This window comes from Cupriavidus sp. LA-1 (assembly GCF_055385985.1).
Genome location: NZ_AP031387.1, coordinates 1 through 55,748, shown reverse-complemented (window position 1 = coordinate 55,748; position 55,748 = coordinate 1). Strand labels below are relative to the sequence as shown.

The following is a 55,748-nucleotide window of genomic DNA, read 5'->3' as shown; positions in this document are numbered from 1 at the left end:
TTGTACTCGCGCGCCTGGCCGGTGCGGTCGCGCAGCTTGTACTGCACCGACGGACCGACATTGCGCAGCGTCTTGGCGCGGTCGGTGCTGGCCGCGGCGCCCAGGTGCTTTTCCAGCGTCTCGTTGAAGGACTTGCGTGCCACGCCGCGCGCGTCGGGCTTGCCCGAGGCATCGGTGACGCTCTCGATATTCATCAGCCGGAAATCGCTGAACTCGACCGTCAGCTGTTCGCTGTCCGCGCCGGTGCCGGTGCCCGCCAGCGGCTTGTTCCCGCCCACCGCGCCGTCAATGGTGAAGGTGGCGTGGCCGCTGCCCTGCATCGGATAGCCGACGAACTTCAGGCGCGAGCCGCCATCCTCGAAGCTGGACTGGTAGATGGCGATGCCGTCGACGATCAGCGGCTCGTTCACCTTGATGGTGGCCTCGGTCTGCTTGCCGGTGGCGCGATCGGTCACGATCACATCCGAGGCAAACAGCTTGGGCATGCCGGTCTCGTAGAAATCGACCTTGAACTTCTTGAGCGTGAGCGCGAACGGCAGGTCCTGCACCAGCGCGCCGTCGGAGATATTCAGGATGGCCGTGGAAACGGTGGAGCCCTCGGGCACGTAGGCGTTGCCGCGGAAGCCCGGGTTGCTCGTCGACAGCCGGTGCTCGGGCGGGATTTCGCTGATGACCGCGTTGCCGCTGAGCGGGGTCTTGCCGCCCAGCCACATCTGCGCGCGGATCAGCATGTCGCCGTCGAGCAGGCCGCCGATGCAGATCACCACGATGGCGGTGTGCGCCAGGATATAGCCGGCCTTGTTGGCGGCGCCGGCCTTGGCGGCCAGTAGCGTGGCGCCGTCATGCTCGACTGCCTTGAGCCGGTAGCCGCGGTTGCGCAGCAGCGCCGACAGGCGGCTCACCGCCTCGGTGCGCGGGCGCGCGCCGTCGAACTCCCCGCGATGATGGAAGGCGCGCAGGCTGCGCTCGCGCACATGGTCCTTCCACGAGCGCATGTCCGCCACCATCTTCGGCGCGTTGCGCACCAGGCACAGGCTGGTCGACACCACCAGGAAGGCCAGGATCAGCAGGAACCACCAGGAACCATAGACCTTCTGCAGCGACAGCGTGTGGAACACGTCGGCCCAGAACGGCCCGAACTGGTTGACGTAGTTGGGATACGGCTCGTTCTGCTTGAGCACGGTGCCGATCACGCTGGCGATGGCGATCACCGTCAGCAGCGTGATCGCGAAGCGCATCGAGGACAACAATTCGACCGCGTCGCGCAGCATGCGGTGAGAGGTCTTCAGGTGCAGCCCCGAAGTGGAAGCGGTCGACATGTGCAGTGAAACCTAAAACAACGTGCAGCTTAGAAATGAATAAAGGGTGGACATGCTTTGGCAAGCAGGCCACCCTTTTCGATTGTGACAAGCGCGTTCGGTTGCATGCCGCGGCACGTCCGCCGGGGCGGAGGCCACCTAACCGATGCGCCGGCGCCTGACGGCGCCAGCGGTGTCGCGGAATCCCGGATCGTCAGCGAACCCCGGCGACGTAATCCGCCACCGCCTTGATCTCGGCATCCGACATCTTGGCGGCGATGGTCGTCATGACCGGGTTGTTCTTGCGGGTGCCCTGGCGGAATGCCACCAGTTGTGCCTCGGTATAGTCCGCCCATTGTCCGCCAATACGCGGGTACTGGGCCGGAATGCCGGCGCCGGTGGGACCGTGGCAGGCGGCACAGGCCGGTACGCCCTTGGCCGCAATGCCGCCGCGGTAGATCTTCTGGCCGGCTTCGATGGTGTCCTTGTTCTTGGCGGTGGCCGGCTTGAGCGACTGCTTGGCCAGGTAGGCGCCGACGTTGCGCATTTCCTCGTCGGTCAGCACCGAGGCCATCGGCATCATGATGGCGTTGTTGCGTGCCTTGGACTTGAAGTCGGCCAGCTGCTTGTGGATGTATTCAGGATGCTGTGCGGCCAGCTTCGGGTTGGCGGCGGCGGCACTGTTGCCGGCGGCGCCATGGCAGCTCAGGCAGGCGGGCACATTGCGATCGGGGGCACCTTGCGTGAACAGCGTTTCACCCTTGGCCGGATCAGCCTTTGCGGCGGCCTGCTCTGCGGCAGATGCCAGTCCGGAAAGGGCGGCGGCAGGAACAGCCAGAGCCAGGACACCCAGAATCTTCGCAATGCGGTTCATTCGCACACCTTCTCTGAATTGTTTTGGATACCGTGATGCGTGCCGGCCCGGCGCTTTGCCGGCGGTGAGGACGCGCCGGTGCAAAAGGCTGGTATCGTGGCGACCCGCGTGCGGCTGACCGATCCGCATAATGCTGGCCGTGGCGGCAGACCCCGCCAGCCCGCTCCCGCCGCCGCAGCACCCTCAGGTGCAACGCGCAATGCGGGGCAAGGCCTTGCCCACGATGGAACGACACACTAGGCTTCCCGCCCGGACGACGGCAGCCGGGGCACGCGGCCGTGGATGCCACGCGTCACCCGTTCAGGAGACCGTAAACCGTCGTATTGTACAATAAGTTATGTGCCGGATTGATGCCTTGCGCCTTGTCATGCCCCCACCGGGCTGCGCCAGATCAACCCCGGCGGGCGGCCCAGGCCGCCAGCCATCCCACCCTGGCGAGACCCCGGCCCCGGCACGCGCACTGCGCGCTGCCTCCGCGGCCCGCCCCACCGCTCTTGCGCATGTCCCTTCTTCACCAGGCCCGCTTCTTCATCACCGTGAACCACCTGCGCGACCTGCCCGCCACGGCCGTGCCTGAGGTGGCGTTCGCCGGGCGCTCCAACGCCGGCAAGTCCACGGCCATCAACATCCTGTGCAACCAGAAGCGGCTGGCGTTCTCGTCGCGCACTCCCGGGCGCACACAGCACATCAACTATTTCTCGGTGGCGCCGGTCAAGGCACCCGACCCGCTCGCCTTCCTGGTCGACCTGCCCGGCTACGGCTATGCCGAGGTCTCGGGCTCGGCCAAGTACCACTGGCAGGGCCTGCTGAGCGACTATGTGCAGACGCGCCAGCAGCTGTCGGGCCTGATCCTGATGATGGATGCGCGCCGGCCGTTCACGGATCTCGATTGCCAGATGGTGGAGTGGTTCCTGCCGACGGGCCGGCCCATCCACGTGCTGCTGACCAAGGCCGACAAGCTGACCAACAGCGACAACGCCAAGGCGCTGCGCGAGACGCGCAAGATGTTGCAGGGCTACGCCGAGCAGATGGAAACGCCGGTACCGATGACGGCACAGCTGTTCTCCAGCCTGAAGCGCCGCGGCATCGAAGAGGCGCAGGGCGTGATCGCCGGCTGGCTGAACCTGCCGGAAGCGCAGAAGGCCGAACAGAAGGCCGCCCCTGAGAAAGCGGAGCCGCCCGCTGCCGATCCGGCTGAGTAGGCCCCGGCCCAGCGCACAAAAAAAAGCCCCGCTGCAAGCAACGGGGACAAACTTTCCCGCCGCTGGGGCGGGTACCCGCTCAGGGAGGAGTAGCGGGGGACACCGCGCCACGCAGGGCGCAACGCAAAGTGTCCGCGAGTATGATAGCGGGCACGCTCAAAAGTTTAGTTTTTCTTCGGCCAGACGCACGACGCTGCGCGCGCCGTGCTTGCCGGTCTGCTTTCTGCCCAGTTCTTCAGTCAAAAAGCCCGCCATGTCCACCTTCCCCGAATACCGCCCGCGCCGCATGCGCCGCGATGATTTCTCCCGCCGCATGATGCGCGAGCATCGCCTGTCCCCGGACAACCTGATCTATCCCGTCTTCATCCTCGACGGCCAGAACCAGCGCCAGGCGGTGGCGTCGATGCCGGGCGTCGAGCGCGTGTCGGTCGACCTGCTGATGCCGGTGGCCGAAGATTGCGTCAAGCTGGGCATCCCCGTGCTCGCGCTGTTCCCGGTGATCGACCCGTCGCTGAAGACCCCGGACGGCATCGAGGCCACCAATCCCGAAGGCCTGGTGCCGCGCGCCGTGCGCGCGCTCAAGGACCGCTTCCCAGAGCTTGGCGTGCTGTGCGACGTGGCGCTCGATCCGTACACCAGCCACGGCCAGGACGGCGTGCTCGACGACAATGGCTACGTCATCAACGATGTGACGGTGGAAATCCTGGTGCGCCAGGCGCTGGCACAGGCCGAAGCCGGTGTCGACATCGTCGCCCCGTCCGACATGATGGATGGCCGCATCGGCGCGGTGCGCACCGCGCTGGAAGACAACGGCCATATCCATACCCGCATCATGGCGTACTCGGCCAAGTATGCGTCGGCGTTCTACGGCCCCTTCCGCGACGCGGTGGGCTCGGCCGCGAACCTGGGCAAGGGCAACAAGATGACCTACCAGATGGACCCGGCCAATACCGACGAGGCCCTGCGCGAAGTGGCGCAGGACATCCTGGAGGGTGCCGACATGGTGATGGTCAAGCCCGGCATGCCGTACCTGGACATCCTGCGCCGCGTCAAGGACGAGTTCCGCTTCCCGACCTACGTCTACCAGGTCAGCGGCGAGTACGCGATGCTAAAGGCCGCCGCGCAGAACGGCTGGCTGGACCACGACAAGGTGATGATGGAATCGCTGCTGGCATTCCGCCGCGCCGGCGCCGACGGCATCCTGACGTATTTCGCACGCGACGCCGCGCGGCTGCTGAAGGCCTGAGCGGCTAACGGACAAGGGCCTATGGAACTGCTCGGCTTCTCGGCCAGCCAGGTGCACCCGCTTGCCTCGCTCACCGAGGCGGGCAGCTTCCTCAGCGGCAATGCCGCATCGCTGTTCGTCTGGGCGGACTTCTCCACAGAGGAAGTCACCGCCGCGCCGGATGCCTGGCGCGAGAGCGTGCGCCAGCTTGCCGGCGCGCCGGTCCTGGACCTGCACCTGACCGACGCCACCAACGCCGCGCATCCGTCGTATTTCGATACGACCAATGCGTACGACATGGTGATTTTCCGCAAGCTGACCTTCGAGACCAGCCGCGCCATCGCCGAGGCCGAGCCGCAGGAGGCCACGGCAGGCACGGTGAAAGCGCCTGCTGCCGACACCGCCGCCCGCCCCAGGCGCCATCCGCCCGGCTTCCTGCCCGCGCTGGCAAAGATCGACACGCAGCCGGTCACGTTCTTCGTCTTCGATACCGTGCTGGTCACGGTGCGCTCCGGGCCGTCGCGCACGGTCGACCAGGTACGCCAGCGCCTGCTGGAGCTGTGCCAGGGGCCACGCCCGCAGGCCGCCCCCGCGCGCGGCAACGGCCAGGCGCTGCTGCACGGCGTGCGCCCGCCAAGCCGGCCCGAGGACCTGATGCTGCGCCTGCTCAATGCGATGGTCGACCGCTACCTGGAACTGCGCGCGCCGTTGACGCGCCAGCTCGACCGCTGGCAGCGCGCGCTGCTCAATTCGCGCCGCAGCTTCTCAAGCTGGGAAGGCCTGCTCGATGCGCGCATCCAGCTGCGCAAGCTGGAACACCTGAGCGAGGAACAACGCGACGCCCTGCAGGAATTCCGCGACAGCCTGCTCGACAACCGCTACAGCAGCGACCAGCCCGGCGACGCGGCCGATGCACCGGGGCGCGACGAGCTGCTGCTGGTGCGCATCAACGACGTGATGGAGCATATCCAGCGCGTGCTCGCGCATGCGCGCCGGCTGGAGGATTCGATCGAATCCGCAGTGCAGATCCACTTCTCGGCGGTGGCGCACCGGACCAACCGCACCATGCGCGCGCTGACGCTGATCACGGCGCTGTTCATGCCGCTGACGCTGATCACCGGGGTGTTCGGCATGAACTTCGACCGCATGCCCTGGCTGCGCGAGCCACAGGGGTTCTGGTGGTCGATCGGCCTGATGGGGGCCGTGGTGGTGGTATTGGCCGCGCTATGGGGGCTGGCGCGGCAGCTGGAGCGCTAGCGCAGGGCTGGGTACGCCTCAGGTACGCGTGCGCGCGCCGAAGGCGCGCTCCAGGCTTTCCAGGAAGCGGTTGGCCGACTGGTAGCCGATCACCCGCACCGGGCGCTCGCGCCCGTCGGCACCGAACAGGATGATGCCGGGCGGCCCGAACAGGCCGAAGCGCTTGAGCAGCGCCTTGTCGTCGGCATTGTTGGCGGTCACGTCCGCCTGCAGCAGCACGATGTCCGACAGCCGCGCGCGCACGCGCGGATCAACGAAGGTCATGTGCTCCATTTCCTTGCAACTGACGCACCAGTCGGCATAGAAATCCAGCAGTACGGGCTTGCCCGCGGCCGCGGCCTGCGCCACGCGGGCGTCGAGCTCGGCCACGCTGCGCACGCGCTCGAAGCGCACCGCCTGCGCGCCGGCCGCGGCTTGCGCGCCACCGCGCGCCACGCTCAGGTGCGACAGCGGCTGCAGCGGATCGCGCCCGCCCGAGGCCACGCCGATCAGCACGATCGCCGCGGCAATCGCAAACAGCACGCCCACGCCCTTGCCGACACGCGCCAGGTTGCGCGGATCCGGGCCCAGCCCGTCGAAGGCGCCCAGGAACACCGCCGCCACCAGCAGCAGCGCCGCAAGCGCCAGCATCGTGGCCCAGGCCGGCAGCACCGGCGCCAGCATCCACAGCGCCACGCCCAGCAGCAGGAAGCCGAAGAAGCGCTTGGTGACCTCCATCCAGCGCCCCGCGCGCGGCAGCAGGTTGCCCGCGCCCACGCCCACCAGCACCAGCGGCACGCCCATGCCGAGCGCCATCGCGAACAGCGCCGCGCCGCCGATCACGGCATCGCGGGACTGCGCGATATAGGCCAGCGCGCCGGCCAGCGGCGCGGTGACGCACGGTCCGACGATCAGCGCCGAGATCGCGCCCATCGCCGCCGCGCCTGCCACCTGGCCGCCCTGGCGGCGGTTGGACGATTCGGTCAGGCGGGTCTGCCAGCGCTGCGGCAGCTGCAGCTCGTACAGCCCGAACATCGACAGCGACAGCGCCACCATCAGCGCTGCAAACGCGCCCAGCACCCACGGCGTCTGCAGCGCGGCCGACAGGCCCTCACCCAGCAGCCCCGCGGCCACGCCGACCCCGGTGTACACCACCGCCATGCCCAGCACATAGGCCAGCGACACCACCAGCGCGCGGCCGCGGGTGACGTGCTCGCCCACCACGATCGACGACAGGATCGGCACCATCGGCAGCACGCAGGGGGTAAAGGTCAGCAGCAGGCCCAGGCCGAAGAACAGCGCGGCAATCAGCCCCAGGTTGCGGCTGGCCAGCGCGCCGGCGATGCGGTCGCTGTCGTCGGCGCGCAGTACCGCCGCAGCGCCGGGGGAGGCGGGCTCCGGAGCCGGCGACGCCGCGGGCGCATCCGGGTGAGCGCGCTTGCCGAACAGGTCGGCCAGGCCGCTGCCGCCGACCTTGTACACGCTCTCCATCGGCGGATAGCACAGGCCCTTGTCGGCGCAGCCCTGCGAAGTGACCGTCAGCGACCACTTGCCGTCGGCCGGCGCCGCCTCCACCGGCACGCGGATGACCACGCTGTCGCGGTAGGTCTCCATCTCCTTGCTGAAGGTCTCGTCGAACTTGACCTTGCCGTGCGGGTACACCGGTGTGCCCAGCTTCACGTCGGCGGGCTGTGCGGAAAAGTGGAAGCGCTCGCGGTACATGTAGTAACCGGGGGCAACCTCGAAGCGCACCTCGATGGTCTTGTCGTCGAGCTGGCTGGCGGCAAAGCGGTAGGCCTGCTCCGGCGGCAGGAAGTCGTCCTCGGTGGCGGCGCGCGCGCCGCCCGCCAGGCACAGCCAGGCCAGCGCCGCCAGCAGCACTGCGGCAATATGCCGCGCCCAAACCTGCCCGCGCGCGCGCTCCGGAAGTGCCAAACCGATGTTCATGAAACTGGTTCCTGTCTGTCTTGAATTGTGGGGGCCGCCGTACCTGCTGCTGCGCCGGGGACGCCGCAGCCCTATTCTGCCGGCCCTGCGGGGCTCGCGGTCTCGCTGCGGACCCACGCCAGGTAAGGCGGGTAACCCGCCGTCACGGGCCAGGCAATGAGCTCCGGTACGTCGTAGGGGTGATGTTGCCGGATCACGGCCTCCAGCGCAGCGTAGCGTGCGCGTGTGGTCTTGATCAGCAGCGGCCACTCCTGTGCCTGCTCGAGATTGCCCTGCCACCAGTATTCGGATTCGACCGGCGCCAAACGGTTCACGCAGGCGGCGGCACGCGCCTGCAGCACGGCCTGGGACAGGCGCGCCGCGGTCTGCGCATCGGGCGTATTGGTGATGACGACGATCACCTCGTCCGGGTCTGTATGGCGTTGCATCGACACTCTCCTTGCGCCAGGCAGCGGCCGTGGCCGCAAAAACAAAAGAGCCAGGCAAATGCCTGGCTCGATTGTAAGCGGTGTGCCCGGACCCGTCGCCGCGGCGGCGGGCGGGAAACTACCTTATTCCGCGGCTTCTTCGGCCGGGGCTTCGGTGATTTCCGGACGATCCACCAGTTCGACCAGCGCCATCGGCGCATTGTCGCCCTGACGGAAACCGAACTTCAGGATGCGGGTGTAGCCGCCCGGACGGGTGGCGTAGCGCGGGCCCAGTTCGGTGAACAGCTTGGTGACCATGTCGCGGTCGCGCAGGCGGGCGAAAGCCAGGCGGCGGTTGGCAACGGTGTCCTTCTTGGCCAGCGTGATCAGCGGCTCGACAACCTTGCGCAGTTCCTTGGCCTTGGGCACGGTGGTCTTGATCAGTTCGTGCTGGAACAGCGAGTTGGACATGTTGCGCAGCATCGCGAGACGGTGCGACGAGGTGCGGTTCAGTTTCCGCAGACCATGACGGTGACGCATGATGATTCCTTTCAGTTAAGTGTTTGACCAGCTCTTCTATCGTCCGATGCGGCTGGACGCGGGCCGGTAGTCATACATGCCCCGGCCGGGGCCGGGGCGGTTACCGCGGCGCGGGACGGATGTCCCGCGCCACCATTACTTCTCCAGACCTGCGGGCGGCCAGTTCTCGAGCTTCATGCCGAGGGTCAGGCCACGCGAGGCGAGGACTTCCTTGATCTCGTTGAGCGACTTGCGACCCAGGTTCGGGGTCTTGAGCAGTTCGTTCTCGGTACGCTGGATCAGGTCGCCGATGTAGTAGATGTTTTCGGCCTTCAGGCAGTTGGCCGAACGCACCGTCAGCTCCAGGTCGTCGACCGGGCGCAGCAGGATCGGATCGATCTGCGGCGTGCGGCTCGATGCCGCTTCCGCTGCCGACTCGGTGCCTTCCAGGGCGGCGAACACGGACAGCTGGTCGACCAGGATGCGGGCCGACTGGCGGATCGCTTCCTCGGGCGAGATCACGCCGTCGGTTTCGATGTTCATCACCAGCTTGTCCAGGTCGGTACGCTGTTCCACGCGAGCGGACTCAACCGCGTACGACACGCGGCGCACCGGCGAGAACGAAGCGTCCAGCACGATGCGGCCGATGACCTTGCCCGACTCGTCGCCGAACTTGCGCACGTTGCCCGGCACGTAGCCGCGGCCTTGCTCGACCTTGATCTGCATGTCCAGCTTGCCGCCGGCAGACAGGTGGGCGATGACGTGGTTCGGGTTGATGATCTCGACGTCGTGCGGCAGCTCGATATCGGCAGCCGTGACCACGCCTTCGCCATCCTTGCGCAGCGACACCGTGACTTCGTCGCGGTTGTGCAGCTTGAACACGACGCCCTTCAGGTTGAGCAGCAGGTTGACGACGTCTTCCTGCACGCCGTCGATGGTGGAATACTCGTGGACCACCCCAGCGATCGTGACTTCGGTCGGCGCATAACCGACCATCGACGACAGCAGCACGCGACGCAGGGCGTTACCGAGCGTATGGCCGTAGCCGCGCTCGAACGGCTCCATCACGACTTTGGCGTGATGGTCGCCCAGAGGCTCGACGGCGATGATTTTTGGCTTGAGGAGTGCTGTTTGCATTAGGTTGTCCTTTTCAATACCCTCGGCTCGTTACACCGATAAGGCTGACGTTTGGAACCTGAAAATCCCATCGCGAGATGGGCGAAGCCCGACCGCGCGTACAGCGCGTCGGGCTGAAAGAGAAGCTTTGCGGCGAACGCAAGCTCTGGCCGTTCCGTTCGCGTGATTAACGCGAGTACAGTTCGACGATCAGGCTTTCGTTGATGTCACCCGAGATATCGGCGCGATCCGGCACTTGCTTGAAGGTGCCTTCGAATTTCTTCGAATCCACGGCCACCCAGGTCGGGAAGCCCGACTGCTCGGCCAGCGACAGCGCTTCGGCGATACGGACTTGCTTCTTCGACTGCTCGCGGATGGTGACGACGTCGCCAGACTTGATCTGGGCCGACGGCACGTTCAGGGTCTGGCCGTTCACCAGGATCGCCTTGTGCGACACCAGCTGGCGCGCTTCAGCGCGGGTCGAGCCAAAGCCCATGCGGTACACGACGTTGTCCAGGCGCGATTCCAGCAGTTGCAGCAGGTTTTCGCCGGTGTTGCCCTTGCGGCGGTCGGCTTCGGCGAAGTAGCGGCGGAACTGGCGCTCGAGCACGCCGTAGATGCGCTTGACCTTCTGCTTTTCACGCAGCTGGTTGCCGTAGTCGGAGGTGCGGGCACCCGAGGTACGGCCGTGCTGGCCGGGCTTGCTGTCCAGCTTGCACTTGTCGGCCAGCGAGCGGCGTGCGCTCTTCAGGAACAGGTCGGTGCCTTCACGGCGGGAAAGTTTGGCCTTCGGGCCGGTATAACGTGCCACGTTGTCTTCCTTTGATCGATCGCGGCGCCTTCAGGACGCGCCGCGAGTCCGTCAACGCAGTACTTCCGCGGTGCGATGTCGCACCCGGGAGACCGTGACGGACGGTGGGCTTATTAAGCGTGCCCCCTTGCCACGTATGGCCGGGTACGACGCTGCAAGCATTTACCAGTGCGCCGGCATGGGAATATGCCTTAAGAGACATTCCCTCGACGCAAAACGAAAACCTGCCGCATTAAAATGCAGCAGGTCAACGCGCGATACTACCATATCCGAAACCGGCAGGTAAACCTACCGGGTCCGGACACACCAACGCTCAGATGCGGCGGCGCTTCGGCGGACGGCAGCCGTTGTGCGGAATCGGCGTGACGTCTTCGATGATCGCGATCTTGATGCCCAGCGCGTTCAGTGCGCGGACAGCCGATTCACGACCCGGGCCGGGGCCCTTGATGCGCACTTCCAGGTTCTTGATACCCTGGTCTTGCGCCACGCGGCCGGCGTTCTCGGCAGCAACCTGGGCAGCGAACGGGGTCGACTTGCGCGAACCCTTGAAGCCCTGGCCACCGGCGGTCGCCCACGACAGGGCGTTGCCCTGACGGTCGGTGATCGTGATGATGGTGTTGTTGAACGAGGCGTGGACGTGCGCAATGCCGTCGGCAACGTTCTTCTTGACCTTTTTACGCGCGCGAGCGGCGTTATTCGGACCTTTTGCCATTAGTTTCTTCCTCTGCCTTCGGCTTTACTTCTTCAGAGCCACGCCGGCCTTGCGCGGACCCTTGCGGGTACGGGCATTGGTGCGCGTACGCTGGCCGCGCATCGGCAGGCCCTTGCGGTGACGCATGCCACGATAGCAACCAAGGTCCATCAGACGCTTGATGTTCATCGTGGTTTCACGACGCAGGTCACCCTCGACCGTGACCTTGCCCACTTCGTCACGAAGCTTTTCCAGGTCGGCGTCGGTCAGATCCTTGACCTTCTTGTCAAACGGTACACCGGTGGCCTCGCAAATCTTGCGAGCGCGCGAGCGGCCAACACCGTAAATGGCGGTCAGGCCGATTTCGGTGTGCTTGTGGTTCGGGATGTTAACCCCTGCGATACGTGCCATTCGTCAATCCTCTTTCCGATTAGCCTTGGCGTTGCTTGTGGCGGGGATCCGACGAGCAGATCACGCGCACGACACCGTTGCGCTTGATGATTTTGCAGTTGCGGCAAATGCGCTTAACAGAAGCCAGCACTTTCATAATTTTCCTCTTCCTTCAATTCCTGTTCGCTCACTTCGTCCGGAAGACGATTCGTGCGCGCGACAGATCATATGGGGTCAGCTCGACCGTCACCTTGTCACCCGGAAGAATCCGGATGTAGTTCATTCGCATCTTGCCGGAGATATGGCCCAGTACTACATGGCCATTTTCCAGCTTGACCCGGAACGTCGCATTGGGCAGGTTTTCCAGGACCTCCCCCTGCATCTGGATGACGTCGTCTTTTGCCATACCTAGCCTGTACCGATCCGAAGTCAGCGCAAGGTCAGATTGCCCTTGAAATTCGCCTTCTTCAGCAGCGACTCATATTGCTGCGACATCACGTAAGACTGAACCTGAGCCATGAAGTCCATCGTGACGACCACGATGATCAGCAGCGAGGTTCCGCCAAAGTAGAACGGAACGTTCCACCGCAGCACCAGGAATTCCGGCAACAGGCAGACCAGTGTGATGTAGATCGCACCAGCCAGCGTCAGGCGCACCAGAATCTTGTCGATATAGCGCGTCGTCTGCTCGCCCGGACGAATGCCCGGAATGAAGGCACCGCTTTTCTTCAGGTTGTCTGCCACTTCACGGCTGTTGTACACCAGGGCCGTATAGAAGAAGCAGAAAAATACAATCGCAGCAGCGTACAGCAGGATGTAGACCGGCTGGCCCGGCGACAGCGTGGCCGCCAGGTCCTTGACGAACCTGCCAACCGCACCCGTCGACTGGGACGTGAACCAGCCCGCGATCGTCGCCGGGAACAGGATGATCGACGATGCGAAGATCGGCGGAATCACCCCTGCCATGTTCAGCTTCAGCGGCAGGTGCGACGACTGACCGCCGTACACCTTGTTGCCGACCTGACGCTTGGCATAGTTCACCAGGATCTTGCGCTGGCCCCGCTCGACAAACACCACGGCGAAGGTCACACCGGCCACGATCGCCACGATGAAGATCGCCGCGATGATGCTCATGGAACCCGTGCGGACCAGTTCGAACAGTCCGCCGATCGCGTTGGGCAGGCCCGCCGCGATACCGCCGAAGATGATGATCGAGATGCCGTTGCCCAGACCACGCTCGGTGATCTGCTCACCCAGCCACATCAGGAACATCGTGCCTGTCACCAGCGTAATCACCGCCGTGGCCCGGAACATCAGGCCCGGATCCAGCACCAGCCCAGGCTGCGACTCCAGCGCCACCGCAATCGACAGCGCCTGGAACGTGGCCAGGACCACGGTGCCGTAGCGCGTGTACTGCGTGATCTTGCGTTGCCCTGCCTGCCCTTCCTTCTTCAGCGACTCCAGCTGCGGCAGCACGATCGTCAGCAATTGCATGATGATCGACGCCGAGATGTACGGCATGATGCCGAGCGCGAAGACGGTAAAGCGCGACAGCGCCCCGCCCGAGAACAGGTTGAACATCCCGAGGATGCCACCCGACTGCTTCTGGAAAAGCTTCGCAAGCTGCTCCGGATCGATACCGGGCACCGGAATATGAGCGCCGATGCGGTACACGATCAGGGCCAGCACCAGGAACATCAGCCGGCGCTTGAGGTCGCCGTACTTCGCCGTGTTCCTGGCTTGCGCGCTTGCATTGGGTTTCGCCGTGGCCAAACGATGCTCCGACTATGACTGCCTATGCTGCGATAAATGCCTGTCAGGCTGCGATCTGGCCGCCGGCGGCTTCGATCGCGGCCTTGGCGCCAGCGGTGGCGCCCAGACCCTTGATCGTCACCTTGCGGGTCAGCTCGCCGGCCTTGATGACCTTGGCGCTCTTGACCAGGTCGCCGACCAGGCCAGCCTGCTTCAGGACCAGCAGGTCGACTTCGGCCGCTTCCAGACGCTCGATGTCACGCAGCGTGACTTCGGCGTTGAACGCCTTGGTCAGCGAGGTGAAGCCGCGCTTGGGCAGGCGACGATACAGCGGCATCTGGCCGCCTTCGAAGCCCACCTTGTGGAAGCCGCCCGAACGCGACTTCTGACCCTTGTGACCGCGACCGGCAGTCTTGCCCAGGCCGGAGCCGATACCGCGGCCGACGCGACGCTTGGCGTGCTTCGAACCGGCGGCCGGTTTCAGGTTGTTCAGTTGCATCTTGCTCTCCGAGTTCCCGGTATCAGGCCAGAACCTTGACCAGGTACGAGACCTTGTTGATCATGCCGCGCACGGCGGGCGTGTCCTGCAGCTCCGACACCGAGTTGATGCGGCGCAGGCCCAGGCCACGAACGGTGGCGCGATGATCCTCGCGCGTGCCGATCAGGCTGCGCACGAGTTGCACTTTTACGGTTTTCTGCGACATTGCGTTCACCTTAACCCAGGATGTCTTCGACCGACTTGCCACGCTTGGCGGCGATTTCGCCCGGCGTGCTCATCTTCTGAAGGCCGTCCAGCGTGGCGCGAACCATGTTGTACGGGTTGGTGGAGCCGTGCGACTTGGTCACCACGTTGGTGACGCCCATCACTTCGAAAATCGCGCGCATCGGGCCGCCGGCGATGACGCCGGTACCTTCCTTGGCGGGCATCATCAGCACCTTGGCGGCGCCGTGCTTGCCAACGACTTCGTGTTGCAGCGTGCCGTTCTTCAGCGAGACCTTGACCATCTTGCGACGGGCTTCGTCCATTGCCTTCTGAACGGCGACGGGCACTTCCTTGGCCTTGCCCTTGCCCATGCCGATGCGGCCATCGCCGTCACCAACCACGGTCAGCGCAGCGAAACCGAGAATCCGGCCGCCCTTCACCACCTTGGTGACGCGGTTGACCGAGATCATCTTCTCGCGGAGGCCGTCGTCGCGTTCGTCCTGCTGGACTTTTGCTTGCATCTTTGCCATGACGTATCTCTCTTTGTGCGCTTAGAACTTGAGGCCGGCTTCGCGGGCAGCGTCAGCCAGTGCCTTCACGCGACCGTGGAAGCGGAAGCCGGCGCGATCGAACGCGACGGTTTCCACGCCGGCAGCCTTCGCCTTTTCGGCGATGCGCTTGCCGACCGCGGTCGCGGCAGCGGTGGTAGCACCATTGCCGGTCAGTCCCTTGCGGACGTCTGCCTCTGCGGTCGAAGCCGAAGCCAGCACCTTGGTGCCGCACTCCGAGAAGACCTGGGCGTAAATATGCGAATTCGTACGGAACACGGTCAGACGATTGACTTTCATCTCCGCGATCTTGGCGCGGGTCTGACGTGCACGGCGCAAACGAGCGTCTTTCTTGTTCATCATTGCACCCCTTACTTCTTCTTGGTTTCCTTCAGGATGACGCGCTCGTCCGAGTAACGCACACCCTTGCCCTTGTAGGGCTCAGGCGGGCGGTACGCGCGGACTTCCGCGGCAACCTGACCGACTTTCTGCTTGTCCGCACCCTTGATGATGATCTCGGTCTGCGTCGGCGTTTCCGCCTTCACGCCTTCCGGCATCTCATGGATCACGTCGTGCGAGAAACCAAGCTGGAGCTTCAGCGCAGCGCCTTGCAGCTGGGCACGATAGCCCACGCCGACGAGGTTCAGCTTGCGCTCGAAACCGGTGGTCACGCCCTTGACCATGTTGGCCGCCAGAGCACGCATGGTGCCCTGCAGAGCGTTTGCTTCACGCGATTCGTCGGCCGGGCTGAAGGTCAGCGTGTCGTTTTCGACATTGACCTTGACCAGGCTGTGAATCGGCTGCGACAGCGTGCCGAGCGGGCCCTTTACGGAGAGCACGCCAGCCGCCACGTTCACTTCCGCGCCTTTGGGCAGCGCGATGGGAGCCTTACCTACACGGGACATGGTTACTCCTTAAGCGACGTAGCAAAGAACTTCGCCGCCCACGCCGGTGGCGCGTGCCTTGCGGTCGGTCATCAGACCCTGCGGGGTCGAGATGATCGCCACACCCAGGCCGTTCATCACTTGGGGGATGTCGCTGCGGCCCTTGTACACGCGCAGGCCGGGCTTCGAGACGCGCTCAATGCGCTCGATGACCGGGCGGCCGGCGTAGTACTTGAGACCGATGCTCAGTTGTGCCTTGCCGCCATCTTCCTGGACGGCGTAGTCGTCGATATAGCCTTCGTCCTTCAGGACCTTGGCGATTGCCACTTTCAGCTTCGACGACGGCATGACAACCGACGCTTTCTGCACGCCCTGGGCGTTGCGGATGCGCGTCAGCATATCGGCGATAGGATCGCTCATGCTCATACTGTTTCTCCTGTAGCCTGTGCGTAATTACCAGCTGGCTTTCGTCAGACCCGGGATTTCGCCCTTGAAGGCGATTTCGCGGATCTTGTTACGCGCCAGGCCAAACTTGCGGAAGGTACCGCGGGGACGACCAGTGATCGCGCAGCGGTTACGCTGGCGAGTCGGGCTCGCGTTGCGCGGGAGCTGTTGCAGCTCGAGACGCGCGCTGTAACGCTCTTCTTCCGACTTTTCTTGGTCGTCAATAATGGCCTTGAGGTTGGCGCGCTTGGCGGCATACTTCGCCACCAGCTTGGCGCGCTTCTTCTCACGTTCAATCAGAGCCAGTTTAGCCACGGTTACCCCTTAATTGCGGAACGGGAACTTGAACGCACCGAGGAGGGCCTTGGCTTCCTCGTCGTTCTTTGCCGTCGTCGTGATGCTGATGTTCAGACCACGCAGTGCGTCGATCTTGTCGTACTCGATTTCGGGGAAAATGATCTGCTCTTTCACACCGATGTTGTAGTTGCCACGACCGTCGAACGAACGGCCCGACACACCACGGAAGTCACGCACGCGCGGCAGGGCCACGGTCACGAAACGATCGAGGAATTCGAACATGCGCTCGCCACGCAGGGTCACCATCGCACCGATGGGGTAGCCCTGGCGGATCTTGAAGCCGGCGATGGCCTTCTTGGCCTTCGTCACGACCGGCTTCTGACCGGCGATCTTGGTCAGGTCGCCCACTGCGTTCTCAATGATCTTCTTGTCATTGATCGCTTCGCCAAGGCCCATGTTCAGGGTGATCTTGGTGATGCGCGGCACTTCCATGACCGACTTGTAGCCGAACTGTTCGATCAGCTTCGGCACAACCTGTTCTTTGTAAAACTCTTGCAGACGTGCTGCCATGCTCAACTCCTATACGTGCCCAGAATCAAGCTGCCACGACGGCGCCGGTGGTCTTCAGCACGCGCACGCGCTTGCCGTCTTCCACCTTGATGCCGACGCGCGACGGCTTGCCATTGGCATCCACGAGCGCAACGTTGGAAATATGCAGCGGCATGACCTTGTCGACCACACCACCGGTAGTGCCCAGCATCGGGTTCGGGCGGGCATGCTTCTTGGCGATGTTCACGCCTTGCACCGCAACCTTGTCGCCGAGGACGGCCTGCACGGTACCGCGCTTGCCCTTGTCCTTGCCGGTCAGCACAATGACTTCGTCGCCTTTGCGAATCTTGTTCATGGCGGCTCCTTACAGCACTTCCGGAGCGAGCGACACGATCTTCATGAAGCGCTCGGTACGGAGTTCACGAGTCACCGGCCCGAAGATACGGGTGCCGATCGGCTCGAGCTTGTTGTTCAGCAGGACGGCGGCGTTGCCGTCGAACTTGATCAGCGAACCGTCAGCGCGGCGCACGCCCTTGGCGGTACGCACGACGACGGCGTTGTAGATGTCGCCCTTCTTCACGCGACCGCGCGGCGCTGCGTCCTTGACGGTCACCTTGATGATGTCGCCAACGCTTGCGTAGCGGCGCTTGGAGCCACCCAGCACCTTGATGCACAGCACTTCGCGCGCACCAGTGTTATCGGCCACTTCGAGCCGGCTTTCTGTCTGAATCATGGTGTTTGTCTTCCCAACTTAATCCGTCAGGTGCAAAAAGCGCCCGTCGGTCAGTCTTGGTCCCGTCGGCTCCGGCATTGCGCCAGCACCGTATGGGTTGATCAACTTTGAAGTCGGTAGGAACCAGGCGATCTCAACAACTTGCTGAGGCCGCTCGGCCCTGGCTCGCTTCACAGGCCCGCCCAGGTGATACTGCAAAGGCGAACGCAACAAAGCGGAAGTCCAGGATTATAGCTACATAATCCTGGACTTGCAAGTCAGGCTAAGAACGTGTTGTTCTTAGATGACGCGCGCAGCCTCTACCAGCCGGGAAACCACCCAGGACTTGGTCCGCGACAGCGGACGGCCTTCCTGGATCTCGACCTTGTCGCCTTCCTTGTACTGGTTGGCTTCGTCGTGTGCGTGGTACTTCTTGGAACGCAGCACGTACTTGCCGTACAGAGGATGCTTGACGCGGTTTTCCACCAAGACCGTAACGGTCTTGTCCATCTTGTCGCTCACGACACGGCCGACCAGGGTGCGGCGAAGCGACTTTTCCGTTTGTGCAGCTTCAGTCATTTCGCGTTTGCCTTTTGAGTCAGCACGGTTTGCACACGCGCGATGTCCTTGCGAACCTTCTTCAGCTGGCTGGTGTTCTGCAGCTGTTGGGTCGCCTTTTGCATGCGCAGGCTAAATTGGGCCTTCAGCAGCTCGGAGAGCTCCTGGTTCAGCCCGGCGGCGTCCTTGCCGCGAAGTTCGGATGCTTTCATCCCTGCTCTCCTTACGTCCCGACCTGGCGCACCACGAAATTGGTGGCGATCGGCAGCTTGGCGGCCGCGAGGCGGAACGCCTCACGTGCCAGGTCTTCGCTCACGCCATCCATTTCGTACAGCATCTTGCCCGGCTGGATTTCAGCCACGTAGTACTCCGGATTGCCCTTGCCGTTACCCATACGGACTTCGGCGGGCTTCTTCGAGATCGGCTTGTCCGGGAAAATCCGGATCCAGATGCGGCCGCCACGCTTGATGTGGCGGGTCATCGCACGACGAGCCGACTCGATCTGACGAGCCGTCAGGCGGCCACGGCCCATGGCCTTCAGGCCGAATTCGCCGAAAGACACGGCGTTACCACGGGTAGCCTTACCCGTGTTGCGGCCCTTCTGCTCCTTGCGGTATTTTCTGCGCTTAGGTTGCAGCATCGTTATTCTCCACTCTTCGCATCGCCAGGCGCACCGCGGCGACCGGCACCTGCACCGGCGCCACCGCGACGGTTGCCACCCGGACGGCCTTCGCCTTCACGGCGGCGGCCTTCCGGACGACCCGGGCGACGACGACGGTCGTCCTGCGGCTCTTCCACCACCGGCGCTTCGTTGCGGCCGAGGTGATCACCCTTGTAGACCCACACCTTGACACCGATGATGCCGTAGGTGGTTTCTGCTTCGGAGAAGCCGTAGTCGATGTCGGCGCGCAGGGTGTGCAGGGGCACACGGCCTTCGCGGTACCACTCGGTACGTGCGATTTCGATACCGTTCAGACGGCCGGCGCTCATGATCTTGATACCCTGGGCGCCCAGGCGCATCGCGTTCTGCATGGCGCGCTTCATGGCGCGGCGGAACATGATGCGGCGTTCGAGCTGCTGGGTGATCGAATCGGCGATCAGCTGAGCATCGGTTTCCGGCTTGCGGATTTCCTCGATGTTCACGTGCACGGGCACGCCCATGCGACGCTGCAGTTCAGCCTTGAGCAGTTCGATGTCCTCACCCTTCTTGCCGATCACCACGCCCGGACGCGAGCTGTAAATGGTGATGCGTGCATTGCGGGCGGGGCGCTCGATCACGACGCGGCCAACCGATGCGTTCTTGAGCTTCTTCTTCAGGAAGTCGCGAACTTCGATGTCTTCCTTCAGCATGCCGGCGAACTTCGTGTTGCTGGCGTACCAGCGCGAAGCCCAGTTGCGGCTGACAGCCAGACGGAAGCCAGTCGGATGAATCTTCTGTCCCATCGTGACTCCTTAGTTGCCGAGCGTCACAGTGATGTGACAGGTTTGTTTCTCGATGCGGTTGCCGCGGCCCTTTGCCCGTGCCGTGAAGCGCTTGAGCGAGGTTGCCTTGTCGACGAAGATCGATTTGACCTTGAGTTCGTCGATGTCGGCGCCTTCGTTGTGCTCGGCGTTGGCGATGGCCGATTCGACCACCTTCTTCACGATCCCGGCAGCCTTTTTCGGGCTGAACGTCAGGACGTTGAGCGCGCGCTCGATCGGCAGACCACGGATCTGGTCAGCGACCAGGCGCGTCTTCTGGGCGGAGATGCGGGCACCGCGATGAATCGCTTTCACTTCCATGATGGCACCTTACCTCTTCGCTTTCTTGTCAGCCGCGTGGCCCTTGAACGTGCGGGTCATCGCAAATTCGCCGAGCTTGTGGCCAACCATGTTTTCCGTAACGTACACCGGCACGTGTTGACGGCCGTTGTGGACGGCGATCGTCAGGCCAATGAACTCCGGCAGAATGGTCGAACGGCGCGACCAAGTCTTGATGGGCTTCTTGTCCTTGCCGCTCGTTGCGACTTCCACCTTCTTCAGCAGGTGGGCGTCGCAGAACGGACCCTTTTTAGCGGAACGAGTCATATCTTTAGCTCCTACCTACCGATTAACGCTTGTGGCGCTTCTGGACGATCATGCTGTCCGTGCGCTTGTTGCTGCGGGTACGGTAACCCTTGGCCGGGGTACCCCACGGCGAAACCGGATCGCGACCAGCAGCGGTCTTGCCTTCACCACCACCGTGCGGGTGGTCGACCGGGTTCATCACGACACCACGGACCGTCGGGCGGATACCGCGCCAGCGAGTCGCACCGGCCTTGCCGATGACGCGCAAGCTGTGCTCTTCGTTGCCCACTTCACCGATGGTGGCGCGGCACTCGATGTGCACGCGGCGCACTTCACCGGAGCGCAGGCGAACCTGGGCGTACAGGCCTTCACGCGCCAGCAGCACGGCGGAGCCGCCGGCGGCACGTGCGATCTGCGAACCCTTGCCCGGCAGCATTTCCACGTTGTTGATCGTGGTACCGACCGGAATGTTGCGGATCGGCAGGTTGTTACCGGCCTTGATCGGCGCTTCCGAGCCGTTCAGCAGCGGCTGGCCGGCAACCATGCCCTTGGTGGCGATGATGTAGCGGCGCTCGCCGTCGGCGAACAGCACCAGCGCGATGTTGGCGCTGCGGTTCGGATCGTATTCCAGGCGCTCGACCTTGGCGGGGATGCCGTCCTTGTCGTTGCGCTTGAAGTCGACCACGCGGTAGTGGTGCTTATGACCACCGCCCTTGTGGCGGGTGGTGATATGACCATTGTTGTTACGACCCGACTTCTGGAATTGCTTTTCCAGCAGCGGAGCGTGCGGGGCGCCCTTGTGAAGGTCCTTGTTGACCACCTTCACCATCGAGCGACGACCCGGGGAAGTCGGCTTGGTCTTGACGAGTGCCATGATTACTTGGCCTCCGCTTCAAAATTGATTTCCTGACCCGGCTTCAGCGAAACGTAGGCCTTCTTCACGTGGTTGCGACGCCCCATGAAACGGCCAAAACGCTTCTGCTTGCCCTTCTGGTTCAGGATCTGAACGGACTGCACCTCGACCTTGAACAGCAGTTCGACGGCGGCCTTCACTTCTGCCTTGTTGGCATCGCGGGCCACTTCGAACACGACTTGTTCATTCTTGTCGGCGACCAGGGTTGCCTTTTCGGAAACCACCGGCGCGAGCAGCACCTGCATCAAACGATGATCGTTCTTGGCTACTTGCGTCATTTCAGCAACTCCTCGATCTGCGCGACGGCCGCCTTGGTCACCAGCACCTTCTTGTAGTGCACGAGCGACAGCGGATCAGCCTGGCGCGGCTCCACGACTGCCACGTGCGGCAGGTTGCGCGAAGCCAGGTAGAGGTTTTCGTCGAGGCTGTCGGTGATGATCAGCACCGAGTCCAGGCCCATGGCCTTGAACTTGTCGGCCAAGAGCTTGGTCTTGGGCGCGTCGACAGTGAAACCGTCCACCACGTTGATACGGCCTTCACGTGCGAGCTGCGAGTAAATCGAGCGCATGCCGGCACGGAACATCTTCTTGTTGACCTTCTGGGTGAAGTTCTCTTCCGGCGAATTCGGGAAGATACGGCCGCCCCCGCGCCACAGCGGCGAGGAAGACATACCGGCACGGGCGCGACCCGTACCCTTCTGGCGCCACGGCTTCTTGGTCGTGTGCTTGACCTCTTCACGATCCTTCTGCTTGCGGTTACCGCTGCGCGCGTTGGCCTGGTAAGCGACGACGATCTGGTGAACGAGGGCTTCGTTGTAGTCACGGCCGAAGACTTCAGGCGAAGCGGCAACGCCTGCGCCGATCTGGCCATTGTCCTGGAGGAGCTTGAGTTCCATTACATGCGCTCCTTAAGCTTTGGCTTTGGCCTTGACGGCCGGGGTGACGATGACCTTGCCGCCCTTGGAGCCGGGGATGGCGCCCTTGACCAGCAGCAGCTTGCGCTCTGCGTCGATCTTGGCGATCTCCAGGTTCTGCACGGTGCGGGTGACATCGCCCAGGTGACCGGTCATGCGCTTGCCCGGGAACACGCGGCCCGGATCCTGCGCCATACCGATCGAGCCCGGCACGTTGTGCGAGCGCGAGTTACCGTGGCTGGCACGGCCGGAGGCGAAGTGATAGCGCTTGATGGTACCGGCGTAGCCCTTACCGATGCTCACGCCCTGCACGTCGATCTTCTGACCGACTTCGAACAGGTCGACCGACAGCGAACCGCCAGCTTGCAGTTCGGCAGCCTTGGCTGCATCGATACGGAATTCGCGGATGATTTCGCCGGCTTCCACGCCGGCTTTGGCGAGGTGACCCGCCAGCGGCTTGGTAACGCGGCTTGCGCGTCGCGCGCCGAAGGTGACTTGAACGGCGGTGTAACCGTCGGTCTCGTCCGTCTTGATTTGCGTCACGCGGTTGTCGCCGACCTCGACCACGGTAACGGGAATCGAATCACCGTCGTCCGTGAAAATACGGGTCATGCCAACCTTGCGACCTACAAGGCCAAGGCTCATGGTTTGCTCCATTCCCAGCTGCGATTGGCCGGGGCTGATTGATACACGAAAACTGTGTTTGCTGTGGACCTGCGCTAAAGAAGACTGCGCGCGGCCAAAATGGCCAGCCCACTACCCGAGGAAACGGGTAGCCTTACACTATATCGCAGCAGCTTGGGAAGGGCAATATGAATTGCGGATTTCCCTGCAATGTTGTAGGCAGGGAGGCCACGGCAGTGGCGCTTGCGTGACTTGGGGTGTGGTGCGGAGACGACGGGAGCGCATTGAAGCGGCGCATGACGCACTCAATGAAGCTTGCTCAGGCCGCGATGCGTACGAAATCGCCGCCATAGAATACCAGCGGCTCACCCTCCCCCGCCTCGAATGCCTCGACCGCGCCGACGATCAGCAGGTGATCGCCAACCGGATCGGCACGTTCCACGCGGCAGGCCAGCGTCGCCAGCGCTTCATCCAGGTAGGGCACGCCCCGCTCGCAACGCCAGTGGGCAACACCGGCGAACTTGTCCGGCGCCGGCGTGGCGAAGCGGCGGGCCAGTTCGCCATGCCCCGCGCGCAGGATGCTGACGCCGAAATGCGCGCCCGGCGCAAAGAGGCCCGCATTCGGCGAATGCAGCGCCAGGCTCCACAGGATCAGCGGCGGCGCCAGCGACAGCGAGGCGAACGAGTTCACTGTCAGGCCGACCGGGCGGCCCTGGTCCCCGCAGGTGCCGATGACCGCCACGCCGGTGGCATAGCGGCCGCAAACCCGGCGCAGCTCGCGCGGATCATGGAGGGAAGCGGCGGGCGTGGCGGTGTCCATGTCAGGCTGCCTCGGCAACGTACTGGTTGATCAGCTGGTGGCAGGCCTGCGGATCGGTCCACCACGGGAAGTAATCCGGCGGGTTGTCGAAGCCGTTGGCGATGCGCGCGGCCAGCGCGGGGGCCTGGCCCGCCGCGCCCAGCAGCGCCAGGATGTGCGGCGGGGGCGGGGTCAGCAGTGTGTTAGTCCACGCCACCACGTCGCCGGCGTATTGCCAGTACTGGTCGAAGGTGCGCTCCATCCAGGCCTGGTCGTAGGGCTGGTCGCCGCGGGCCAGGATCGCATCCAGATAGACCTTGCAGCATTTGGCGGCATTGTTGGAGCCCTGCCCCGTGATCGGGTCGTTGACCACCACGGCATCGGCCATGCCGAACACCAGCCGCCCCGACGGCAGCGTCAGCACCGGCTTGCGCACCGTCGGCGCAAAGCGCCCGGCGAGGATGCCGTTATCATCGGTCAGCGCGACGCGCTCGCAGCGCTCGGCCTCCCATGGCAGGTAGGTCTGCAGGATGCGCAGGCTTTCGGCGAGGTGCTGCGCGGGCGTGCGCGCGTCGGCCCAGCGGTCCATCGGGCCGCCCGGGATGCCTTCAAACACCATGATCTCGCACGGCCCCGACAGCGTCAGCGCAGGGAAGACAAAGTATTCGCCCACGCCCGGGATCAGGTTGAAGCAGACCCGCGAGTACGGCGTGCGCGGCACCATGCCGGTCACATAGGTCAGCGCCAGCGCGCGCTGCGGCTTGTCGAAAGGACTGCGCGACGCATCGCGCTCGAAGCGGCCGACGATCTCGCCCTTGCCTGCGGCCAGCAACACCAGGTCATGCTCGCGCGTCAGGTCCTCCAGCTCGTCCACGCCGACATCGACGATGCGCAGGTCGCCGCCGCGCCCAACGAAGGTCTCCATCCATGCCGGCATCTTCAGGCGCTGGTCCACCGCCTGCGCGGGGCGGTCCAGCGGCGCGGCCCAGTCGATCGCGCGCGCGCCGGCCTGTTCCGGATGCGGCACGGCCAGGCCGATACCTTCCACCGGCGGGCAGGCATCGTCCCACCAGTTCAGCCCAAGCGCGCGCTCGGTCTGCAGCGCGCGGTCGAACATGCACTGGCTGGACATGACTTTGCCGCCGCGGATCTGCTCGGGCGTGCGGTTGGACAGCAGCGTGACCCGGTAGCCCTTGGCTTGCAGCCCGAGGGCCATTTGCAGGCCCGACTGGCCGGCCCCGACGATGGCGATGCTTTGGCTCATGACGTTGTCTCCCGAAGGATCGTTTGTTGGCGTTCAGCCGGCCAGCTTGCCGATGGCGGGCACGTTCTGCTCCGGGCCCATGGCGGAGTAGCCGCCATCGACGGCATAGTCGGCACCGGTAACGAAGCTGGCGTGGTCGGAACAGAGGAAGAGCACCACCTGTGCCACTTCGTCGGGCTCGCCGACGCGGCCCAGCAGGTGGAACGGCGCGGCCACCGCGTCGGTGCGGGCGCGGTTGCCGCCGCTGACTTCATCCATCAGCCGGCACCAGGTCCAGCCCGGCGACACCGCGTTCACGCGGATGCGGTCGGGCGCCAGGTCCATCGCCATGCTGCGCGTCAGCTGCGCAATGGCGGCTTTCGACACCGGGTAGAGCCAGCGCCCGGTCTGCGCCACCTTGGCCGAGATGCTGGTGAAGTTGACGATGGCCCCGCCGCCGCGCGCCCGCATATGCGGATGCACCGCCTGCGCCAGCATCACGCCCGACACCACATTGACGTCGAGCGCCGCCAGCCAGTCGGCACGGTTCGAGCGGAAGCCGTCATCGAGATAAGTGCAGGCCAGGTTGACCAGGCAGTCGATGCCGCCAAAATGCGGCACCACCTGTGCCACGGCGTCGCGGACCTGCTCGTCGCGGGTGATGTCGGTGGCGATGAAGCGCGCGTTCGCCCCCAGCTGCGCGGCCACGCGCTCGCCGTTGGCGGCATCGATATCGAAGATCGCCACGCGCGCGCCGGCCTCGACAAAGGCCCGCGCCACGCCGGCGCCGATCAGCGTGGCGCCGCCGGTGACGATGGCCACCTTGCCCTGCAGTCCTTTCATACTGGTCTCCTGTGCCGGCAACAGCCGGCGATGGTTGCGGGCGGGCCTCTGCGGGCCCGTTCCGGATCCGTGCCGCGACGCGGCCTACTTGCCTTCGCTCTGCTGCCAGCGCGCCATCAGCGTGTTCGACGGCAACGTCTCGTCCAGCAGCTTGCGCGCGGTCTCCACGCCCGCCACGGGCAAACCCGCCGGGTCCAGCTTGCCGATCTGCACCAGCACGCTGGCCTGGTCCCAGTAGATATGTTCGTGGTACAGCTTGTCGCCGCGGAACTTGACGATGGCGATCAGCGGGATCTCCACGCGCCTGCCTGTGGGTGGCACGCCGGGCAGCATCCAGTCGATCTCGCAGGTATGGGTGAAGCAGAACAGCATCTCGTCGACGATCTGCGTGGCCCCGACGGTGCGCGACAGCGGGATCAGCGTGGTGTCGGGCGGGTTGCTGTGCACGAAATGGTGCTGGTAGAAACGCCGCAGCTGCGCGTAGCCGACGCCGCCGGTCATGGTCGGGATATGGTTCACATACGGCTGCGGCACCATCGTCGCCATGGTGGCGTCGACATCGCGGGTGGCGAACTCATATTCGCAATGCTTGTCCCACAGCGCCGAGAAGTCATAGTGCGGCCCCATCTCGCCGCGCAGCGCGGCGATCGAGCGCTGGTGCGCCATCAGCGCCGAGGGCTTGTCGAAGTGCTCGCCGCCCACCCGCGCAAAGGCATGGTCGACGCCCGGGTAGACGTACACCTCGATGTTGTCCCGGCCAGCCAGCGCCTCGCGGATCGCGGCCTGCGCCTGCGGCGGGCAAAAGCCGTCCTGCTCCGCGATATGCAGCACCAGGCGGCCGCGCACGTTGGCGGCCTCGCCCAGCGCATGCTCGATGCCCACGCCGTAGTACGCCACCGCACAGGCCACGTCAGGCAGCCGGCAGGCCGCCAGGTAGGCGAGCTTGCCACCCAGGCAGAAGCCCAGCACGCCGGTCTGGCCGGCGCACTCCGGCCGCGCCCGCAGCGTCTCCAGCGCGGCGCCCACATCCTGCACACCCCTGACCACATCGAACTGCTGGTACAGGCCCAGCGCGCGCTGGAAGTCCTCGCCGCGGTCGGTCAGCTCGATCCCGCGCGCGATGCGCCAGAACAGGTCGGGCACCAGCACCGTATAGCCTTCCTCGGCGTAGTAGTCGGCCACCTGCCGCATGGTCGCGTTGACGCCGAAGATCTCCTGGCACAGCACGATGCCCGGGCCCTTGCCTGCCGCCGGGGTGGCGAAATAGCCGCTGAAACTGCCTTCGGGGGTCTGGATCTGGATGGTCTGGCCCATGGCCTGCGCTCCTTGTCGTTCTCTGTCCGGTGACTGCCCTGGTGTCGGGTGGGGCTGCCGTGCTGGCTTCCATCATGGTGGCTCCGCACCGCAGCAAGCTAGCCGCTGGGTGCAGCGGCTATCCGATTAGTGCAGGAAAGTGTGGCTTGGGTCAACGCGGCGCCGGGCCCGGGAAGCCGATCCGCTATAGTTGACCCGTGGACCATGCTGCGCGCATGGCGCCCCGGCACCGGTGCCGCGGACGCCGGCCAGCGCCGCGGACACGCCCGAGGAGCGAGACAATGCTGCAGCTGCCCCCCACTGCCAGGGCCCCGGCGCCGCTGGCCAATGCCCTGCTACACGATGCCGGCCGGCTGGTGTTCGCCTCCACCGACCTCGGGCAGACGCGCGCGGCGGTCGGCAAGGTCTTCAAGCCGCACCGGCTCGATATCCGCGGGTCCAGCCTGTCGGCCCGCATGCACCACGCGCCGCTGGGCGCGGTGTCGCTGAACCGGCTGGCCTACGGCGCCGATGTCACCATCGATCCGGGCCCGCTCGGAGACTTCCTGCTGGTGCAGATGCCGCTCAGCGGCCAGGCGGAGATCCGCTGCGGCAGCCAGCAGATGCTGTCGACGCCCGACTGCGCATCCGTGCTGACGCCCAGCGACCCGCTGCTGATGCGCTGGAGCGCCGACAACGACCAGCTGATCGTGCGCGTCGAGCGCAGCGCGCTGGAGCGCGTGTGCGCCGCCTATCTCGGCCATCGTCCGGACCAGCCGCTGCGCTTCCAGCTCGGCATGGCCTGGCGCAGCCCGGGCTGGCACCAGCTGATGGAATACCTGGCACAGATGCTGTCGGTCGCGCCGGAAGCCGCACGCCATCCGCTGACGGCGTGCCAGCTTGAGCAACTGGTGATCGGGACCCTGCTGACGCTGCAGCCGCACAGCCTGTCGGAGGCATTGCAGCAGCACGGCAAGCCGCTGGCGCCGCGCCATGTGAAGGTGGTCGAGGAATATATCCATGGCCATGCCGCCGCGGCGCTGACGCCGGCGCTGCTGGCCGAGGTGGCGGGCGTCAGCCTGCGCAGCCTGTATGCGGGATTCCGCGAGCACCGGGGCCTGAGCCCGATGGCCTACCTGCGCACCGTCCGGCTGGAACGGGTACGGCACGACCTGCTCAATGATACGGCGCTGTCGTCGGTGACCAGTGCCGCGCTGCGCTGGGGTTTTGCGCACCTGGGACGCTTCAGTGCCGACTATCGGCGCGTCTTCGGCGAATGCCCGGCTGAAACGCTGAAGCGGCGCGGCCGGGGCTAGTCGTTGCCGGCATTGGCACGCCGGAAAACAAAAACGGCGAACCGAGGTTCGCCGTTTTGCTGCAGCAGGCCGCCGACGCGGCCCGAAGCATGATTACACCTTGATCTCGACGTCCACGCCTGCCGGCAGGTCGAGCTTCATCAGCGCGTCAACGGTCTTGTCGGTCGGGTCGACGATGTCCATCAGGCGCTGGTGGGTGCGGATCTCGAACTGATCGCGGCTGGTCTTGTTGACGTGCGGCGAACGCAGGATGTCGAAGCGCTGGATGCGGGTCGGCAGGGGCACCGGGCCCTTGACGATCGCGCCGGTACGCTTGGCGGTATCCACGATTTCGGCGGCCGACTGGTCGATCAGGCGGTAGTCGAAAGCCTTCAGGCGGATACGGATCTTCTGGTTCTGCATGATATTTCCTTAAAAGAGCGATTGGGCAACGTGCCCGTTGAATGGGGACATGCCCGCGGGCATGTCCCAGGAAGTGCTTAGTCGAGGATCTTTGCCACGACGCCGGCGCCGACGGTACGGCCACCTTCGCGGATAGCGAAGCGCAGGCCTTCTTCCATGGCGATCGGGGCGATCAGCTTGACGGTGATCGACACGTTGTCACCCGGCATGACCATTTCCTTGTCCGCCGGCAGCTCGATCGAGCCAGTCACGTCGGTGGTACGGAAGTAGAACTGCGGGCGGTAGTTGTTGAAGAACGGGGTGTGACGGCCGCCTTCGTCCTTCGACAGGATGTACACCTCGCCGGTGAAGTGGGTGTGCGGCTTGATCGAACCCGGCTTGCACAGCACCTGGCCGCGCTCGACGTCTTCACGCTTGGTGCCGCGCAGCAGCAGACCGACGTTGTCGCCAGCCTGGCCCTGGTCCAGCAGCTTGCGGAACATTTCCACGCCGGTGCAGGTGGTCTTCACCGTCGGCTTGATACCAACGATTTCGATTTCTTCGCCGACCTTGATCACGCCGCGCTCGATACGGCCGGTCACCACCGTGCCGCGACCCGAGATCGAGAACACGTCTTCCACCGGCATCAGGAACGTACCGTCAACAGCGCGCTCCGGCGTCGGGATGTACGTGTCCAGCGCGTCGGCCAGGTTCATGATGGCCACTTCGCCCAGCTCGCCCTTGTCGCCTTCCAGCGCCAGCTTGGCCGAACCCTTGATGATCGGGGTGTCGTCGCCGGGGAACTCGTACTTCGAGAGCAGCTCGCGAACTTCCATCTCGACCAGCTCGAGCAGTTCAGCGTCGTCCACCATGTCGCACTTGTTCAGGAACACGATGATGTACGGCACGCCAACCTGACGGGCCAGCAGGATGTGCTCACGCGTTTGCGGCATCGGGCCGTCAGCGGCCGAGCAAACCAGGATTGCGCCGTCCATCTGCGCTGCGCCCGTGATCATGTTCTTCACATAGTCAGCGTGGCCCGGGCAGTCAACGTGCGCGTAGTGGCGGTTGGCCGTCTCGTACTCGACGTGGGCGGTATTGATGGTAATACCGCGTGCCTTCTCTTCCGGCGCTGCGTCGATTTCGTCGTACTTCTTGGCGGCACCGCCGAACTTCGCTGCCAGCACCGTGGCGATCGCTGCGGTCAGCGTGGTCTTGCCATGGTCAACGTGACCAATCGTACCAACGTTCACGTGCGGCTTGGTCCGCTCGAACTTTTCCTTTGCCATGTTTCAGCTCCTAATGGAATACAGTCTGATTCGATTCATTGCGCCGCCACGCAGGTCATGCGTGGCGGTGCAGCGTTTATTACTTGCCCTTGGCCGTCATCACGGCTTCGGCGATGTTCTTCGGTGCTTCTGCGTAGTGCTTGAATTCCATGGTGTACGTGGCACGGCCTTGCGTGGCCGAGCGCAGCGACGTGGAATAACCGAACATTTCCGACAGCGGGACTTCGGCCTTGATGATCTTGCCGCCGCCCACCATGTCGTCCATGCCCTGCACGATGCCGCGGCGGGACGACAAGTCGCCCATCACGGTACCCGTGTAGTCTTCCGGCGTTTCCACTTCCACGGCCATCATCGGCTCGAGCAGAACCGGGCTGGCCTTGCGCATGGCTTCCTTGAAAGCCATCGAGCCGGCCATGCGGAACGCGTTTTCGTTCGAGTCCACGTCGTGGTACGAACCGAACGTCAGCGTGACCTTCACGTCCACCACCGGGAAGCCAGCCAGGATACCGTTCGGCAGCGTGTCGACGATACCCTTTTCGACCGCCGGGATGTATTCGCGAGGAATCACACCGCCCTTGATGGCGTCGATGAACTCGAAGCCCTTGCCCGGCTCTTGCGGTTCCAGCGTGATCACAGCGTGACCGTACTGGCCGCGGCCGCCCGACTGCTTGACGAACTTGCCCTCGACACCTTCGGCCGTCTTGCGAATGGTTTCGCGGTAGGCCACCTGCGGCGCGCCGATGTTGGCTTCCACGCCGAATTCGCGCTTCATGCGGTCGACCAGAATTTCGAGGTGGAGCTCGCCCATGCCCGAAATGATGGTCTGACCCGATTCTTCATCGGTACGCACGCGGAACGACGGATCTTCAGCGGCCAGGCGGTTCAGGGCGATGCCCATCTTTTCCTGGTCAGCCTTGGTCTTCGGCTCGACGGCCTGCGAGATCACCGGCTCCGGGAACACCATGCGCTCGAGCACGATCGGTGCAGCCGGATCGCACAGCGTGTCGCCCGTGGTGGCGTCCTTCAGACCCACTGCAGCGGCGATGTCGCCGGCCAGCACTTCCTTGATTTCTTCGCGCTGGTTGGCATGCATCTGCAGAATACGGCCGAGGCGTTCCTTCTTGCCCTTGACCGGGTTGTACACGGTGTCGCCCGAATTGATCTTGCCCGAGTAGACGCGGAAGAAGATCAGCTGACCAACGAACGGGTCGGTCATGATCTTGAACGCCAGTGCCGAGAACTTTTCGCTGTCGTCAGCCTTGCGTTCGAGCTTCTTCTCGCTGTCGTCCTCGTCCGTGCCCGTAACCGGCGGAATGTCGACCGGCGACGGCAGGAAGTCGATCACGGCGTCGAGCATGCGCTGCACGCCCTTGTTCTTGAACGCGGTGCCGCACAGCATCGGCTGGATTTCGCAGGCGATGGTACGGTCACGCAGCGCCTTGACGATCTCGGCGCGGGTCAGCTCTTCGCCGCCCAGGTACTTTTCCATCAGCTCTTCGCTGGCTTCGGCCGCGGACTCGACCATCTTCTCGCGCCATTCGTCAGCGGTGGCTTGCAGCTCGGCCGGGATGTCCTGGTATTCGAACTTCACGCCCTGGCTGGCTTCGTCCCAGATGATCGCCTTCATTTCCAGCAGATCGACGACGCCCTGGAAGCCGTCTTCAGCGCCGATCGGCACCACGACGGGCACCGGGTTGGCCTTCAGGCGGGTCTTCAGCTGGTCGTAGACCTTGAAGAAGTTCGCGCCGGTACGGTCCATCTTGTTGACGAACGCCAGACGCGGCACCTTGTACTTGTTGGCCTGACGCCAGACGGTTTCCGACTGCGGCTGCACGCCACCCACTGCGCAGTACACCATGCACGCGCCGTCCAGCACGCGCATGGAACGCTCCACCTCGATGGTGAAGTCCACGTGGCCCGGGGTGTCGATGATGTTGAAGCGGTGCTCGGGGTAGTTGCCGCCCATGCCCTTCCAGAAGGCGGTGGTAGCAGCGGAGGTGATCGTGATGCCACGCTCCTGCTCCTGCTCCATCCAGTCCATGGTGGCGGCGCCATCATGCACTTCACCGATCTTGTGGTTCACACCGGTGTAGAACAGGATCCGCTCGGTCGTGGTGGTTTTACCCGCGTCAATGTGAGCCGAAATACCGATGTTACGGTAGCGCTCAATAGGAGTCTTACGAGCCACTTTAATCCTCTATTCGTCCGTGAGGCGCCGGCATCTCATTGCCCGCGCCCCTAACACAAACGGGCGAGGTGTGTAAAAACACAGCCCGCCCGGCAACCAACAAACGCTATCGCGCGCTTAGAAGCGGAAATGCGAGAACGCCTTGTTGGCTTCGGCCATGCGGTGCACTTCGTCGCGCTTCTTCATTGCGCCGCCACGGCCTTCCGATGCTTCCAGCAGCTCACCTGCCAGGCGCAGCGCCATCGACTTCTCGCTGCGTTTCTTCGCGGCCTCGCGCAGCCAACGCATCGCCAATGCCAGACGACGCGACGGACGGACTTCGACCGGAACCTGATAGTTGGCGCCGCCCACGCGACGGCTCTTCACTTCCACCACCGGCTTCACGTTGTTGATCGCAACGGAGAACACTTCGATGGGGGCCTTGCCTGCCTTCTTTTCGATCTGGTCGAACGCGCCATAGACGATACGTTCGGCAACCGACTTCTTGCCGTCCAGCATCAGCACGTTCATGAACTTGGCAACTTCAACGTTACCGAACTTCGGATCAGGCAGAACATCCCGCTTGGGGACTTCACGACGACGTGGCATCTTCTTTCCTTTAGATTCAGTTGAGAGCGCGGTCAGTTGTTCCCGCTCTCCGGCCACCAACTAGCTTGCATGCAAAAGACAGCAAATTCGCCGGGTGACCACTTACTCGACGGCACGGTGCCAAAAAAGGCGTTCCGTTGTACCGCCGCCTGGTGACAGCACCATGACTCGCGCCACAGGCTATCGTCTGTTGCTTCGGGTCTTTCCGACCCAGGCTACCGTAGCTTAGGCTGCCTTCGGACGCTTCGCGCCGTACTTCGAACGAGCCTGCTTGCGGTCCTTCACGCCTTGCAGGTCGAGCGAGCCACGGACGATGTGGTAACGCACACCCGGCAGATCCTTCACACGGCCGCCGCGGATCAGCACGACCGAGTGTTCCTGCAGGTTGTGGCCTTCACCGCCGATGTACGAAATGACTTCGAAACCGTTGGTCAGGCGCACCTTGGCGACCTTACGCAGTGCCGAGTTCGGCTTCTTCGGCGTCGTGGTGTACACGCGGGTGCACACGCCGCGACGCTGCGGGCAGTTCTCAAGCGCCGGGCTCTTGCTCTTGACGACTTCAGAGACGCGCGGCTTGCGAACCAGTTGGTTGATAGTTGGCATTGTTCAATCCAGCTTGGTTTTTACGAAAAACGCCCTTCGCACCGGCAGCTACGCCGAAATGGAAAGGCAACTACGGGTTTTGGGCGGGAGAGGTGAGCGGACGCGCTCTGGAGACGGGACTGTGCGGTAACAGCATGCCAAAGAGCGCGAGCCGGCACCCGGATCCCGCGTCTGCCGCCACCCGTCCATGGAAACCCAGTCCGGAAGGCTTGCCGGCAGCGGCCTCAAGGCCACTTCTCCGACGGGCGAGCGAAATCCAAAGCCAAAAACTCGAATCTGGCATCCTAGCAGCGGAATCGTATACCGTCAAGCCGTATACCCGACCTGGAACGGGGTGGCGCGAGTCGCCCGTCAAACCCCGCGCAGGGCTTCCAGGATGGACTGTCCGTAGCGCTCCAGCTTGGATGCACCAATACCGGGAATCCCCTGCATGGCCGACAGGGAACCCGGTGCGGTCCGGGCCAGCTCCGCCAGCGTCGCATCGTGGAAGATGACATAGGCCGGCACCCCATGCTCGCGCGCGGCTTCGGTGCGCCAGCGGCGCAGCACCTCCCAGTTGGCCAGCGTGTCGGCATCCATGTCGGCGGTGTGGTCGGTGCGGGTACCGCGCGCGGCCCGCTCGCCCGACTTGCCGGGCTTGGTGGCCTGGCGGCGCAGGATGATCTGGCGTTCGCCCTTGAGCACCGCGCGGGCGTCCTCGCCCAGCAGCAGCGCACCGTGGCCGCCATGGTCGATGGTCAGCAGGCCCTGGGCGATCAGCTGGCGGAATACGGTATGCCACTCATGCACCGAGCGGTCCTTGCCGATGCCGAAGGTGGACACCTTGTCGTGCCCCCACTGGCGGATCTTTTCGGAGGCATTGCCGCGCAGCACGTCGATCAGGTGGGTGGCGCCAAAGTGCACGCGGCTCGCCTGCGCGGTGCGGTAGACACAGGACAGCGCCATCTGCGCCTCGCGCGTGCCGTCCCAGGTGGCGGGCGGCTCCAGGCAGGTATCGCAGTTGCCGCAGGGTTCGCTGGCCTCGTTGAAATACGCCAGGATGCGCACACGCCGGCAACCGGCGGTCTCGCACAGGCCCAGCAGCGCATCGAGCTTGGAAGACGACACGCGCTTGAAGGCCTCGTCCGCCTCGGACTCGTCGATCATGCGCTTCTGCTGCACCACGTCGCCCAGGCCGTAGGCCATCCAGGCATTGGCCGGCAGCCCGTCGCGACCGGCGCGGCCGGTTTCCTGGTAGTAGCCCTCCATGCTCTTGGGCAGGTCCAGGTGGGCGACAAAGCGCACGTCGGGCTTGTCGATGCCCATGCCGAAGGCGATCGTGGCCACCATCACCAGCCCTTCTTCCTCGCGAAAGCGCGCCTGGTGGTGCTGGCGCACCTGCGCATCCATGCCGGCGTGGTAGCCCAGCGCATTGATGCCCTGCCCGCTCAGCCACTGCGCCGTGTCCTCCACCTTCTTGCGCGACAGGCAATAGACGATGCCGCTGTCATGGGTGCCGTCGGCCGCGGTGTGCTCGGCCTTGATGAAGGCCAGCAACTGCTGGCGCGCATTGTCCTTCTCGACAATGCGGTAGCGGATATTGGGCCGGTCGAAGCTGGAGATGAAGACACGCGCATCGTGCAGCGCCAGGCGCTCGATGATCTCGTCGCGCGTGAGCGCGTCGGCGGTCGCGGTCAGCGCGATGCGCGGCACATACGGGAAGCGCTCGTGCAGCACCGACAGCTGGATGTACTCAGGCCGGAAGTCATGGCCCCACTGCGACACGCAGTGCGCTTCGTCGATGGCGAAGAGCCCGACGCGCGTGCGCTCGAGCAGGTCGAGGAAGCGCGGCGTCATCAGCCGTTCCGGCGCCACGTAGAGAATCTCGATGCGGCCGGCCAGCAGGTCGCGCTCGACCGCCGAGGCCTCGGCCCCGGTCAGCGTCGAATTGAGCACCGCGGCACGCACGCCGGCTTCGGTCAGCGCCGCGACCTGGTCCTGCATCAGCGCGATCAGCGGCGACACCACGATGCCGACGCCGTCGCCGGCGCGCTGGCGCAGCAGCGCCGGGATCTGGTAGCACAGCGACTTGCCGCCGCCGGTCGGCATCAGTACCAGGCAGTCGCCGCCCGTCGCGACGTGGTCGATGATCTCGGCCTGGCGCCCGCGGAAGGCGTGGTAGCCGAAGACATCTTTGAGGATCGCCAGCGCGTGCGACATAGACAACGGAATTGCTGAAGCCGGAAAAGCCGTAACCATACCACTAAGGTGGCCCGCTTCCGTGCTCGCCGGGCAAACAGTCCGATCTTTCTCACGACAGCGCCACCGGCGAGCGGACAAAAAAAAGCCCGGCTGGATCAGCCGGGCTTTGGCCCGCCTTGCGGCGGGATCTGTCTCTACTGCGGTCAGGCGTTGTCGCCTTCACCCTCGGTCGCCTGCACCACCGGCGTCGGCTCGATGAAGAGCGACTGCTCTTCTTCGGCGATCGCCTGGGCGCGTTCGCGCTCGGAGGCCTCGCGCGCCTTGCGGGCACGATGGTAGGCCAGGCCGGTACCGGCCGGGATCAGACGGCCGACGATCACGTTTTCCTTCAGACCACGCAGGTCGTCGGTCTTGCCCATGATCGCGGCTTCGGTCAGCACGCGGGTGGTTTCCTGGAACGATGCCGCCGAGATGAAGCTGTCGGTCGACAGCGACGCCTTGGTGATACCGAGCAGCAGGTTCTCGTACGTGGCCGGACGCTTGCCTTCGGCGATCACGCGATCGTTCTCGTCGAGCAGTTCCGAACGCTCCACCTGTTCACCCGGGATGAACTTGGTGTCGCCCACGTCGGCGATCTGGACGCGGCGCAGCATCTGGCGAACGATCACCTCGATGTGCTTGTCGTTGATCTTCACGCCCTGCAGACGGTACACGTCCTGGACTTCGTCGACGATGTAGTGCGCCAGCTCTTCGATGCCCTTCAGGCGCAGGATGTCGTGCGGGTCCGCCGGACCTTCCACGATCATTTCGCCCTTGTTCACCACCTGGCCGTCGTGCACCAGCACCTGCTTTTCCTTCGCGATCAGGAACTCGTGGGCATTGCCGTCCAGGTCGGTGATGACCAGGCGCTGCTTGCCCTTGGTGTCCTTGCCGAACGAGGTCGTGCCGGTGACTTCCGCCAGCACGGCGGCGTCCTTCGGCGAACGCGCTTCGAACAGCTCGGCCACACGCGGCAGACCACCGGTAATGTCGCGGGTCTTCTGCGATTCGGTCGGGATACGCGCGAGCACTTCACCCACGTGCACCTGCTGGCCGTCCTTCACCGTGATCAGCGCGCCCACCTGGAAGCCAATGGTCACGGAGTGGTCCGTGCCCGGGATCTTCACTTCCTGGCCGGCGGCGTCGAGCAGCTTCACCTGCGGGCGGATGCCCTTGGTGGCAGCCGTGCGGCGCTTGGCATCGATCACCACCAGGGTCGACAGGCCCGTCACTTCGTCCATCTGCTTGGCGACGGTCACGCCTTCTTCGACGTTCTCGAACTTGGTCGTACCGGTGTATTCCGACACGATCGGGCGCGTCAGCGCATCCCACGTGGCCAGCTGCGTGCCAGCCTTGATGGCCTGGCCGTCCTGCACCAGCAGCGTGGCGCCGTACGGGATCTTGTGGCGCTCGCGCTCGCGGCCGTGGTCGTCGGTGATCAGCGCCTCGCCCGAACGCGAGATGACGATCAGTTCGCCCTTCGCATTGGTGACGTAACGCATGGTCGCCGTGAAACGCACGGTACCGGTTGCCTTGGCCTCCACGCTCGATGCCACTGCCGCACGCGATGCCGCACCACCGATGTGGAACGTACGCATGGTCAGCTGCGTGCCCGGCTCACCGATCGACTGGGCGGCAATCACGCCCACCGCTTCGCCGGAGTTCACCAGTACGCCGCGGCCCAGGTCGCGGCCATAGCACTTGCCGCACAGGCCGTAGCGCGTGTCGCACGACAGCGGGGTGCGGACCTTGACTTCGTCCACGCCGATCGCGTCGATCAGGTCGACCAGGTCTTCGTCCAGCAGCGTGCCGGTCTCGATCGCGGTTTCCTGGGTTTCCGGGTTCACCACGTCGGCCACGGTCACGCGGCCGAGGATACGGTCGCGCAGGGCTTCGATCACTTCACCGCCTTCGACCAGGGCCTTCATGGCCACGCCGTTGGTGGTGCCGCAATCGTCTTCGACCACGACCAGATCCTGCGTCACGTCGACCAGACGACGGGTCAGGTAACCCGAGTTGGCGGTCTTCAGTGCCGTATCGGCCAGGCCCTTACGGGCGCCGTGGGTCGAGATGAAGTACTGCAGAACGTTCAGGCCTTCACGGAAGTTCGCCGTAATCGGCGTTTCAATGATCGAGCCATCCGGCTTGGCCATCAGGCCACGCATACCGGCCAGCTGGCGGATCTGCGCGGCGGAACCCCGTGCGCCCGAGTCGGCCATCATGTAGATGGAGTTGAACGACTCTTGCTTCACGGTCTTGCCTTCGCGGTCGACCACGTCTTCGTGCTGGAGCTGCTCCATCATCGCCTTGCCCACCTGGTCGCCGGCGGCGCCCCAGATGTCCACGACGTTGTTGTAGCGTTCCTGGTCGGTCACCAGACCCGACATGTACTGCTTGTCGTATTCCTTCACCTTGGCCGAGGCCTCGGCGATGATCTTTTCCTTCTGCGGCGGCACCAGCATGTCGTCGATGGCGATCGAGATACCGGCGCGGGTTGCCAGGCGGAAGCCCGACTGCAGCAGCTTGTCGGCGAAGATCACGGTCTCGCGCAGGCCGCACTTGCGGAACGCGGTGTTGATCAGGCGCGAGATTTCCTTCTTCTTCAGCGGCTTGTTCAGCACCGAGAACGGCAGGCCCTTGGGCAGGATCTCGGACAGGATCGCGCGGCCGACCGTGGTGGCCTGCAGCGTGATCTTGGGTGCGAAACGGGCGTCGCCTTCGGCGTCCTTGTCGACCAGCTCATACTCGGTGATACGCACGTTCACGCGCGAAGCCAGTTCGACTTCCTTGTTCTCGTAGGCGCGGATCACTTCGCTGATGTCGGCAAAGGTCATGCCCTCGCCGCGGCCGTTGATCTTGTCGCGGGTCGTGTAGTACAGACCCAGCACCACGTCTTGCGACGGCACGATCGACGGGTCGCCGTTGGCCGGGAACAGCACGTTGTTGGAGGCCAGCATCAGGGTGCGGGCTTCCATCTGCGCTTCCAGCGACAGCGGGACGTGGACAGCCATCTGGTCACCGTCGAAGTCGGCGTTGAACGCCGCGCAGACCAGCGGGTGCAGCTGGATGGCCTTGCCTTCGATCAGCACCGGCTCGAACGCCTGGATGCCCAGGCGGTGCAGCGTCGGCGCACGGTTCAGCATCACCGGGTGCTCGCGGATCACCTCTTCGAGGATGTCCCACACCACCGGGGTCTGGCTTTCGACTTCCTTCTTCGCCGCCTTGATGGTGGTGGCGATGCCCATCGTTTCCAGCTTGTGGAAAATGAAGGGCTTGAACAGCTCGAGCGCCATCAGCTTGGGCAGGCCGCACTGGTGCAGCTTGAGCGTCGGGCCCACCACGATGACCGAACGGCCCGAGTAGTCGACGCGCTTGCCCAGCAGGTTCTGACGGAAACGGCCGCCCTTGCCCTTGATCATTTCGGCCAGGGACTTCAGCGGACGCTTGTTGGCACCGGTCATCGCCTTGCCGCGACGGCCGTTGTCCAGCAGCGAGTCAACCGCTTCCTGCAGCATGCGCTTTTCGTTGCGCACGATGATCTCGGGCGCCTTCAGTTCCAGCAGGCGCTTCAGGCGGTTGTTACGGTTGATGACGCGGCGATACAGGTCGTTCAGGTCCGAGGTCGCGAAGCGGCCGCCGTCCAGCGGCACCAGCGGACGCAGCTCGGGCGGCAGCACCGGCAGCACTTCGAGGATCATCCACTCGGGCTTGATGCCCGAACGCTGGAAGGCCTCGAGCACCTTCAGGCGCTTGGCGAACTTCTTGATCTTGGCTTCGGAGCCGGTGGCCTGCAGCTCGGCGCGGATCTGTTCGATCTGCTTCTCGATGTCGATGCCGCGCAGCAGTTCACGGATGCCCTCGGCACCCATCATGGCGACGAACTCGCCCTCGCCGTACTCGTCGCACTTCGCGAGGTAGTCGTCTTCGGACATGATCTGGCTCTTCTTGAGCGGGGTCATGCCGGGTTCGAGCACCACGAATGCTTCAAAGTACAGCACGCGCTCGATGTCGCGCAGCGTCATGTCCAGGACCATGCCCAGGCGCGACGGCAGCGACTTCAGGAACCAGATGTGCGCGGTCGGCGCGGCCAGTTCGATATGGCCCATGCGCTCGCGGCGCACCTTGGCCAGCGTCACTTCAACGCCGCACTTCTCGCAGATCACGCCACGGTGCTTCAGGCGCTTGTACTTGCCGCACAGGCACTCGTAGTCCTTGATCGGGCCAAAGATCTTGGCGCAGAACAGGCCGTCGCGTTCCGGCTTGAACGTACGGTAGTTGATCGTTTCCGGCTTCTTCACTTCGCCGTACGACCACGAACGGATCTTTTCGGGCGAGGCCAGGCCGATCTTGATCGCGTCGAACTGCTCTTCCTGCTGTACCTGCTTAAAGAGATCGAGCAATGCTTTCATTGCAACTCCTTGTTTCGCCACCGCCCCGGAGTTGGTCCGGGTCGCTGGCATTCATCCTGTGGGAAATCCTGCGCTGCTGTGTGTCGACGGGGAGCCGGCCGCAACCGGCTCCCCTCACCTGCCCGATCAGTAGCGATCGAGGTCGATGTCGATACCCAGCGAGCGGATTTCCTTCACCAGCACGTTGAACGATTCCGGCATGCCGGCGTCGATCGAGTGCTCGCCCTTGACGATGTTCTCGTACACCTTGGTACGGCCGTTCACGTCATCGGACTTGACCGTCAGCATTTCCTGCAGCACGTACGACGCGCCGTAGGCTTCCAGTGCCCACACTTCCATCTCACCGAAACGCTGGCCACCGAACTGGGCCTTGCCGCCCAGCGGCTGCTGCGTCACCAGCGAGTACGGGCCGGTGGAACGCGCGTGCATCTTGTCGTCGACCAGGTGATGCAGCTTCAGCATGTGCATCACACCCAGCGTGACCGGACGCTCGAACGCTTCGCCGGTGCGGCCGTCGAACAGCGTGACCTGCTGCTTGGAAGCGGTCAGGCCCTTCTCCTTCGCGATCTCTTCCGGATAGGCGAGGTCCAGCATGCGGCGGATTTCGTCCTCATGCGCACCGTCGAACACCGGCGTCGCGAACGGCACGCCCTTCTTCAGGTTCTCGGCCAGTTCCAGGACTTCCGAATCCGACAGGCTGTCGAGGTCTTCGACCTTGCCGCTCTCGTTGTAGATCTGCGTGAGCAGCTTGCGCACTTCGGCTGCCTTGGCTTGCGCCTTCAGCATGTTGCCGATGCGCTCGCCCAGGCCGCGCGCGGCCCAGCCCAGGTGGGTCTCGAGAATCTGGCCCACGTTCATCCGCGAAGGCACGCCCAGCGGGTTCAGCACGATGTCGGCAGGCGTACCGTCGGCCATGTAGGGCATGTCTTCGATCGGCGTGATCTTGGACACGACACCCTTGTTACCGTGACGGCCGGCCATCTTGTCGCCAGGCTGCAGGCGGCGCTTGACGGCCAGGTACACCTTGACCATCTTGATCACGCCCGGCGGCAGTTCGTCGCCCTGCGTGAGCTTCTTGCGCTTCTCTTCGAAGGCCAGGTCGAACTCGTGGCGCTTCTGCTCGATGGCTTCCTTGACGGCTTCCAGCTGGGCAGCCAGTTCCTCGTCGGCCGGACGGATGTCGAACCAGTGGTACTTGTCGATGTCCGCCAGGTACTCCTTGGTGATCTTGGCACCCTTGGCCAGCTTCTTCGGACCGCCGTTGACGGTCTTGTCGACGAGCAGGCGCTCCAGACGCTGGAACGCGTCGCCTTCCACGATACGCAGCTGGTCGTTCAGGTCCAGGCGGTAGCGCTTCAGTTCGTCGTCGATGATCGACTGGGCACGCTTGTCGCGCGTCACGCCTTCGCGGGTGAAAACCTGGACGTCGATCACGATGCCGCTCATGCCCGACGGCACGCGCAGCGAGGTGTCCTTCACGTCCGATGCCTTCTCGCCGAAGATCGCGCGCAGCAGCTTCTCTTCCGGGGTCAGCTGGGTCTCGCCCTTCGGCGTGACCTTGCCCACCAGCACGTCGCCGGCTTCAACTTCGGCGCCGATGTAGGTGATGCCCGACTCGTCCAGGCGAGCCAGCTGGGCTTCGGCCAGGTTCGAGATATCGCGCGTGATTTCTTCCGGTCCCAGCTTGGTGTCGCGGGCAACGACCGACAGTTCCTCGATGTGGATCGAGGTATAGCGGTCTTCGGCCACCACACGCTCCGAGATCAGGATCGAATCCTCGAAGTTGTAGCCGTTCCACGGCATGAACGCCACCAGCATGTTCTGGCCGAGGGCCAGCTCACCCAGGTCGGTCGAGGCGCCGTCGGCGATGACGTCGCCGCGGGCCACGTGGTCGCCCACCTTGACCATCGGACGCTGGTTGATGTTGGTGTTCTGGTTCGAGCGCGTGTACTTGATCAGGTTGTAGATGTCCACGCCGACTTCACCGGCCACGGCTTCGTCGTCGTTCACGCGGATCACGATACGCATCGCGTCGACGTAGTCGACCACGCCACCGCGCATGGCCTGCACCGCGGTGCCCGAGTCGACCGCAACGGTACGCTCGATGCCGGTGCCGACCAGCGGCTTGTCCGGACGCAGGCAAGGCACGGCCTGACGCTGCATGTTCGCGCCCATCAGTGCACGGTTCGCGTCATCGTGTTCCAGGAACGGCACCAGCGAGGCAGCGGCCGACACGATCTGCGACGGCGCCACGTCGATGTACTGCACGCGGTCCGGCGTCACCATACGGGTTTCACGCTCGGAGCCTTCACGCGCCGACACCAGTTCGTCGGTCAGGTTGCCTTCGGCGTCGACCGTCGCGTTGGCCTGCGCCACCACGTACTTGCCTTCCTCGATCGCGGACAGGTAGTCGACCTGGTCGGTCAGCTTGCTGTCGACCACCTTGCGGTACGGCGTTTCCAGGAAGCCGTATTCGTTCAGGCGGGCATACAGTGCCAGCGAGTTGATCAGGCCAATGTTCGGGCCTTCCGGCGTTTCGATCGGGCACACGCGGCCATAGTGGGTCGGGTGCACGTCACGGACTTCAAAGCCGGCGCGCTCGCGCGTCAGGCCGCCCGGGCCCAGTGCGGAGACACGGCGCTTGTGCGTGATCTCGGACAGCGGGTTGGTCTGGTCCATGAACTGCGACAGCTGCGACGAACCGAAGAACTCGCGGATCGCCGACGAGATCGGCTTCGAGTTGATCAGGTCGTGCGGCATCAGGTTCTCGGTCTCGGCCTGGCCCAGACGCTCCTTGACGGCGCGCTCCACGCGCGACAGGCCGGCACGGAACTGGTTTTCGGCCAGTTCGCCGACACAACGCACGCGGCGGTTGCCCAGGTGGTCGATGTCATCGACCTCGCCCTTGCCGTTGCGCAGGTTGACCAGGATCTTGATGGTCTCGAGGATGTCCTCGTCCTGCAGCACCATGGCGCCTTCGCCGGTGGGGCGACCCAGGCGGCTGTTGACCTTCATGCGGCCAACGCGCGACAGGTCGTACGACTCTTCGCTGTAGAACAGGCGCTGGAACAGCGCTTCCACGGCTTCCTCGGTCGGCGGCTCGCCCGGGCGCATCATGCGGTAGATCGCGATACGCGCGGCGGTCTGGTCGGCGGTCTCGTCCACGCGCAGGGTCTGCGACATGTACGGGCCCTGATCCAGGTCGTTGGTGTACAGGGTCTGGATCTGCTTGACGCCGGCTTCGCGCAGGTTTTCCAGCAGCGTTTCGGTCAGCTCGTCGTTGGCGTTGGCAATCACCTCGCCGGTATCCGGGTCGATGATGTTCTTGGCCAGCACGCGGCCCAGCAGGTAGTCTTCCGGCACGCTGATCAGCTTGGTGCCGGCCGAGTCCAGGTCACGGATGTGCTTGGCGTTGATCCGCTTGTCCTTCTCGACCACGACACGGCCGTTCTTGTCGGCGATGTCGAAGCGCGCGACTTCGCCGCGCAGGCGCTCGGGCACGAACTCCAGCTGCGCGCCTTCGGCCTGCAGCGTGAAGTTGTCGAACACGAAGAAGTGCGCGAGGATCTGTTCCGGGGTCAGGCCGATCGACTTCAGCAGGATCGTCACCGGCATCTTGCGGCGGCGGTCGACGCGGAAGTACAGGATGTCCTTCGGATCGAATTCGAAGTCCAGCCACGAACCGCGGTAGGGGATGATACGTGCCGAGAACAGCAGCTTGCCCGAGCTGTGGGTCTTGCCCTTGTCGTGCTCGAAGAACACGCCCGGCGAGCGGTGCAGCTGCGAGACGATGACACGCTCGGTGCCGTTGATCACGAACGAACCGGTGGAAGTCATCAGCGGGATTTCGCCCATGTAGACTTCCTGCTCCTTCACTTCCTTGACCTTGCCCGGGTTCTCGCGATCGTTGATGATCAGGCGAACCTTGGCACGCAGGGCCGAGTGGAAGGTCAGGCCACGCTGCTGACATTCCTTGACGTCGAACGGCGGGTTGGACAGGTGATACGAGACGAACTCCATACGGGCAAGCCCGTTATGCGAGGAGATCGGGAAGATTGCGTTGAAAGCGGCCTGGAGGCCTTCGGTCTTGCGACGCGCGGTCGGCGTTTCCGCTTGCAAGAACTGGGTGTAGGATTCAATCTGAGTGGCAAGCAGGAATGGAACCTGATGTACCGTCGCGCGCTTCGCAAAGCTTTTGCGAATGCGCTTCTTTTCGGTGAAGCTGTACGCCATGGGATCTCCGAATCATCGCAGGACGGCTGGACCTGGCCGCGCCTGAGGTGTTCAGCGACTGGGAGGGGATTTGGCGGTTGGCCGCTACCAACCTCTGGCTGACGGTGTCCGCACGCTGCGGGCGGTGTGGTCGTCGCATCAGCGCAACGCCTGTACTCGCCCGGGGGACACCCGACCAAACTTGTCTTCTGCAGTCGGTTCAGAAGACAAACATCAGCAGCAACCACTTAGTGTGCCACTGATGTTTGGCCTCTGCTGAATCGCCGGCAAATCAAAGCCTGCCGCGAATCGCAAACATCACTTTCTACTGCGCGCTCGCTGTGCGGAGTGGCGACTAAAACACAATCGCACAAGCGCAAAAAGGCTGGCGCCGGGAATTTCCCTTTGCCAGCCCCATTCGCGTGCCACAAGGGCACGCGAGCATAGCCTTACTTGACGTCGACCTTCGCGCCAGCGTCTTCCAGCTTCTTCTTGGCTTCGGCAGCAGCGGCCTTGTCCACGCCTTCCTTGACGGGCTTCGGTGCGCCATCGACCAGGTCCTTGGCTTCCTTCAGGCCCAGGCCGGTGATTTCGCGAACAGCCTTAATCACGCCAACCTTGTTGGCGCCGACTTCGGCCAGGATCACGTTGAACTCGGTCTGCTCTTCAGCAGCGGCGGCACCGCCAGCGCCCGGAGCAGCAGCCACGGCCATGGCAGCGGCCGACACGCCAAACTTCTCTTCGAACGCCTTGACCAGGTCGTTCAGTTCCATCACGGACATCGCGCCAACGGCTTCCAGGATGTCGTCTTTGGTGATTGCCATTTGAAATACTCCTACTAGATTTGATTCGGTATCGGTAATGCGATCTTTCGATGCGCGGCCTGGATTGCCTTAGGCGCCGGCGGCTTCCGCTTCCGCGGGAGCGCCTTCTGCGTTCTTGGCAGCCAGTGCAGCCAGCAGACGGGCGAAGCCCGACACCGGTGCCTGCATCACGCCCAGCAGCTGAGCAATCAGTTCGTCGCGGCTCGGGATCGAGGCCAGCGCCTTCACGGCGGCAGCGTCGAGAACCTTGCCGTCATACGACCCTGCGCGCAGGACCAACTTGTCGTTGGTCTTGGCAAAGTCGTTCAGAACCTTGGCCGACGACACTGCATCTTCGGAAATACCGTAGATCAGCGGACCGGTCATCTGCTCTGCGAGGCCAGCAAACGGCGTACCTTCGACGGCACGGCGGGCCAGCGTGTTCTTCAGAACACGCAGGTACACGCCTTGCTGGCGAGCGGCAGCACGCAGCTTGGTCAGATCGCCAACCGCAATGCCGCGATATTCGGCCACGACGATGGTCTGGGCCTTGGCGACTTGCGCCGAGACCTCAGCAACGACGGCCTTCTTATCTTCAATATTGAGTGGCACGGTTAAGCTCCAAAACGACGCTAGCTCTCCGGCAATACCGGAGCCTTCACGTCAGCACAAACGAACGGCGTCCGATTGGCCCGAATCATCCGGGTCATGCCCGGCTGCTTCAATCCCTTCGGGTGCGCCATCTGCGCTGGCTGGCCGGAACACGTCGGTCAGGCCCGAAAGCCATCCCGCACGCACCGGCCGATTAAGCCCTTTCCGCCAACACTGCCGCGGACCAGGACACCAGCGGTCTTTGATAACCAGCAGTGCCGTCGTTGCTTGCGCGACCGGACGGCACCACTGCCCAAAGCCATGCTCCTTCCCTGTTCGGTCCGGAGACGATCCCCGCCGTGGCGAGGACCTTCAATTCTGCTTGCCGACCGGTGTTATCGGGTCACGGTCGGCAATTTGCCGTCAGCTCAGGCTGCCAGCGTAGCCTGGTCGACTCGCACGCCCACGCCCATGGTCGACGAGACCGCGACCTTGCGCAGGTACACGCCCTTGCTCGTGGCCGGCTTGGCCTTGACCAGCGCGTCCAGCAGCGCCGACAGGTTGGTCTTCAGCGCGGCGTCTTCGAACGAACGGCGGCCGATGGTGGCGTGGATGATACCGGCCTTGTCGACACGGAACTGGACCTGACCGGCCTTGGCGTTCTTCACGGCCTGGGCCACGTCGGGGGTCACGGTACCGACCTTCGGGTTCGGCATCAGGCCGCGCGGGCCCAGGATCTGGCCCAGCGTACCGACGATACGCATCGTGTCCGGCGAAGCGATCACGACGTCGAAGTTCAGGTTGCCGGCCTTGACTTGCTCAGCCAGGTCTTCCATGCCGACGATGTCAGCACCGGCGGCCTTGGCGGCTTCAGCCTTCTCGCCCTGGGCGAACACAGCCACGCGAACCGACTTGCCGGTACCGGCGGGCAGCACCACCGAACCACGAACCACCTGGTCCGACTTCTTGGCGTCGATGCCCAGTTGCACGGCCACGTCGATCGATTCGTCGAACTTCGCCGAGGCGCAGCCCTTCACCAGGCCCAGGGCCTCGTCGATCGGGTAGAACTTGGTACGCTCGATCTTCGCCTTGTTGGCGGCGACGCGCTTGGAAACCTTAGCCATTTACAGACCCTCCACGGTGATGCCCATCGAACGAGCCGAACCGGCGATGGTACGCACGGCGGCGTCCAGGTCGGCGGCGGTCAGGTCAGCGTTCTTGGCCTTGGCGATTTCTTCAGCCTGGGCGCGGGTGATCTTGCCAACCTTGTCGGTATGGGGCTTCGGCGAACCCTTGGCCACGCCGGCTGCCTTCTTGATCAGCACGGTCGCGGGGGGCGACTTCATCACGAACGTGAAGCTCTTGTCGGCGAAGGCGGTAATCACCACCGGCACCGGCAGACCGGGTTCCATACCCTGGGTCTGGGCGTTGAACGCCTTGCAGAACTCCATGATGTTCAGACCACGCTGACCCAGTGCGGGACCAACGGGCGGGGAGGGATTTGCCTTACCAGCCGGAATCTGCAGCTTGATAAAGCCAATGATCTTCTTGGCCATCTCTACTCCAATCCGGATCGCTCTTTCGGGATGCGATCCTGTTGAGTCGTAACGCGCTGTCGCCGCACCCTCGGCACGGCCTCACGCTCCTCTTGGCGCCGCCACCGGGGCGTCGCCGTTGCCAGTTGCCGCCCGTTCAGGCAGTCGCCGGCAAATTCCTTAAACCTTCTCGACCTGGCCGAACTCGAGTTCGACCGGCGTTGCGCGCCCGAAGATCGTGACCGAGACGCGCAGGCGCGACTTCTCGTAGTTCACTTCTTCCACGTTGCCGTTGAAGTCGGTGAACGGACCGTCCTTGACGCGCACCATTTCGCCCACTTCGAACAGCGTCTTGGGACGCGGCTTCTCGACCCCTTCCTGCATCTGGGTCATGATCTTGTCGACTTCGCGCTGCGAAATCGGGCTCGGGCGGTTGCGGGCACCGCCCACGAAACCGGTGACCTTGCTGGTGTTCTTCACCAGGTGCCAGGTCTCGTCGGTCATTTCCATTTCCACCAGCACGTAGCCCGGGAAGAAACGGCGCTCGGTGACCGACTTGTGGCCGCCCTTGATTTCCACGACTTCTTCGGACGGCACCAGGATGCGGCCAAACTTGTCCTGCATCTCGGCGCGCTCGATGCGCTCCTGCAGCGCGCGCTGCACGCTCTTCTCCATGCCGGAGTAGGCATGCACGACATACCAGCGCTTCTTCGACGAAGGCGATTCCGGCGCGGTGGTTTCCTGCTGAGCGTTATCCGTCATGTGCTACCTCTTATTTCCAGCCCAGCACGAGCGAGAAGACGACCCACTCGATGAGCTTGTCTGCCGACCACAGGAACAGTGCCATGACGACGACAAAGACGAAGACCAGCCCCGTCATCTGCCCGGCTTCCTTGCGCGTCGGCCAGACGACCTTGCGAACTTCCCGATACGATTCCTTGGCGAACCCGATAAAGTCCTTGCCCGGTGTGGACACCAGTGCAACGACGATACCCAGTGCAATACCACCGAACAGTGCGGCGCCACGTACATAAGACGGTTGCTGTGCCAGTGCATAGAAACCGATGACGCCCGCAACCACCAGCAGCACCGCGACACCAAGCATCCACTTGCCGCTGCTGGCGTTCACGGTTTCAACATTGGGATTGGCCATGTTTCGCAAACGAGACTAAGCCGCGTCACGATTGCTCCTCGCGACGCGGCTGATTGATTTGGCAGGGGCAGAGGGAATCGAACCCCCAACCTTCGGTTTTGGAGACCGACGCTCTGCCAGTTGAGCTATACCCCTAAAACAACTGTGGGGCCGGCGCTGCCGCCAACCCCTTCTGGCAACGAACGCGGCCGGTTGGTGCCGCGTTCGCCATCAAACAACTTAGTCGAGGATCTTTGCCACGACGCCGGCGCCGACGGTACGGCCACCTTCGCGGATAGCGAAGCGCAGGCCTTCTTCCATGGCGATCGGGGCGATCAGCTTGACGGTGATCGACACGTTGTCACCCGGCATGACCATTTCCTTGTCCGCCGGCAGCTCGATCGAGCCAGTCACGTCGGTGGTACGGAAGTAGAACTGCGGGCGGTAGTTGTTGAAGAACGGGGTGTGACGGCCGCCTTCGTCCTTCGACAGGATGTACACCTCGCCGGTGAAGTGGGTGTGCGGCTTGATCGAACCCGGCTTGCACAGCACCTGGCCGCGCTCGACGTCTTCACGCTTGGTGCCGCGCAGCAGCAGACCGACGTTGTCGCCAGCCTGGCCCTGGTCCAGCAGCTTGCGGAACATTTCCACGCCGGTGCAGGTGGTCTTCACCGTCGGCTTGATACCAACGATTTCGATTTCTTCGCCGACCTTGATCACGCCGCGCTCGATACGGCCGGTCACCACCGTGCCGCGACCCGAGATCGAGAACACGTCTTCCACCGGCATCAGGAACGTACCGTCAACAGCGCGCTCCGGCGTCGGGATGTACGTGTCCAGCGCGTCGGCCAGGTTCATGATGGCCACTTCGCCCAGCTCGCCCTTGTCGCCTTCCAGCGCCAGCTTGGCCGAACCCTTGATGATCGGGGTGTCGTCGCCGGGGAACTCGTACTTCGAGAGCAGCTCGCGAACTTCCATCTCGACCAGCTCGAGCAGTTCAGCGTCGTCCACCATGTCGCACTTGTTCAGGAACACGATGATGTACGGCACGCCAACCTGACGGGCCAGCAGGATGTGCTCACGCGTTTGCGGCATCGGGCCGTCAGCGGCCGAGCAAACCAGGATTGCGCCGTCCATCTGCGCTGCGCCCGTGATCATGTTCTTCACATAGTCAGCGTGGCCCGGGCAGTCAACGTGCGCGTAGTGGCGGTTGGCCGTCTCGTACTCGACGTGGGCGGTATTGATGGTAATACCGCGTGCCTTCTCTTCCGGCGCTGCGTCGATTTCGTCGTACTTCTTGGCGGCACCGCCGAACTTCGCTGCCAGCACCGTGGCGATCGCTGCGGTCAGCGTGGTCTTGCCATGGTCAACGTGACCAATCGTACCAACGTTCACGTGCGGCTTGGTCCGCTCGAACTTTTCCTTTGCCATTTCGCGACTCCTGTCTCGGTAGCGATATTGCCAGTGCGTGGTATTTGGTGCCCATGGGCAGGATCGAACTGCCGACCTCTCCCTTACCAAGGGAGTGCTCTACCACTGAGCCACATGGGCGAAACTTGACGTACTACTTTGACAGCAACCGCGCGACTGGAGCGGGTGAAGGGAATCGAACCCTCGTCGTAAGCTTGGAAGGCTTCTGCTCTACCATTGAGCTACACCCGCCCGGTTCTTTCCTGCTTCTTCACCGGCATTGCCGGCTGCTGTCTTGCATTCTGGTGGAGAGGGCTGGATTCGAACCAGCGTAGGCGTAAGCCAACAGATTTACAGTCTGCCCCCTTTAGCCACTCGGGCACCTCTCCGCAGAGAACTATCGATTATGGGGCTATTCACCTCGCCTGTCAAGCACTTTCCGTTGCGGATACGGTACTTTGTCAGACCAGGGAAGGCGTACCAGCGTGGCGCTTGAACCGCCTGATCGCTCCCACAAGCGCAGTTTAAATTTCTGCGTTCTCACCCTATAGGGGCGTCCCGGCGCAGCTCCTGGAGGCTCTGAGGCCACCTGGCGGGGGCTGGAGACACGCACGCACGGCGGCCGGAAAAGACAAAACCCCTCGCAGCACACGCTGTCGAGGGGTTTTGGGGATAAGAGCCTGGCGATGACCTACTTTCACACGGGTAATCCGCACTATCATCGGCGCGGAGTCGTTTCACGGACCTGTTCGGGATGGGAAGGGGTGGTTCCAACTCGCTATGGTCACCAGGCATAAGGGGTTGCAGCGCTGAGGTTGAGGTCAACGCTGCGAATAGGGATGTAGTTGGGGTTGTGCGTCTTGTGTCAACTGTTTCGGCACAGTCACGATCACACACACCAGGCAAAACACACTGGTTATAGGATCAAGCCTTACGGGCAATTAGTACTGGTTAGCTTAACGCATTACTGCGCTTCCACACCCAGCCTATCAACGTCCTGGTCTCGAACGACCCTTCAAGGCGGTCAAGCCGCCAGGGAATCCTCATCTTCAGGCGAGTTTCCCGCTTAGATGCTTTCAGCGGTTATCTCTTCCGTACATAGCTACCCTGCGATGCCTCTGGCGAGACAACAGGTACACCAGCGGTACGTCCACTCCGGTCCTCTCGTACTAGGAGCAGCCCCCGTCAAGATTCCAACGCCCACGGCAGATAGGGACCAAACTGTCTCACGACGTTTTAAACCCAGCTCACGTACCTCTTTAAATGGCGAACAGCCATACCCTTGGGACCGGCTACAGCCCCAGGATGAGATGAGCCGACATCGAGGTGCCAAACACCGCCGTCGATATGAACTCTTGGGCGGTATCAGCCTGTTATCCCCAGAGTACCTTTTATCCGTTGAGCGATGGCCCTTCCATTCAGAACCACCGGATCACTATGTCCTGCTTTCGCACCTGCTCGACTTGTCGGTCTCGCAGTTAAGCACGCTTTTGCCATTGCACTTTAGGTACGATGTCCGACCGTACCAAGCGTACCTTCGAACTCCTCCGTTACACTTTGGGAGGAGACCGCCCCAGTCAAACTGCCTACCATGCACTGTCCCCGACCCGGATTCACGGGTCAAGGTTAGAACCTCAAACAAACCAGGGTGGTATTTCAAGGACGGCTCCACGTGAACTAGCGTCCACGCTTCAAAGCCTCCCACCTATCCTACACAGATCGGTTCAAAGTCCAATGCAAAGCTACAGTAAAGGTTCATGGGGTCTTTCCGTCTAGCCGCGGGGAGATTGCATCATCACAAACACTTCAACTTCGCTGAGTCTCGGGAGGAGACAGTGTGGCCATCGTTACGCCATTCGTGCAGGTCGGAACTTACCCGACAAGGAATTTCGCTACCTTAGGACCGTTATAGTTACGGCCGCCGTTTACCGGGACTTCAATCAAGAGCTTGCACCCCATCATTTAATCTTCCGGCACCGGGCAGGCGTCACACCCTATACGTCCACTTTCGTGTTTGCAGAGTGCTGTGTTTTTATTAAACAGTCGCAGCCACCATTTTATTGCAACCCCTTCACCCTTCTGGCGCAGGCCAGTCAAGCTACCAGGGCGTACCTTATCCCGAAGTTACGGTACCAATTTGCCGAGTTCCTTCTCCCGAGTTCTCTCAAGCGCCTTAGAATACTCATCTCGCCCACCTGTGTCGGTTTGCGGTACGGTCTCGTATGACTGAAGCTTAGAGGCTTTTCTTGGAACCACTTCCAATTGCTTCGCAGCACTAGGCCGCTCGCCCCACATCCTTGAATCCCGCGCCCGGATTTGCCAAAGCGCCTTCTCCAATGCAGGGACCGGGACTTCCAACACCCGGACAACCTTCCGCGATCCGTCCCCCCATCGCATCATACGACGGTGCAGGAATATTAACCTGCTTCCCATCAGCTACGCATCTCTGCCTCGCCTTAGGGGCCGACTCACCCTACGCCGATGAACGTTGCGTAGGAAACCTTGGGCTTACGGCGAGGGGGCCTTTCACCCCCTTTATCGCTACTCATGTCAGCATTCGCACTTCTGATACCTCCAGCATCCTTTACAAGACACCTTCACAGGCTTACAGAACGCTCTCCTACCACGCACATTACTGTGCGTCCGCAGCTTCGGTGACTGGCTTAGCCCCGTTACATCTTCCGCGCAGGACGACTCGATCAGTGAGCTATTACGCTTTCTTTAAAGGGTGGCTGCTTCTAAGCCAACCTCCTGACTGTTTTAGCCTTCCCACTTCGTTTCCCACTTAGCCAATCTTGGGGACCTTAGCTGGCGGTCTGGGTTGTTTCCCTCTTGACACCGGACGTTAGCACCCGATGTCTGTCTCCCGTGATTGCACTCTTCGGTATTCGGAGTTTGCTATGGCGGGGTAATCAGCAATAGACCCCCCAACCATGACAGTGCTCTACCCCCGAAGGTGACACACGAGGCACTACCTAAATAGTTTTCGGAGAGAACCAGCTATTTCCAGATTTGTTTAGCCTTTCACCCCTATCCACAGCTCATCCCCTAACTTTTCAACGTTAGTGGGTTCGGTCCTCCAGTACGTGTTACCGCACCTTCAACCTGGCCATGGATAGATCATCTGGTTTCGGGTCTACACCCAGCGACTCAACGCCCTGTTCGGACTCGCTTTCGCTACGCCTTCCCTAATCGGTTAAGCTTGCCACTGAATGTAAGTCGCTGACCCATTATACAAAAGGTACGCCGTCACCCGTTTCCAGGCTCCGACTGTTTGTATGCATGCGGTTTCAGGATCTATTTCACTCCCCTCCCGGGGTTCTTTTCGCCTTTCCCTCACGGTACTGGTTCACTATCGGTCGATCACGAGTATTTAGCCTTGGAGGATGGTCCCCCCATCTTCAGACAGGATTTCACGTGTCCCGCCCTACTTGTCGTACACCTAGTTCCACAATCGTGTTTTCGCATACAGGGCTATCACCTGCTATGGCCGGGCTTTCCATCCCGTTCTGCTAACACCACTGCTAAAGAGTACAAGGCTCTTCCCATTTCGTTCGCCACTACTTTGGGAATCTCGGTTGATTTCTGTTCCTGCAGCTACTTAGATGTTTCAGTTCGCCGCGTTCGCTTCCCTGACCTATGGATTCAGTCAGGGATGACCCATACGGGCCGGGTTTCCCCATTCGGACATCTCCGGATCAAAGCTTGTTTGCCAGCTCCCCGAAGCTTTTCGCAGGCTACCGCGTCCTTCATCGCCTGTGATCGCCAAGGCATCCACCACATGCACTTGTTCGCTTGACCCTATAACGAGTGTGTCTCGATCGCTCGAAACAGTCGCTACAGGATGAGTTCTCGCATTTGTGCCGTATTCCAAGTCATCTTTCGATCACTTAAATACATTTTGGTTGATACAATCACAACCCGGTATCGCGTTTAACTACTGTGCTTCTCATCAAAGCACCGCGACACCTTTACTACATCCCATATTTTTAAAGAACAGCCGATCTTGCGATCGCTTGGCAATGCCAAATGCAAACGCTCAATGCTAAGCGCTTGCATTTGACCACCAATTCCAAGGTACCAGGTGATGGTGGAGGATGACGGGATCGAACCGACGACCCCCTGCTTGCAAAGCAGGTGCTCTCCCAGCTGAGCTAATCCCCCTTCCGGATAACTTGGTGGGTCTGGTAGGACTTGAACCTACGACCCCCGCCTTATCAAGACGGTGCTCTAACCACCTGAGCTACAGACCCTTGGCTGTAACAGCAAACAAACCGATAAGTGTGAACGCTAGGCTTGAGACACAAGCCTCTAGAAAGGAGGTGATCCAGCCGCACCTTCCGATACGGCTACCTTGTTACGACTTCACCCCAGTCATGAACCCTGCCGTGGTAATCGCCCTCCTTGCGGTTAGGCTAACTACTTCTGGCAAAACCCACTCCCATGGTGTGACGGGCGGTGTGTACAAGACCCGGGAACGTATTCACCGCGGCATGCTGATCCGCGATTACTAGCGATTCCAGCTTCACGTAGTCGAGTTGCAGACTACGATCCGGACTACGATGCGTTTTCTGGGATTAGCTCCCCCTCGCGGGTTGGCAACCCTCTGTACGCACCATTGTATGACGTGTGAAGCCCTACCCATAAGGGCCATGAGGACTTGACGTCATCCCCACCTTCCTCCGGTTTGTCACCGGCAGTCTCTCTAGAGTGCCCTTTCGTAGCAACTAGAGACAAGGGTTGCGCTCGTTGCGGGACTTAACCCAACATCTCACGACACGAGCTGACGACAGCCATGCAGCACCTGTGTCCACTTTCCCTTTCGGGCACCTAATGCATCTCTGCTTCGTTAGTGGCATGTCAAGGGTAGGTAAGGTTTTTCGCGTTGCATCGAATTAATCCACATCATCCACCGCTTGTGCGGGTCCCCGTCAATTCCTTTGAGTTTTAATCTTGCGACCGTACTCCCCAGGCGGTCAACTTCACGCGTTAGCTACGTTACTGAAGAAATGAATCCCCAACAACTAGTTGACATCGTTTAGGGCGTGGACTACCAGGGTATCTAATCCTGTTTGCTCCCCACGCTTTCGTGCATGAGCGTCAGTGACGTCCCAGGGGGCTGCCTTCGCCATCGGTATTCCTCCACATCTCTACGCATTTCACTGCTACACGTGGAATTCTACCCCCCTCTGACATACTCTAGCCTTGCAGTCACAAGCGCCATTCCCAAGTTGAGCTCGGGGATTTCACGCCTGTCTTACAAAACCGCCTGCGCACGCTTTACGCCCAGTAATTCCGATTAACGCTCGCACCCTACGTATTACCGCGGCTGCTGGCACGTAGTTAGCCGGTGCTTATTCTTCCGGTACCGTCATCGACCCCAGGTATTAACCAGAGCCATTTCTTTCCGGACAAAAGTGCTTTACAACCCGAAGGCCTTCTTCACACACGCGGCATTGCTGGATCAGGGTTGCCCCCATTGTCCAAAATTCCCCACTGCTGCCTCCCGTAGGAGTCTGGGCCGTGTCTCAGTCCCAGTGTGGCTGATCGTCCTCTCAGACCAGCTACTGATCGTCGCCTTGGTAGGCTCTTACCCCACCAACTAGCTAATCAGACATCGGCCGCTCCTGTAGCGCGAGGCCTTGCGGTCCCCCGCTTTCACCCTCAGGTCGTATGCGGTATTAGCTAATCTTTCGACTAGTTATCCCCCACTACAGGGCACGTTCCGATGTATTACTCACCCGTTCGCCACTCGCCACCAGGCCGAAGCCCGTGCTGCCGTTCGACTTGCATGTGTAAGGCATGCCGCCAGCGTTCAATCTGAGCCAGGATCAAACTCTTCAGTTCAATCTCTGTGTGGAAGCCTCGCGGCTCCCTCGCTCTTTCGAGCGGTCGCTCACTCTCAGAAAACTGACTGACCAGATCCGAAGATCCAGTCACGTTTTGCTGTGCGAGCACTGTATAACTTGTGAAGCAACACTGTCCGAAGACAGCGGCGTCCGCTACCCAGCGCCCACACTTATCGGTTGTTTGTTTGTTAAAGAACTACGCTACCGGCTTTGCCGTTTGCGTCGCTGCGTTGTCTGCAGCAGAGAAACGAGATTATGCAGAGCTTTCTTCGTTTCGTCAACCGTTTCAGCAATCTTTTTTTGCTGCGGCCGGCGCTGCAAACTTCGCTGCGCCAGCCTTCCGGCTGACCCCGCAACCCTTGCTGCGTCTGCTTTGCAGCGCTGC

Annotated in this window: 55 protein-coding genes, 6 tRNA genes and 3 rRNA genes (1 of these 64 running past the window's edge); 4 read left to right on the top strand and 60 right to left on the bottom strand. The window is 62.9% G+C overall.

Annotated features, from left to right (window positions below; all coding sequences use genetic code 11):
* Positions 1 to 1,319, bottom strand: partial view of a cytochrome c biogenesis protein ResB gene (locus ACZ5MJ_RS00320; protein ID WP_464221547.1) — the 5' portion only. The gene continues 886 nt to the left of window position 1, outside the view; only the first 1,319 of its 2,205 coding nucleotides appear in the window; its start codon is at positions 1,317 to 1,319; its stop codon lies off the left edge, out of view.
* A 193-nt stretch (positions 1,320 to 1,512) separates the two neighbouring features.
* Positions 1,513 to 2,172 (bottom strand): c-type cytochrome, encoded by a 660-nt coding sequence (locus ACZ5MJ_RS00315; protein ID WP_464221546.1) that lies wholly within the window; start codon positions 2,170 to 2,172, stop codon positions 1,513 to 1,515.
* A 500-nt stretch (positions 2,173 to 2,672) separates the two neighbouring features.
* On the opposite strand from ACZ5MJ_RS00315, the gene yihA reads away from it, so the two are divergent.
* The 3 genes from yihA (at position 2,673) to ACZ5MJ_RS00300 (ending at position 5,856) form a co-directional block, all read left to right on the top strand.
* On the top strand, positions 2,673 to 3,374 hold the full coding sequence (gene yihA / locus ACZ5MJ_RS00310) for a ribosome biogenesis GTP-binding protein YihA/YsxC (RefSeq protein WP_464221544.1): 702 nt from the start codon (positions 2,673 to 2,675) through the stop codon (positions 3,372 to 3,374).
* A gap of 253 nt (positions 3,375 to 3,627) precedes the next feature.
* On the top strand, positions 3,628 to 4,620 hold the full coding sequence (hemB, locus tag ACZ5MJ_RS00305; RefSeq protein ID WP_464221542.1) for a porphobilinogen synthase: 993 nt from the start codon (positions 3,628 to 3,630) through the stop codon (positions 4,618 to 4,620).
* Positions 4,621 to 4,641: 21 nt separating this feature from the next.
* A complete protein-coding gene (locus ACZ5MJ_RS00300; RefSeq protein WP_464221540.1) occupies positions 4,642 to 5,856 on the top strand; it encodes a magnesium transporter CorA family protein in 1,215 nt (404 codons plus the stop codon).
* Positions 5,857 to 5,874: 18 nt separating this feature from the next.
* Here ACZ5MJ_RS00300 and dsbD read toward each other — a convergent pair whose 3' ends face one another.
* From dsbD to ACZ5MJ_RS00130, 34 genes are all read right to left on the bottom strand, one after another.
* On the bottom strand, positions 5,875 to 7,782 hold the full coding sequence (gene dsbD / locus ACZ5MJ_RS00295; RefSeq protein WP_464221538.1) for a protein-disulfide reductase DsbD: 1,908 nt from the start codon (positions 7,780 to 7,782) through the stop codon (positions 5,875 to 5,877).
* A gap of 71 nt (positions 7,783 to 7,853) precedes the next feature.
* The gene (gene cutA / locus ACZ5MJ_RS00290; RefSeq protein WP_464221537.1) at positions 7,854 to 8,210 is read right to left on the bottom strand and encodes a divalent-cation tolerance protein CutA; all 357 of its coding nucleotides are present in this window, start codon (positions 8,208 to 8,210) and stop codon (positions 7,854 to 7,856) included.
* A gap of 123 nt (positions 8,211 to 8,333) precedes the next feature.
* Positions 8,334 to 8,729 carry a 50S ribosomal protein L17 gene (gene rplQ / locus ACZ5MJ_RS00285; RefSeq protein ID WP_010812373.1) on the bottom strand — a complete coding sequence of 132 codons (396 nt, stop codon included), beginning with the start codon at positions 8,727 to 8,729 and terminating at the stop codon, positions 8,334 to 8,336.
* 135 nt (positions 8,730 to 8,864) lie between these two features.
* Positions 8,865 to 9,845 (bottom strand): DNA-directed RNA polymerase subunit alpha, encoded by a 981-nt coding sequence (locus ACZ5MJ_RS00280; RefSeq protein WP_010812374.1) that lies wholly within the window; start codon positions 9,843 to 9,845, stop codon positions 8,865 to 8,867.
* Between the two features lie 166 nt (positions 9,846 to 10,011).
* Entirely contained in the window at positions 10,012 to 10,635 is a 624-nt protein-coding gene (gene rpsD, locus ACZ5MJ_RS00275) for a 30S ribosomal protein S4 (RefSeq protein WP_010812375.1), read from the bottom strand.
* 313 nt (positions 10,636 to 10,948) lie between these two features.
* Positions 10,949 to 11,347 (bottom strand): 30S ribosomal protein S11, encoded by a 399-nt coding sequence (rpsK, locus tag ACZ5MJ_RS00270; RefSeq protein WP_010812376.1) that lies wholly within the window; start codon positions 11,345 to 11,347, stop codon positions 10,949 to 10,951.
* 24 nt (positions 11,348 to 11,371) lie between these two features.
* A complete protein-coding gene (gene rpsM, locus ACZ5MJ_RS00265) occupies positions 11,372 to 11,737 on the bottom strand; it encodes a 30S ribosomal protein S13 (RefSeq protein ID WP_010812377.1) in 366 nt (121 codons plus the stop codon).
* Positions 11,738 to 11,756: 19 nt separating this feature from the next.
* Positions 11,757 to 11,873, bottom strand: coding sequence for a 50S ribosomal protein L36 (rpmJ, locus tag ACZ5MJ_RS00260; protein ID WP_008642959.1), 117 nt, complete (start codon positions 11,871 to 11,873; stop codon positions 11,757 to 11,759).
* A 30-nt stretch (positions 11,874 to 11,903) separates the two neighbouring features.
* Positions 11,904 to 12,122 (bottom strand): translation initiation factor IF-1, encoded by a 219-nt coding sequence (gene infA, locus ACZ5MJ_RS00255; RefSeq protein WP_010812378.1) that lies wholly within the window; start codon positions 12,120 to 12,122, stop codon positions 11,904 to 11,906.
* Positions 12,123 to 12,145: 23 nt separating this feature from the next.
* Positions 12,146 to 13,489, bottom strand: a complete 1,344-nt coding sequence (gene secY, locus ACZ5MJ_RS00250; protein WP_464221529.1) for a preprotein translocase subunit SecY — start codon at positions 13,487 to 13,489, stop codon at positions 12,146 to 12,148.
* Between the two features lie 43 nt (positions 13,490 to 13,532).
* On the bottom strand, positions 13,533 to 13,967 hold the full coding sequence (rplO, locus tag ACZ5MJ_RS00245; RefSeq protein WP_078198151.1) for a 50S ribosomal protein L15: 435 nt from the start codon (positions 13,965 to 13,967) through the stop codon (positions 13,533 to 13,535).
* A 22-nt stretch (positions 13,968 to 13,989) separates the two neighbouring features.
* Positions 13,990 to 14,172, bottom strand: coding sequence for a 50S ribosomal protein L30 (rpmD, locus tag ACZ5MJ_RS00240; protein WP_010812381.1), 183 nt, complete (start codon positions 14,170 to 14,172; stop codon positions 13,990 to 13,992).
* Between the two features lie 10 nt (positions 14,173 to 14,182).
* Complete coding sequence (gene rpsE / locus ACZ5MJ_RS00235) at positions 14,183 to 14,701, bottom strand: 30S ribosomal protein S5 (protein WP_006160449.1); 519 nt, start codon at positions 14,699 to 14,701, stop codon at positions 14,183 to 14,185.
* 21 nt (positions 14,702 to 14,722) lie between these two features.
* The gene (rplR, locus tag ACZ5MJ_RS00230) at positions 14,723 to 15,079 is read right to left on the bottom strand and encodes a 50S ribosomal protein L18 (RefSeq protein WP_464223620.1); all 357 of its coding nucleotides are present in this window, start codon (positions 15,077 to 15,079) and stop codon (positions 14,723 to 14,725) included.
* Positions 15,080 to 15,090: 11 nt separating this feature from the next.
* Complete coding sequence (gene rplF / locus ACZ5MJ_RS00225) at positions 15,091 to 15,624, bottom strand: 50S ribosomal protein L6 (protein WP_133093429.1); 534 nt, start codon at positions 15,622 to 15,624, stop codon at positions 15,091 to 15,093.
* A gap of 9 nt (positions 15,625 to 15,633) precedes the next feature.
* Positions 15,634 to 16,029: a 30S ribosomal protein S8 gene (gene rpsH / locus ACZ5MJ_RS00220; RefSeq protein WP_010812384.1), complete on the bottom strand. Its 396-nt coding sequence runs from the start codon at positions 16,027 to 16,029 to the stop codon at positions 15,634 to 15,636.
* 27 nt (positions 16,030 to 16,056) lie between these two features.
* Positions 16,057 to 16,362, bottom strand: a complete 306-nt coding sequence (gene rpsN, locus ACZ5MJ_RS00215; RefSeq protein ID WP_432258521.1) for a 30S ribosomal protein S14 — start codon at positions 16,360 to 16,362, stop codon at positions 16,057 to 16,059.
* A 9-nt stretch (positions 16,363 to 16,371) separates the two neighbouring features.
* Positions 16,372 to 16,914 (bottom strand): 50S ribosomal protein L5, encoded by a 543-nt coding sequence (gene rplE, locus ACZ5MJ_RS00210; RefSeq protein WP_010812386.1) that lies wholly within the window; start codon positions 16,912 to 16,914, stop codon positions 16,372 to 16,374.
* A gap of 25 nt (positions 16,915 to 16,939) precedes the next feature.
* Positions 16,940 to 17,248 carry a 50S ribosomal protein L24 gene (rplX, locus tag ACZ5MJ_RS00205; RefSeq protein WP_010812387.1) on the bottom strand — a complete coding sequence of 103 codons (309 nt, stop codon included), beginning with the start codon at positions 17,246 to 17,248 and terminating at the stop codon, positions 16,940 to 16,942.
* Between the two features lie 9 nt (positions 17,249 to 17,257).
* Positions 17,258 to 17,626, bottom strand: a complete 369-nt coding sequence (rplN, locus tag ACZ5MJ_RS00200) for a 50S ribosomal protein L14 (RefSeq protein WP_010812388.1) — start codon at positions 17,624 to 17,626, stop codon at positions 17,258 to 17,260.
* 279 nt (positions 17,627 to 17,905) lie between these two features.
* Positions 17,906 to 18,184 (bottom strand): 30S ribosomal protein S17, encoded by a 279-nt coding sequence (gene rpsQ / locus ACZ5MJ_RS00195; RefSeq protein ID WP_010812389.1) that lies wholly within the window; start codon positions 18,182 to 18,184, stop codon positions 17,906 to 17,908.
* Complete coding sequence (gene rpmC, locus ACZ5MJ_RS00190; protein ID WP_010812390.1) at positions 18,181 to 18,375, bottom strand: 50S ribosomal protein L29; 195 nt, start codon at positions 18,373 to 18,375, stop codon at positions 18,181 to 18,183. The genes rpsQ and rpmC overlap by 4 nt, the downstream gene beginning before the upstream one ends.
* 11 nt (positions 18,376 to 18,386) lie before the next feature.
* Complete coding sequence (rplP, locus tag ACZ5MJ_RS00185) at positions 18,387 to 18,803, bottom strand: 50S ribosomal protein L16 (protein ID WP_010812391.1); 417 nt, start codon at positions 18,801 to 18,803, stop codon at positions 18,387 to 18,389.
* Positions 18,804 to 18,805: 2 nt separating this feature from the next.
* Positions 18,806 to 19,606, bottom strand: coding sequence for a 30S ribosomal protein S3 (rpsC, locus tag ACZ5MJ_RS00180; protein WP_022536860.1), 801 nt, complete (start codon positions 19,604 to 19,606; stop codon positions 18,806 to 18,808).
* A gap of 9 nt (positions 19,607 to 19,615) precedes the next feature.
* Complete coding sequence (gene rplV, locus ACZ5MJ_RS00175; protein WP_010812393.1) at positions 19,616 to 19,945, bottom strand: 50S ribosomal protein L22; 330 nt, start codon at positions 19,943 to 19,945, stop codon at positions 19,616 to 19,618.
* Between the two features lie 9 nt (positions 19,946 to 19,954).
* A complete protein-coding gene (gene rpsS / locus ACZ5MJ_RS00170; protein ID WP_078198154.1) occupies positions 19,955 to 20,230 on the bottom strand; it encodes a 30S ribosomal protein S19 in 276 nt (91 codons plus the stop codon).
* Between the two features lie 22 nt (positions 20,231 to 20,252).
* Positions 20,253 to 21,083: a 50S ribosomal protein L2 gene (gene rplB / locus ACZ5MJ_RS00165; RefSeq protein ID WP_464221523.1), complete on the bottom strand. Its 831-nt coding sequence runs from the start codon at positions 21,081 to 21,083 to the stop codon at positions 20,253 to 20,255.
* Between the two features lie 2 nt (positions 21,084 to 21,085).
* Positions 21,086 to 21,400: a 50S ribosomal protein L23 gene (gene rplW, locus ACZ5MJ_RS00160; RefSeq protein ID WP_006576245.1), complete on the bottom strand. Its 315-nt coding sequence runs from the start codon at positions 21,398 to 21,400 to the stop codon at positions 21,086 to 21,088.
* A complete protein-coding gene (gene rplD, locus ACZ5MJ_RS00155; protein ID WP_092299449.1) occupies positions 21,397 to 22,017 on the bottom strand; it encodes a 50S ribosomal protein L4 in 621 nt (206 codons plus the stop codon). Before rplD ends, rplW begins: the two co-directional genes overlap by 4 nt.
* 12 nt (positions 22,018 to 22,029) lie before the next feature.
* A complete protein-coding gene (gene rplC, locus ACZ5MJ_RS00150) occupies positions 22,030 to 22,680 on the bottom strand; it encodes a 50S ribosomal protein L3 (RefSeq protein ID WP_078198156.1) in 651 nt (216 codons plus the stop codon).
* A 298-nt stretch (positions 22,681 to 22,978) separates the two neighbouring features.
* Entirely contained in the window at positions 22,979 to 23,479 is a 501-nt protein-coding gene (locus ACZ5MJ_RS00145; protein ID WP_464221519.1) for a flavin reductase family protein, read from the bottom strand.
* Between the two features lies 1 nt (position 23,480).
* Complete coding sequence (locus ACZ5MJ_RS00140; protein WP_464221518.1) at positions 23,481 to 24,722, bottom strand: styrene monooxygenase/indole monooxygenase family protein; 1,242 nt, start codon at positions 24,720 to 24,722, stop codon at positions 23,481 to 23,483.
* Between the two features lie 33 nt (positions 24,723 to 24,755).
* Positions 24,756 to 25,544 (bottom strand): SDR family oxidoreductase, encoded by a 789-nt coding sequence (locus ACZ5MJ_RS00135; RefSeq protein WP_464221517.1) that lies wholly within the window; start codon positions 25,542 to 25,544, stop codon positions 24,756 to 24,758.
* Between the two features lie 84 nt (positions 25,545 to 25,628).
* Positions 25,629 to 26,858, bottom strand: coding sequence for a dienelactone hydrolase family protein (locus ACZ5MJ_RS00130; protein ID WP_464221516.1), 1,230 nt, complete (start codon positions 26,856 to 26,858; stop codon positions 25,629 to 25,631).
* Positions 26,859 to 27,139: 281 nt separating this feature from the next.
* Between ACZ5MJ_RS00130 and ACZ5MJ_RS00125 the strand changes: the two genes are divergently transcribed.
* The gene (locus ACZ5MJ_RS00125) at positions 27,140 to 28,153 is read left to right on the top strand and encodes an AraC family transcriptional regulator (RefSeq protein ID WP_464221514.1); all 1,014 of its coding nucleotides are present in this window, start codon (positions 27,140 to 27,142) and stop codon (positions 28,151 to 28,153) included.
* 93 nt (positions 28,154 to 28,246) lie between these two features.
* On the opposite strand, the gene rpsJ is transcribed toward ACZ5MJ_RS00125, so the two are convergent.
* The 24 genes from rpsJ to ACZ5MJ_RS00005 form a co-directional block, all read right to left on the bottom strand.
* A complete protein-coding gene (rpsJ, locus tag ACZ5MJ_RS00120; protein ID WP_006160488.1) occupies positions 28,247 to 28,555 on the bottom strand; it encodes a 30S ribosomal protein S10 in 309 nt (102 codons plus the stop codon).
* A 77-nt stretch (positions 28,556 to 28,632) separates the two neighbouring features.
* Positions 28,633 to 29,823, bottom strand: a complete 1,191-nt coding sequence (tuf, locus tag ACZ5MJ_RS00115; protein ID WP_464221500.1) for an elongation factor Tu — start codon at positions 29,821 to 29,823, stop codon at positions 28,633 to 28,635.
* 79 nt (positions 29,824 to 29,902) lie between these two features.
* Positions 29,903 to 32,011, bottom strand: coding sequence for an elongation factor G (gene fusA / locus ACZ5MJ_RS00110; RefSeq protein WP_464221512.1), 2,109 nt, complete (start codon positions 32,009 to 32,011; stop codon positions 29,903 to 29,905).
* 117 nt (positions 32,012 to 32,128) lie between these two features.
* Positions 32,129 to 32,599 (bottom strand): 30S ribosomal protein S7, encoded by a 471-nt coding sequence (gene rpsG, locus ACZ5MJ_RS00105; protein ID WP_010810459.1) that lies wholly within the window; start codon positions 32,597 to 32,599, stop codon positions 32,129 to 32,131.
* 225 nt (positions 32,600 to 32,824) lie between these two features.
* Positions 32,825 to 33,202 carry a 30S ribosomal protein S12 gene (gene rpsL, locus ACZ5MJ_RS00100; RefSeq protein ID WP_010810460.1) on the bottom strand — a complete coding sequence of 126 codons (378 nt, stop codon included), beginning with the start codon at positions 33,200 to 33,202 and terminating at the stop codon, positions 32,825 to 32,827.
* Positions 33,203 to 33,553: 351 nt separating this feature from the next.
* Positions 33,554 to 35,401 carry a DNA helicase RecQ gene (gene recQ / locus ACZ5MJ_RS00095; RefSeq protein WP_464223618.1) on the bottom strand — a complete coding sequence of 616 codons (1,848 nt, stop codon included), beginning with the start codon at positions 35,399 to 35,401 and terminating at the stop codon, positions 33,554 to 33,556.
* Between the two features lie 185 nt (positions 35,402 to 35,586).
* The gene (gene rpoC / locus ACZ5MJ_RS00090; RefSeq protein ID WP_464221509.1) at positions 35,587 to 39,831 is read right to left on the bottom strand and encodes a DNA-directed RNA polymerase subunit beta'; all 4,245 of its coding nucleotides are present in this window, start codon (positions 39,829 to 39,831) and stop codon (positions 35,587 to 35,589) included.
* Positions 39,832 to 39,957: 126 nt separating this feature from the next.
* The gene (gene rpoB, locus ACZ5MJ_RS00085; RefSeq protein ID WP_464221508.1) at positions 39,958 to 44,064 is read right to left on the bottom strand and encodes a DNA-directed RNA polymerase subunit beta; all 4,107 of its coding nucleotides are present in this window, start codon (positions 44,062 to 44,064) and stop codon (positions 39,958 to 39,960) included.
* A 428-nt stretch (positions 44,065 to 44,492) separates the two neighbouring features.
* On the bottom strand, positions 44,493 to 44,867 hold the full coding sequence (gene rplL / locus ACZ5MJ_RS00080) for a 50S ribosomal protein L7/L12 (RefSeq protein WP_010810464.1): 375 nt from the start codon (positions 44,865 to 44,867) through the stop codon (positions 44,493 to 44,495).
* 69 nt (positions 44,868 to 44,936) lie between these two features.
* Complete coding sequence (rplJ, locus tag ACZ5MJ_RS00075) at positions 44,937 to 45,458, bottom strand: 50S ribosomal protein L10 (RefSeq protein ID WP_022536870.1); 522 nt, start codon at positions 45,456 to 45,458, stop codon at positions 44,937 to 44,939.
* 407 nt (positions 45,459 to 45,865) lie between these two features.
* On the bottom strand, positions 45,866 to 46,561 hold the full coding sequence (gene rplA / locus ACZ5MJ_RS00070) for a 50S ribosomal protein L1 (RefSeq protein WP_464221503.1): 696 nt from the start codon (positions 46,559 to 46,561) through the stop codon (positions 45,866 to 45,868).
* Entirely contained in the window at positions 46,562 to 46,993 is a 432-nt protein-coding gene (rplK, locus tag ACZ5MJ_RS00065) for a 50S ribosomal protein L11 (protein WP_042882508.1), read from the bottom strand.
* A 159-nt stretch (positions 46,994 to 47,152) separates the two neighbouring features.
* A complete protein-coding gene (nusG, locus tag ACZ5MJ_RS00060) occupies positions 47,153 to 47,734 on the bottom strand; it encodes a transcription termination/antitermination protein NusG (protein WP_010810468.1) in 582 nt (193 codons plus the stop codon).
* A gap of 10 nt (positions 47,735 to 47,744) precedes the next feature.
* Positions 47,745 to 48,125: a preprotein translocase subunit SecE gene (secE, locus tag ACZ5MJ_RS00055; RefSeq protein ID WP_464221501.1), complete on the bottom strand. Its 381-nt coding sequence runs from the start codon at positions 48,123 to 48,125 to the stop codon at positions 47,745 to 47,747.
* Positions 48,126 to 48,184: 59 nt separating this feature from the next.
* Positions 48,185 to 48,260: transfer RNA gene (locus ACZ5MJ_RS00050), tRNA-Trp, on the bottom strand.
* A gap of 84 nt (positions 48,261 to 48,344) precedes the next feature.
* Complete coding sequence (tuf, locus tag ACZ5MJ_RS00045) at positions 48,345 to 49,535, bottom strand: elongation factor Tu (RefSeq protein ID WP_464221500.1); 1,191 nt, start codon at positions 49,533 to 49,535, stop codon at positions 48,345 to 48,347.
* Between the two features lie 45 nt (positions 49,536 to 49,580).
* Positions 49,581 to 49,655 (bottom strand) — tRNA-Thr (locus ACZ5MJ_RS00040).
* 37 nt (positions 49,656 to 49,692) lie between these two features.
* Positions 49,693 to 49,766 (bottom strand) — tRNA-Gly (locus ACZ5MJ_RS00035).
* A 51-nt stretch (positions 49,767 to 49,817) separates the two neighbouring features.
* Positions 49,818 to 49,903: transfer RNA gene (locus tag ACZ5MJ_RS00030), tRNA-Tyr, on the bottom strand.
* Between the two features lie 289 nt (positions 49,904 to 50,192).
* Positions 50,193 to 50,306 (bottom strand): 5S ribosomal RNA (gene rrf / locus ACZ5MJ_RS00025).
* A gap of 128 nt (positions 50,307 to 50,434) precedes the next feature.
* A 23S ribosomal RNA gene (locus ACZ5MJ_RS00020) occupies positions 50,435 to 53,315 on the bottom strand.
* A gap of 287 nt (positions 53,316 to 53,602) precedes the next feature.
* Positions 53,603 to 53,678 (bottom strand) — tRNA-Ala (locus ACZ5MJ_RS00015).
* Positions 53,679 to 53,690: 12 nt separating this feature from the next.
* Positions 53,691 to 53,767 (bottom strand) — tRNA-Ile (locus ACZ5MJ_RS00010).
* A gap of 62 nt (positions 53,768 to 53,829) precedes the next feature.
* Positions 53,830 to 55,361 (bottom strand): 16S ribosomal RNA (locus tag ACZ5MJ_RS00005).
* The 16S, 23S and 5S rRNA genes sit together here with 5 tRNA genes alongside, the layout of an rRNA operon.
* Positions 55,362 to 55,748: the final 387 nt, after the last annotated feature.

Excerpts from the sequence above, each read along its gene's own strand:
- rpsM (WP_010812377.1), bottom strand. The coding sequence starts at position 11,737 with ATGGCACGTATCGCAGGGGTTAACATCCCGAACCACAAGCACACCGAA.
- rplK (WP_042882508.1), bottom strand. The coding sequence starts at position 46,993 with ATGGCCAAGAAGATCATTGGCTTTATCAAGCTGCAGATTCCGGCTGGT.
- rplB (WP_464221523.1), bottom strand. The coding sequence starts at position 21,083 with ATGGCACTCGTCAAGACCAAGCCGACTTCCCCGGGTCGTCGCTCGATG.
- rpoB (WP_464221508.1), bottom strand. The coding sequence starts at position 44,064 with ATGGCGTACAGCTTCACCGAAAAGAAGCGCATTCGCAAAAGCTTTGCG.
- rplX (WP_010812387.1), bottom strand. The coding sequence starts at position 17,248 with ATGAACAAGATTCGCAAAGGCGACGAAGTCATTGTGCTGACCGGCAAG.
- secE (WP_464221501.1), bottom strand. The coding sequence starts at position 48,125 with ATGGCCAATCCCAATGTTGAAACCGTGAACGCCAGCAGCGGCAAGTGG.
- rplF (WP_133093429.1), bottom strand. The coding sequence starts at position 15,624 with ATGTCCCGTGTAGGTAAGGCTCCCATCGCGCTGCCCAAAGGCGCGGAA.
- ACZ5MJ_RS00125 (WP_464221514.1), top strand. The coding sequence starts at position 27,140 with ATGCTGCAGCTGCCCCCCACTGCCAGGGCCCCGGCGCCGCTGGCCAAT.
- recQ (WP_464223618.1), bottom strand. The coding sequence starts at position 35,401 with ATGTCGCACGCGCTGGCGATCCTCAAAGATGTCTTCGGCTACCACGCC.
- rpsH (WP_010812384.1), bottom strand. The coding sequence starts at position 16,029 with ATGAGCATGAGCGATCCTATCGCCGATATGCTGACGCGCATCCGCAAC.
- rpsL (WP_010810460.1), bottom strand. The coding sequence starts at position 33,202 with ATGCCAACTATCAACCAACTGGTTCGCAAGCCGCGCGTCTCTGAAGTC.
- tuf (WP_464221500.1), bottom strand. The coding sequence starts at position 49,535 with ATGGCAAAGGAAAAGTTCGAGCGGACCAAGCCGCACGTGAACGTTGGT.
- ACZ5MJ_RS00135 (WP_464221517.1), bottom strand. The coding sequence starts at position 25,544 with ATGAAAGGACTGCAGGGCAAGGTGGCCATCGTCACCGGCGGCGCCACG.
- dsbD (WP_464221538.1), bottom strand. The coding sequence starts at position 7,782 with ATGAACATCGGTTTGGCACTTCCGGAGCGCGCGCGCGGGCAGGTTTGG.
- ACZ5MJ_RS00280 (WP_010812374.1), bottom strand. The coding sequence starts at position 9,845 with ATGCAAACAGCACTCCTCAAGCCAAAAATCATCGCCGTCGAGCCTCTG.
- cutA (WP_464221537.1), bottom strand. The coding sequence starts at position 8,210 with ATGCAACGCCATACAGACCCGGACGAGGTGATCGTCGTCATCACCAAT.
- rplL (WP_010810464.1), bottom strand. The coding sequence starts at position 44,867 with ATGGCAATCACCAAAGACGACATCCTGGAAGCCGTTGGCGCGATGTCC.
- rplW (WP_006576245.1), bottom strand. The coding sequence starts at position 21,400 with ATGACGCAAGTAGCCAAGAACGATCATCGTTTGATGCAGGTGCTGCTC.
- ACZ5MJ_RS00130 (WP_464221516.1), bottom strand. The coding sequence starts at position 26,858 with ATGGGCCAGACCATCCAGATCCAGACCCCCGAAGGCAGTTTCAGCGGC.
- hemB (WP_464221542.1), top strand. The coding sequence starts at position 3,628 with ATGTCCACCTTCCCCGAATACCGCCCGCGCCGCATGCGCCGCGATGAT.
- rpsE (WP_006160449.1), bottom strand. The coding sequence starts at position 14,701 with ATGGCAAAGATGCAAGCAAAAGTCCAGCAGGACGAACGCGACGACGGC.
- ACZ5MJ_RS00300 (WP_464221540.1), top strand. The coding sequence starts at position 4,642 with ATGGAACTGCTCGGCTTCTCGGCCAGCCAGGTGCACCCGCTTGCCTCG.
- rpsJ (WP_006160488.1), bottom strand. The coding sequence starts at position 28,555 with ATGCAGAACCAGAAGATCCGTATCCGCCTGAAGGCTTTCGACTACCGC.
- yihA (WP_464221544.1), top strand. The coding sequence starts at position 2,673 with ATGTCCCTTCTTCACCAGGCCCGCTTCTTCATCACCGTGAACCACCTG.
- ACZ5MJ_RS00315 (WP_464221546.1), bottom strand. The coding sequence starts at position 2,172 with ATGAACCGCATTGCGAAGATTCTGGGTGTCCTGGCTCTGGCTGTTCCT.
- nusG (WP_010810468.1), bottom strand. The coding sequence starts at position 47,734 with ATGACGGATAACGCTCAGCAGGAAACCACCGCGCCGGAATCGCCTTCG.
- rplE (WP_010812386.1), bottom strand. The coding sequence starts at position 16,914 with ATGGCAGCACGTCTGCAAGAGTTTTACAAAGAACAGGTTGTGCCGAAG.
- rplO (WP_078198151.1), bottom strand. The coding sequence starts at position 13,967 with ATGCAACTGAACAACCTGAAACCGGCCGCCGGTTCGAAGCACGCCAAG.
- rpmC (WP_010812390.1), bottom strand. The coding sequence starts at position 18,375 with ATGAAAGCATCCGAACTTCGCGGCAAGGACGCCGCCGGGCTGAACCAG.
- rplV (WP_010812393.1), bottom strand. The coding sequence starts at position 19,945 with ATGGAAGTGAAAGCGATTCATCGCGGTGCCCGCATCTCCGCCCAGAAG.
- rplD (WP_092299449.1), bottom strand. The coding sequence starts at position 22,017 with ATGGAACTCAAGCTCCTCCAGGACAATGGCCAGATCGGCGCAGGCGTT.
- rpsS (WP_078198154.1), bottom strand. The coding sequence starts at position 20,230 with ATGACTCGTTCCGCTAAAAAGGGTCCGTTCTGCGACGCCCACCTGCTG.
- rplC (WP_078198156.1), bottom strand. The coding sequence starts at position 22,680 with ATGAGCCTTGGCCTTGTAGGTCGCAAGGTTGGCATGACCCGTATTTTC.
- rpsK (WP_010812376.1), bottom strand. The coding sequence starts at position 11,347 with ATGGCAAAAGGTCCGAATAACGCCGCTCGCGCGCGTAAAAAGGTCAAG.
- rplQ (WP_010812373.1), bottom strand. The coding sequence starts at position 8,729 with ATGCGTCACCGTCATGGTCTGCGGAAACTGAACCGCACCTCGTCGCAC.
- rpsQ (WP_010812389.1), bottom strand. The coding sequence starts at position 18,184 with ATGACTGAAGCTGCACAAACGGAAAAGTCGCTTCGCCGCACCCTGGTC.
- ACZ5MJ_RS00140 (WP_464221518.1), bottom strand. The coding sequence starts at position 24,722 with ATGAGCCAAAGCATCGCCATCGTCGGGGCCGGCCAGTCGGGCCTGCAA.
- rpsG (WP_010810459.1), bottom strand. The coding sequence starts at position 32,599 with ATGCCACGTCGTCGTGAAGTCCCCAAGCGGGATGTTCTGCCTGATCCG.
- rpsC (WP_022536860.1), bottom strand. The coding sequence starts at position 19,606 with ATGGGACAGAAGATTCATCCGACTGGCTTCCGTCTGGCTGTCAGCCGC.
- rpmJ (WP_008642959.1), bottom strand. The coding sequence starts at position 11,873 with ATGAAAGTGCTGGCTTCTGTTAAGCGCATTTGCCGCAACTGCAAAATC.
- rplA (WP_464221503.1), bottom strand. The coding sequence starts at position 46,561 with ATGGCTAAGGTTTCCAAGCGCGTCGCCGCCAACAAGGCGAAGATCGAG.
- rpoC (WP_464221509.1), bottom strand. The coding sequence starts at position 39,831 with ATGAAAGCATTGCTCGATCTCTTTAAGCAGGTACAGCAGGAAGAGCAG.
- rplR (WP_464223620.1), bottom strand. The coding sequence starts at position 15,079 with ATGAACAAGAAAGACGCTCGTTTGCGCCGTGCACGTCAGACCCGCGCC.
- rplP (WP_010812391.1), bottom strand. The coding sequence starts at position 18,803 with ATGCTGCAACCTAAGCGCAGAAAATACCGCAAGGAGCAGAAGGGCCGC.
- tuf (WP_464221500.1), bottom strand. The coding sequence starts at position 29,823 with ATGGCAAAGGAAAAGTTCGAGCGGACCAAGCCGCACGTGAACGTTGGT.
- rplN (WP_010812388.1), bottom strand. The coding sequence starts at position 17,626 with ATGATTCAGACAGAAAGCCGGCTCGAAGTGGCCGATAACACTGGTGCG.
- ACZ5MJ_RS00145 (WP_464221519.1), bottom strand. The coding sequence starts at position 23,479 with ATGGACACCGCCACGCCCGCCGCTTCCCTCCATGATCCGCGCGAGCTG.
- rpmD (WP_010812381.1), bottom strand. The coding sequence starts at position 14,172 with ATGTCGCAGAAAACCGTAAAAGTGCAACTCGTGCGCAGCCTGATCGGC.
- infA (WP_010812378.1), bottom strand. The coding sequence starts at position 12,122 with ATGGCAAAAGACGACGTCATCCAGATGCAGGGGGAGGTCCTGGAAAAC.